The sequence below is a fragment of the Nocardioides hwasunensis genome (assembly GCF_014779665.1).
GTDB lineage: Bacteria > Actinomycetota > Actinomycetes > Propionibacteriales > Nocardioidaceae > Nocardioides > Nocardioides hwasunensis.
This window is the reverse complement of the sequence record NZ_JACXYY010000007.1, coordinates 279,980-325,778: the sequence shown is the minus strand read 5'-3', so window position 1 is coordinate 325,778 and position 45,799 is coordinate 279,980. Positions and strand designations below refer to the sequence as shown.

At 72.2% G+C, this 45,799-nt stretch carries 43 protein-coding genes (1 of these 43 only partly in view); 19 read left to right on the top strand and 24 right to left on the bottom strand.

The window, feature by feature from the left end:
• Positions 1-299 precede the first annotated feature (299 nt).
• Positions 300-839: a hemerythrin domain-containing protein gene (locus IEZ25_RS17930; RefSeq protein WP_191200801.1), complete on the top strand. Its 540-nt coding sequence runs from the start codon at positions 300-302 to the stop codon at positions 837-839.
• 47 nt (positions 840-886) lie between these two features.
• On the opposite strand, the gene IEZ25_RS17925 is transcribed toward IEZ25_RS17930, so the two are convergent.
• Both IEZ25_RS17925 and IEZ25_RS17920 read right to left on the bottom strand, forming a co-directional pair.
• Positions 887-1,369 carry a hypothetical protein gene (locus IEZ25_RS17925; RefSeq protein ID WP_191200800.1) on the bottom strand — a complete coding sequence of 161 codons (483 nt, stop codon included), beginning with the start codon at positions 1,367-1,369 and terminating at the stop codon, positions 887-889.
• Between the two features lie 22 nt (positions 1,370-1,391).
• Positions 1,392-1,760 carry a DoxX family protein gene (locus IEZ25_RS17920; RefSeq protein ID WP_191200799.1) on the bottom strand — a complete coding sequence of 123 codons (369 nt, stop codon included), beginning with the start codon at positions 1,758-1,760 and terminating at the stop codon, positions 1,392-1,394.
• Positions 1,761-1,861: 101 nt separating this feature from the next.
• Between IEZ25_RS17920 and IEZ25_RS17915 the strand changes: the two genes are divergently transcribed.
• The 3 genes from IEZ25_RS17915 (at position 1,862) to IEZ25_RS17905 (ending at position 4,099) form a co-directional block, all read left to right on the top strand.
• Positions 1,862-2,248, top strand: coding sequence for a winged helix-turn-helix transcriptional regulator (locus tag IEZ25_RS17915; protein ID WP_191200798.1), 387 nt, complete (start codon positions 1,862-1,864; stop codon positions 2,246-2,248).
• A 72-nt stretch (positions 2,249-2,320) separates the two neighbouring features.
• Positions 2,321-3,631, top strand: coding sequence for an aspartate aminotransferase family protein (locus IEZ25_RS17910; protein WP_191200797.1), 1,311 nt, complete (start codon positions 2,321-2,323; stop codon positions 3,629-3,631).
• A gap of 51 nt (positions 3,632-3,682) precedes the next feature.
• Positions 3,683-4,099, top strand: a complete 417-nt coding sequence (locus IEZ25_RS17905) for a PPOX class F420-dependent oxidoreductase (protein WP_191200796.1) — start codon at positions 3,683-3,685, stop codon at positions 4,097-4,099.
• Positions 4,100-4,108: 9 nt separating this feature from the next.
• Here IEZ25_RS17905 and IEZ25_RS17900 read toward each other — a convergent pair whose 3' ends face one another.
• The 6 genes from IEZ25_RS17900 to IEZ25_RS17875 are packed head-to-tail and all read right to left on the bottom strand — an operon-like array spanning position 4,109 to position 9,863.
• A complete protein-coding gene (locus tag IEZ25_RS17900; RefSeq protein ID WP_191200795.1) occupies positions 4,109-5,089 on the bottom strand; it encodes a glycine betaine ABC transporter substrate-binding protein in 981 nt (326 codons plus the stop codon).
• A gap of 1 nt (position 5,090) precedes the next feature.
• Positions 5,091-5,882, bottom strand: a complete 792-nt coding sequence (locus IEZ25_RS17895) for an ABC transporter permease (protein ID WP_224749193.1) — start codon at positions 5,880-5,882, stop codon at positions 5,091-5,093.
• Positions 5,879-7,099: a betaine/proline/choline family ABC transporter ATP-binding protein gene (locus tag IEZ25_RS17890; RefSeq protein ID WP_191200794.1), complete on the bottom strand. Its 1,221-nt coding sequence runs from the start codon at positions 7,097-7,099 to the stop codon at positions 5,879-5,881. Before IEZ25_RS17890 ends, IEZ25_RS17895 begins: the two co-directional genes overlap by 4 nt.
• Positions 7,092-7,781, bottom strand: a complete 690-nt coding sequence (locus IEZ25_RS17885) for an ABC transporter permease (RefSeq protein WP_318152311.1) — start codon at positions 7,779-7,781, stop codon at positions 7,092-7,094. The genes IEZ25_RS17890 and IEZ25_RS17885 overlap by 8 nt, the downstream gene beginning before the upstream one ends.
• Positions 7,782-7,818: 37 nt before the next feature.
• On the bottom strand, positions 7,819-9,306 hold the full coding sequence (locus IEZ25_RS17880; protein ID WP_191200793.1) for an MFS transporter: 1,488 nt from the start codon (positions 9,304-9,306) through the stop codon (positions 7,819-7,821).
• Positions 9,303-9,863 carry a TetR/AcrR family transcriptional regulator gene (locus tag IEZ25_RS17875; protein ID WP_191200792.1) on the bottom strand — a complete coding sequence of 187 codons (561 nt, stop codon included), beginning with the start codon at positions 9,861-9,863 and terminating at the stop codon, positions 9,303-9,305. Before IEZ25_RS17875 ends, IEZ25_RS17880 begins: the two co-directional genes overlap by 4 nt.
• A 93-nt stretch (positions 9,864-9,956) precedes the next feature.
• On the opposite strand from IEZ25_RS17875, the gene IEZ25_RS17870 reads away from it, so the two are divergent.
• Entirely contained in the window at positions 9,957-10,394 is a 438-nt protein-coding gene (locus tag IEZ25_RS17870; protein ID WP_191200791.1) for an SRPBCC family protein, read from the top strand.
• A 62-nt stretch (positions 10,395-10,456) separates the two neighbouring features.
• Positions 10,457-10,735, top strand: a complete 279-nt coding sequence (locus IEZ25_RS17865; RefSeq protein WP_191200790.1) for a DUF7218 family protein — start codon at positions 10,457-10,459, stop codon at positions 10,733-10,735.
• Positions 10,736-10,743: 8 nt separating this feature from the next.
• Here the strand turns inward: IEZ25_RS17865 and IEZ25_RS22350 are convergent, their stop codons facing one another.
• The gene (locus IEZ25_RS22350; protein ID WP_191200789.1) at positions 10,744-11,577 is read right to left on the bottom strand and encodes a DICT sensory domain-containing protein; all 834 of its coding nucleotides are present in this window, start codon (positions 11,575-11,577) and stop codon (positions 10,744-10,746) included.
• A gap of 435 nt (positions 11,578-12,012) precedes the next feature.
• Between IEZ25_RS22350 and IEZ25_RS17855 the strand changes: the two genes are divergently transcribed.
• Positions 12,013-12,186, top strand: coding sequence for a CsbD family protein (locus IEZ25_RS17855; RefSeq protein ID WP_191200788.1), 174 nt, complete (start codon positions 12,013-12,015; stop codon positions 12,184-12,186).
• Here the strand turns inward: IEZ25_RS17855 and IEZ25_RS17850 are convergent.
• Both IEZ25_RS17850 and IEZ25_RS17845 read right to left on the bottom strand, forming a co-directional pair.
• Positions 12,176-13,339: a hypothetical protein gene (locus IEZ25_RS17850; RefSeq protein ID WP_191200787.1), complete on the bottom strand. Its 1,164-nt coding sequence runs from the start codon at positions 13,337-13,339 to the stop codon at positions 12,176-12,178. The two genes, IEZ25_RS17855 and IEZ25_RS17850, sit on opposite strands and share 11 nt — an antisense overlap.
• On the bottom strand, positions 13,336-14,076 hold the full coding sequence (locus IEZ25_RS17845) for an ABC transporter permease (RefSeq protein WP_191200786.1): 741 nt from the start codon (positions 14,074-14,076) through the stop codon (positions 13,336-13,338). Before IEZ25_RS17845 ends, IEZ25_RS17850 begins: the two co-directional genes overlap by 4 nt.
• A 76-nt stretch (positions 14,077-14,152) precedes the next feature.
• Between IEZ25_RS17845 and recC the strand changes: the two genes are divergently transcribed.
• The 4 genes from recC (at position 14,153) to IEZ25_RS17825 (ending at position 23,412) form a co-directional block, all read left to right on the top strand.
• A complete protein-coding gene (gene recC, locus IEZ25_RS17840) occupies positions 14,153-17,527 on the top strand; it encodes an exodeoxyribonuclease V subunit gamma (RefSeq protein ID WP_191200785.1) in 3,375 nt (1,124 codons plus the stop codon).
• A gap of 1 nt (position 17,528) precedes the next feature.
• Positions 17,529-20,897 (top strand): UvrD-helicase domain-containing protein, encoded by a 3,369-nt coding sequence (locus IEZ25_RS17835; protein ID WP_224749192.1) that lies wholly within the window; start codon positions 17,529-17,531, stop codon positions 20,895-20,897.
• A 61-nt stretch (positions 20,898-20,958) separates the two neighbouring features.
• Positions 20,959-22,731, top strand: coding sequence for an exodeoxyribonuclease V subunit alpha (gene recD / locus IEZ25_RS17830; protein WP_191200784.1), 1,773 nt, complete (start codon positions 20,959-20,961; stop codon positions 22,729-22,731).
• 84 nt (positions 22,732-22,815) lie between these two features.
• Positions 22,816-23,412, top strand: a complete 597-nt coding sequence (locus tag IEZ25_RS17825) for an ACT domain-containing protein (protein WP_397184341.1) — start codon at positions 22,816-22,818, stop codon at positions 23,410-23,412.
• A 34-nt stretch (positions 23,413-23,446) separates the two neighbouring features.
• Here the strand turns inward: IEZ25_RS17825 and IEZ25_RS17820 are convergent, their stop codons facing one another.
• Complete coding sequence (locus IEZ25_RS17820; protein WP_191200782.1) at positions 23,447-23,884, bottom strand: nitroreductase family deazaflavin-dependent oxidoreductase; 438 nt, start codon at positions 23,882-23,884, stop codon at positions 23,447-23,449.
• Positions 23,885-24,033: 149 nt separating this feature from the next.
• Here IEZ25_RS17820 and IEZ25_RS17815 point away from each other — a divergent pair, with 149 nt between their 5' ends.
• A complete protein-coding gene (locus IEZ25_RS17815) occupies positions 24,034-24,969 on the top strand; it encodes a 1,4-dihydroxy-2-naphthoyl-CoA synthase (RefSeq protein WP_191200781.1) in 936 nt (311 codons plus the stop codon).
• A gap of 15 nt (positions 24,970-24,984) precedes the next feature.
• Here IEZ25_RS17815 and IEZ25_RS17810 read toward each other — a convergent pair whose 3' ends face one another.
• From IEZ25_RS17810 to IEZ25_RS17800, 3 genes are read right to left on the bottom strand one after another with little or no spacing between them, the layout of a single operon-like run.
• Positions 24,985-26,025 (bottom strand): glutathione synthetase, encoded by a 1,041-nt coding sequence (locus IEZ25_RS17810; RefSeq protein ID WP_191200780.1) that lies wholly within the window; start codon positions 26,023-26,025, stop codon positions 24,985-24,987.
• Positions 26,022-27,212, bottom strand: coding sequence for a flavohemoglobin expression-modulating QEGLA motif protein (locus IEZ25_RS17805; protein WP_191200779.1), 1,191 nt, complete (start codon positions 27,210-27,212; stop codon positions 26,022-26,024). Before IEZ25_RS17805 ends, IEZ25_RS17810 begins: the two co-directional genes overlap by 4 nt.
• The gene (locus IEZ25_RS17800; RefSeq protein ID WP_224749191.1) at positions 27,209-28,012 is read right to left on the bottom strand and encodes an N-formylglutamate amidohydrolase; all 804 of its coding nucleotides are present in this window, start codon (positions 28,010-28,012) and stop codon (positions 27,209-27,211) included. The genes IEZ25_RS17805 and IEZ25_RS17800 overlap by 4 nt, the downstream gene beginning before the upstream one ends.
• A gap of 100 nt (positions 28,013-28,112) precedes the next feature.
• Here IEZ25_RS17800 and IEZ25_RS17795 point away from each other — a divergent pair, with 100 nt between their 5' ends.
• Positions 28,113-28,802, top strand: coding sequence for an NAD-dependent deacylase (locus IEZ25_RS17795; RefSeq protein ID WP_224749190.1), 690 nt, complete (start codon positions 28,113-28,115; stop codon positions 28,800-28,802).
• A 2-nt stretch (positions 28,803-28,804) separates the two neighbouring features.
• Here IEZ25_RS17795 and IEZ25_RS17790 read toward each other — a convergent pair whose 3' ends face one another.
• The 3 genes from IEZ25_RS17790 to IEZ25_RS22345 all read right to left on the bottom strand — a co-directional run bounded on the left by IEZ25_RS17790 (position 28,805) and on the right by IEZ25_RS22345 (position 33,333).
• Positions 28,805-30,562 carry a sensor histidine kinase gene (locus IEZ25_RS17790; RefSeq protein WP_191200778.1) on the bottom strand — a complete coding sequence of 586 codons (1,758 nt, stop codon included), beginning with the start codon at positions 30,560-30,562 and terminating at the stop codon, positions 28,805-28,807.
• Positions 30,563-30,685: 123 nt separating this feature from the next.
• Positions 30,686-31,540: a M15 family metallopeptidase gene (locus IEZ25_RS17785; RefSeq protein ID WP_318152310.1), complete on the bottom strand. Its 855-nt coding sequence runs from the start codon at positions 31,538-31,540 to the stop codon at positions 30,686-30,688.
• 5 nt (positions 31,541-31,545) lie between these two features.
• Positions 31,546-33,333 carry a sensor histidine kinase gene (locus IEZ25_RS22345; RefSeq protein ID WP_191200777.1) on the bottom strand — a complete coding sequence of 596 codons (1,788 nt, stop codon included), beginning with the start codon at positions 33,331-33,333 and terminating at the stop codon, positions 31,546-31,548.
• 121 nt (positions 33,334-33,454) lie between these two features.
• Between IEZ25_RS22345 and IEZ25_RS17775 the strand changes: the two genes are divergently transcribed.
• The 3 genes from IEZ25_RS17775 to IEZ25_RS17765 all read left to right on the top strand — a co-directional run bounded on the left by IEZ25_RS17775 (position 33,455) and on the right by IEZ25_RS17765 (position 36,692).
• Positions 33,455-34,600 carry an acyl-CoA dehydrogenase family protein gene (locus tag IEZ25_RS17775; protein ID WP_191200776.1) on the top strand — a complete coding sequence of 382 codons (1,146 nt, stop codon included), beginning with the start codon at positions 33,455-33,457 and terminating at the stop codon, positions 34,598-34,600.
• Between the two features lie 103 nt (positions 34,601-34,703).
• A complete protein-coding gene (locus IEZ25_RS17770; protein ID WP_318152309.1) occupies positions 34,704-35,438 on the top strand; it encodes a VIT1/CCC1 transporter family protein in 735 nt (244 codons plus the stop codon).
• Positions 35,439-35,591: 153 nt separating this feature from the next.
• A complete protein-coding gene (locus IEZ25_RS17765) occupies positions 35,592-36,692 on the top strand; it encodes an ABC transporter ATP-binding protein (RefSeq protein ID WP_191200775.1) in 1,101 nt (366 codons plus the stop codon).
• A 9-nt stretch (positions 36,693-36,701) separates the two neighbouring features.
• On the opposite strand, the gene pntB is transcribed toward IEZ25_RS17765, so the two are convergent.
• The 3 genes from pntB to upp all read right to left on the bottom strand — a co-directional run bounded on the left by pntB (position 36,702) and on the right by upp (position 40,535).
• Positions 36,702-38,144, bottom strand: a complete 1,443-nt coding sequence (gene pntB / locus IEZ25_RS17760; RefSeq protein WP_191200774.1) for a Re/Si-specific NAD(P)(+) transhydrogenase subunit beta — start codon at positions 38,142-38,144, stop codon at positions 36,702-36,704.
• A gap of 3 nt (positions 38,145-38,147) precedes the next feature.
• Positions 38,148-39,686: a Re/Si-specific NAD(P)(+) transhydrogenase subunit alpha gene (locus IEZ25_RS17755; protein WP_191200773.1), complete on the bottom strand. Its 1,539-nt coding sequence runs from the start codon at positions 39,684-39,686 to the stop codon at positions 38,148-38,150.
• 207 nt (positions 39,687-39,893) lie between these two features.
• Positions 39,894-40,535 carry a uracil phosphoribosyltransferase gene (gene upp / locus IEZ25_RS17750; protein WP_191200772.1) on the bottom strand — a complete coding sequence of 214 codons (642 nt, stop codon included), beginning with the start codon at positions 40,533-40,535 and terminating at the stop codon, positions 39,894-39,896.
• Between the two features lie 123 nt (positions 40,536-40,658).
• On the opposite strand from upp, the gene IEZ25_RS17745 reads away from it, so the two are divergent.
• From IEZ25_RS17745 to IEZ25_RS17735, 3 genes are read left to right on the top strand one after another with little or no spacing between them, the layout of a single operon-like run.
• Positions 40,659-41,141 carry a tRNA adenosine deaminase-associated protein gene (locus tag IEZ25_RS17745; protein WP_191200771.1) on the top strand — a complete coding sequence of 161 codons (483 nt, stop codon included), beginning with the start codon at positions 40,659-40,661 and terminating at the stop codon, positions 41,139-41,141.
• Complete coding sequence (locus tag IEZ25_RS17740; protein WP_191200770.1) at positions 41,138-41,587, top strand: deaminase; 450 nt, start codon at positions 41,138-41,140, stop codon at positions 41,585-41,587. The genes IEZ25_RS17745 and IEZ25_RS17740 overlap by 4 nt, the downstream gene beginning before the upstream one ends.
• Positions 41,588-41,597: 10 nt before the next feature.
• The gene (locus IEZ25_RS17735) at positions 41,598-42,071 is read left to right on the top strand and encodes a GNAT family N-acetyltransferase (RefSeq protein ID WP_191200769.1); all 474 of its coding nucleotides are present in this window, start codon (positions 41,598-41,600) and stop codon (positions 42,069-42,071) included.
• A gap of 13 nt (positions 42,072-42,084) precedes the next feature.
• Here the strand turns inward: IEZ25_RS17735 and IEZ25_RS17730 are convergent, their stop codons facing one another.
• The 3 genes from IEZ25_RS17730 to IEZ25_RS17720 all read right to left on the bottom strand — a co-directional run.
• A complete protein-coding gene (locus IEZ25_RS17730; RefSeq protein WP_191200768.1) occupies positions 42,085-43,461 on the bottom strand; it encodes a wax ester/triacylglycerol synthase domain-containing protein in 1,377 nt (458 codons plus the stop codon).
• A gap of 61 nt (positions 43,462-43,522) precedes the next feature.
• Positions 43,523-44,971, bottom strand: a complete 1,449-nt coding sequence (locus IEZ25_RS22340) for an HAD-IB family hydrolase (protein ID WP_191200767.1) — start codon at positions 44,969-44,971, stop codon at positions 43,523-43,525.
• On the bottom strand, positions 44,968-45,799 hold the final stretch of the coding sequence (locus tag IEZ25_RS17720) for a lysophospholipid acyltransferase (protein WP_318152308.1). It continues 1,088 nt past the right edge of the window; only the last 832 of its 1,920 coding nucleotides appear in the window; its start codon lies off the right edge, out of view; it ends in the stop codon at positions 44,968-44,970. Before IEZ25_RS17720 ends, IEZ25_RS22340 begins: the two co-directional genes overlap by 4 nt.

Genomic DNA, 45,799 nt, shown 5'->3' with positions numbered 1-45,799 from the left:
GGACTTCGATACGCCGTAGGCGGCTATCACCTCGGCGGCGGGGCGGCCTTCGATCTCGATGGCTGTGATGACCAGGCGGGCTTTCGACACCTCGGCAGCATCGGGGCAGGTGTATGCACACCCGCCCGGTTCAGTCCGGGATGTCTTGAGAGATCAGTCCGGTATGTCCTGAAGGAACACACCTACAGGCGCGCAGATCGTCTCGACGAGAAGCCGTGGACCAGCCCGCTGGTCCACGGCTTCTCTCGTTCCTCCGTCCCACGGACCGGGTCGCCCGGTCGCTCGCCTAGGCTCACCGCGTGGCTCCCATCGACGACGCGTCCCGGCCTCGAGTCGCCGGATCGGTCGACCTGTCGCCGAGACAGCGGGCAGCCGGTGACCACCTGCGGGCCATCCACGACCACTTCCGCGAGCAGCTCGCGGCCCTCACCCGGGCCGTCGAGGGGTTCCGGGACGGCTCCGGTGGCCTCGACGTCGTGCGCGCCGGGGTCCACGGGCTCGCGCCGTCGCTCAGCGTCCAACAGATCGCCGGGATCTGCGGGCAGGTCTGCCGGTTCCTGACGATGCACCACACCATCGAGGACCAGACGATGTTCCCCGCGGTCGCGACCCTCGACGCCTACGCGCCGGTCGCAGCGCGGTTGGCGGAGGAGCACCTGGTCATCCACGCCCACCTCGAGCGCGTGGACGATCTCGCGCTCGCCGTGACGACCGACCCCGCTCGGATCGACGACCTGGTGGCGGCGGTCGGGGTGCTGCGCAGGGACCTCGAGTCGCACTTCACCTACGAGGAGACCGAGATGACCGAGCCCCTCGGCCTGCTCGGTCTCGGCGTCTAGCGACCGGGCGTCGCCCGCGTCCGCCCTGAGAGACCGCCACTCCTCGGTCAGCGGCTGAACATCGGGTGGATCCCCTTCGGTGGCGGCAGCATGTCGTCGGCCTGCCAGGCGTCGAGCTGCGCGCCCTCCGCCGAGGCCAGCTCACGCAGGCGCACCGGGAACTCCCACACACCCGGCTCGGAACCGATGGCCAGGCGGGACACCATGTGGAGGTAGAACGGTCGGCCCGTCCTGGGGCGCACCCACACCTCCGCCATCGGCGACACCGCCACCTGCTCCAGCTCGGCCAGCGGGACCGACCTGCTCACCAGCCGGCCCTGCGCGCGGAGCTCCCCGTCCCGCACCACCACGCGCCGCCGCAGCTCCAGCAGCGTGAGGGCGCCGAGGGCCAGGAAGGCCAGCCCCCAGGGGTTCTGCCGCCACCCGAGGGCGACCAGCCCGAGGAGGGTGATCAGCCCGCCGCCCACCAGGAAGGCCCATCGTTCGGACAGGTGCGGGCGTCCCACCAGCGAGCTCGGGGAGTCAGGCACGGGGGAATGGTGTCATCCGCCGTCAGGCCGTCGCGAGCGCCAGCCACACCGCCGATGCGCCCGCCACCACGAGGACGACGTTGAGCCACAGGTCCTTCGTCTCACCACGCGAGGCGTGGAACCCGGTGGCGAGCACCTGCAGCACGGTGAGCCCGATCGCAGCAGCGACGGAGAGCGCGGGCGCGATCCCGGTGAGCCGCGGGAGCACGAGTCCCACGGCACCGAGCACCTCGAGGGCGCCGATGGCCCGGACGCCCGCCATCGGGATCGTGGTGCCGGCCCACGCCATCATCGGCGCCAGCTGCTCCTGGCTCTGCACGAGCTTCGTCCCTCCGGCGTAGAGGTAGAAGGCTGCCAGCAGTCCGGCGACGACCCAGTATGCGATGTCCATGTGTGCTCCAATGGTGACGATCAGTAAGTGACCTCATCGTGGGTCACTCACGAGGGTCGTGCAAAAGGCACACCGGTGTGCGTGGGAGACAGGAGAGTCATGTGTCGAGCTATCAGCGCTCCTGCCTCATCCGTGGCGACGGCGGCCGCGCGATCCGCGGGATCCTCGACCGGATCGGCGACAAGTGGACCCTCCTGGTGGTGGCGACGCTGGACGGTGACCGGATGCGCTTCACCGAGCTGCAACGGCGGATCCCCGGCATCTCCCAGCGGATGCTCACGCGCACCCTGCGTCACCTCGAGCGTGACGGACTGGTCGAGCGCGAGGTCTTCGCCGAGGTCCCGCCACGGGTCGAGTACTCCCTGACGGACACCGGCGCAACACTGATCGGACCCGCCGTCACCCTCGCGGAGTGGGCCATCGAGCAGAACCCGACGATCGAGCGGAGCCAGGGCGAGTACGACGCCCGGCGCGGGGGGCGGGACTGAGCCGATCCCTCGCGCGGACGCGGACATCTTTGCGAAGGTGTCCCCGGCAGCACGAGCGATCCGGAGGCGGACATGGAGACCGACGAGCAGGGCGACACCTTCTGGCAGGACGCGGAGCGGCACCTGATCCGCTACGGCGGCGGCTTCACCCCGCGGGTGATCGCGCGCGCCGACGGGTCCTACGTGCACGACGAGCAGGGCCGCGCGATCCTCGACTTCACCTCCGGGCAGATGAGTGCCGTGCTGGGCCACTCGCACCCGGAGGTCGTGCGCACGGTCACCGAGTCGATCTCGACGCTCGACCACCTCTACTCCGGGATGCTCAGCCGACCCGTCGTCGAGCTGGCCCGGCGCCTGGCCGCGAGCCTGCCCGGGGACCTCGAGCGGATGCAGCTGCTCAGCACCGGGGGCGAGGCCAACGAGGCCGCCATCAAGATGGCCAAGCTCGCCACCGGCCGCTACGAGGTCGTCGCGCTCGACCGCTCCTGGCACGGGATGACGACGGGCGCGGCCGGGGCGACCTTCTCCGCGGGCCGGCACGGTTACGGACCGCCGCCGGTCGGCAACCTGACCCTCCCCGCGCCGGACGCCTACCGCTCCCCCTTCCGGCAGCCCGACGGGAGCCACGACTGGCAGACCGAGCTCGACTACGGCTTCGCCACCCTCGACCGCCAGTCCTCCGGCAGCCTCGCCGCCTGCCTGGTCGAGCCGATCCTGTCCTCCGGCGGGATCCTCGAGCTGCCCGAGGGCTACCTCGCGCGGCTCCACGAGAAGTGTCGCGAGCGCGGGATGCTGCTCGTCGTCGACGAGGCGCAGACCGGCCTGGGTCGCACCGGCACGATGTACGCCGTCGAGCGAGACGGCGTCGTGCCCGACATCATCACCCTGTCCAAGACCCTCGGCGCCGGGCTCCCGGTGGCCGTCGTCGTGACGACGGCCGAGATCGAGGAGCGCTGCCACGAGCGCGGCCACCTGTTCTTCACCACCCACTCCTCCGACCCGCTCGCCGCCGCGGTCGCCCTGACCGTCCTGGACGTCGTCGAGCGCGACGACCTCACCCAGCGGGCGCACGACCTCGGCAAGGTGCTGGCCGAGCGCCTGCTCGACCTGCGCGATCGTCACGAGTGCGTCGGCGACGTACGCGGTCGCGGGTTGCTGCAGGGCGTCGAGCTCGTCACCGACAAGGAGAGCAAGACCCCGGCCGACGCACTCGGACGAGCGGTCACCACGGCCGCGCTCGAGCTCGGCCTGCACATCAACATCGTGCAGCTGCCCGGGCTGGGCGGCGTGATCCGGATGGCGCCGCCGCTGACGATCTCCGACGACGACCTGCACCTCGGGATCGACCGGCTCGAGGCGGCCATCGTCGACGCCACCGGCTGACGCACCCGGCGGGGGGAGGCAGCCCCTCCGGTCTCGGAGGAGCATGTGGGCATGAGCACCGATCCCGCCGTCGAGCTGAGCGACGACCTGCTGCAGCTCCTGCGCTCGGGCGCCACCTGCTACGTCGCGACGACCATGCCGGACGGGTCGCCCCAGCTGACGCAGACCTGGGTCGACGTCGACGCCACGGGGTCGCACGTGCTCGTCAACACCGTCGCCACCCACCAGAAGACCCGCAACATCGCACGCGACCCGCGCGTCTCGCTGGCCGTGTCCGACCCGGCCGACCCGAGCCGCTACCACGAGATCAGGGGCCGGGTGGTGAGCACCACCACCGAGGGCGCGGTGGACCACATCGAGGCCCTGTCGCAGCGCTACACCGCTCAGCCCTATCCCTGGTACGGCGGCCGGGACCAGCAGCGGGTGATCGTGGAGGTCGAACCCACCCGCATCCACACGATGGGGTAGCCACCGGGCCTAGCTGACGAAGCCCTCGCTCACCAGCCACTCCTTGGCCACGAGCGCCGGCTCCTGGCCGTCGACGTCGACCTTGGCGTTGAGCTCCAGCATCACGTCGTTGGTGATCTTGGGGTTGAGCTCGGCGAAGATCTCCTCGATCTCCGGGTGCGCCTCCAGCAGGTCCTGCTGCACGACCTCGGTGAGGTTGTAGAGCGGGAAGAACTCCTTGTCGTCCTCGAGCACCGTGAGCTTCAGGGCGGGGATCCGGCCGTCGGTGGTGAAGACCTCGCCGAAGGTGCAGCGGCCCTTGGCCGTGGCGTCGTAGACGACGCCGGTGTCGAGACGCAGCACGTTGTCGTCGGGCACGCTGTCGCCGAGCTTGAGTCCGTAGGCCTCGAGCATCGAGGGGAAGCCGTCGTTGCGGCTGTAGAACTCGTCCTCGACGCAGAAGGTCCGGTCGGCGACCGGCACGTCCTTCATGCCCGAGAGGTCCTTGAGGTCCGGGTACTTCTCGGCCGCGGCCTCACCCAGCGCCATCGCGTAGGTGTTGTTCATCGGCGCCGGCTTGAGCCAGATGAGCTGGTTCTTCTCCTTGTCCTCCTCGGCCGTCGCCTTCCACTGCGCCTCCTCGCCCTTCACGGGCTCGTCGTGCAGGAGGTAGGAGATCCAGCCGGTGCCGGTGTACTCCGGCGAGATGTCGACCGTCCGGTTGAGCAGCGCGTTGCGTACGCCGTTGGACCCGGCGATGTTGGTGCGGTTGGTGACGTCGGCGCCCGCTGTCTGCATCACCGTGGCCAGCATGTTGCCGAGGATGAGCTGCTCGGTGAAGTCCTTGGCACCGACGGTGATCTCGACGCCGTCGAGGGAGTCGTAGTGCTTGATCGAGCCGGGCTCGGCCGGGGCGATGTAGCCGTTGGCGTTCTGCAGCCCGCAGCCGGCGACCGCGGCGGCGAGCGCCGTGCCGGTGAGCACGGCGAGCGTGCGACGAAGTGCAGTCATGTCAGAGTCCCTTCGGGGTCGCGACGACCTCCACGACCCGGGCGATCCAGTCGAGCAGCAGGGCGAGCGAGGCGATGAGCACGGCACCGACGAGCAGCAGCGGCTGCTCGCCGAGCTTGATGCCGGTGTTGATGAGCGCGCCGAGGCCTCCGGCGCCGACGAACCCGCCGAAGGCCGCCGTGCCGCACATCAGCACGAGAGCGGTGCGCACGCCGGTGAGCATCACGGGCACCGCGATGGGCAGCTCGACCTTGCGCAGCACCGCGAACGCCGACATCCCCATGCCGCGGCCCGCCTCGACGAGCCGTTGGTCGACACCGTTGAGGCCCGCCACCACGTTGGCGACCACGGGCAGGATGCCGTAGAGCGTGAGGGCGCCGATGAACGGCCAGATCCCCACGCCGAAGTAGAGGGCGGCGAGCACGACCAGGCCGACGGCCGGGGCCGCCTGGCCGAAGCCGGCGAACGCGAGGATGACCCCCGCGTGCCGACGCAGCGGACCCCGGGTGAGCGCGACGCCGAGCGGCACCGAGATCGCGATCACGAGGAGCGCCGCGACGGCCGTCAGCCACAGGTGGCGGAAGCCTCCGCTGAGCATGGCGTCGTTCTGGAGCAGGGACTGCTTGCTGGTGAGCTCGCGGGTGTTGGTGTAGGCGAAGCAGGCCGCGATGGCGAGGAGCGCGAGGGCCGGTTGCACCACCCAGCGCAGGCGCCCGGGCTGCGGATCGCCCTCCCGGACGGCGGGCGCGTCCTTCTCGCCGGCCTCCATGTCGAGGGTCGTGCTGTCACTCATGCGGGCTCTCCGGCAGCCCGGTCGACGCGGGTGGTCCGCTCGGCGGCGTGGGCGGCGGACTTGAGGCCCTCCATCGCCTCCATCACGGTCTCCACGCGGATCACGCCCTCGTAGCGGTTGCGTCGCCCGGTCACGACGACCACGCCGTGGCTGGAGGTGAGCATCTCGTCGAGGGCGTCGTTGAGCGTGGCGGCCGGGCTGACCACTTCGAGGTCGAGATCCCGCTCGACGCGATCGAGGCTGCCGGGGCGCTCGAGCTCGCGCAGCGACATCCAGCGCTGCGGCCGGTCCTGGGCGTCCAGCACGATGACCCACTTGCGCTCCATCTCCTGCGCGGTGGCGATGGCCTGCTTCGGGTCGCCGCCGACGTGCGCGACGGCCGCCTCGTGCAGGTCGACGTCGCGCACCCGGGTGAGCGTGAGCTGCTTCAGCGCCGCGCCGTGGCCGACGAAGCCCTCCACGAACTCGTTCGCCGGGTTGGCGAGGATCGCCTCGGGGGTGTCGTACTGGACGATCCGCGACCCGACGTCGAGGATCGCGATGCGGTCGCCGACCTTGACCGCCTCGTCGAAGTCATGGGTGACGAAGACGATCGTCTTGTGCAGCTCCTCCTGCAGGCGCATCAGCTCGTCCTGCAGCCGCTGGCGGGTGATGGGATCGACCGCGCCGAAGGGCTCGTCCATGAGCAGCACCGGCGGGTCCGCGGCCAGTGCGCGGGCCACGCCGACGCGCTGCTGCTGGCCGCCGGACATCTCCCGCGGGTAGCGGTCGCGGTACTGGTCGGGCTCGAGGTTGACCAGCTCGAGCAGCTCGTCGACGCGCGCGGCGATCCGGTCCTTCTTCCAGCCGAGCAGCTTCGGCACGATCGCGATGTTCTCGGCCACCGTGTAGTGCGGGAACAGCCCGGCGCCCTGGATGACGTAGCCGATCTCGCGCCTCAGCTCGTCCGGGTCGGCGTGGGTGACGTCGCGGTCGCCGATGAGGATGCGCCCCTCGGTCGGCTCAATCAGCCGGTTGATCATCTTCATCGTGGTGGTCTTGCCGCAGCCGGAGGGTCCGACGAGCATCACGGTCTCGCCGGCCGGGATCTCCAGCGTGACGTCGTCGACGGCTGCCGAGGACTGGCCCGCGTAGCGCTTGGTGACGTGCTCGAGCAGGATCCGCTCGCCGCGCGCGGACGTGCTGGTCGAGGTGGTGGACGAGGTCTGGTCAGGCACGGATACCCCTGGAGGTCGTGAGGCGGCCGACCGCGTTGAGCACGAGGTCGAGGACGATGGCGAGGACGACGACGCCGAGGATCCCCGCCCACGCGGAGTTCGTGGCGTTGGCTCCGCCGATGCGGGACAGGCCCGAGAAGATGAAGGACCCGAGGCCGGGCCCGGAGGCGTAGGCCGCGATGGCCGCGATGCCCATCAGCATCTGGGCCGAGACGCGGACGCCGGTGAGGATGATCGGCCACGCCATCGGCAGCTGCAACCGGGTGAGGATCGCGAAGCGGTTCATGCCCATGCCGCGGGCGGACTCCACGAGCCCGGGATCGACCCCGCGCAACCCGACGACCGCGTTGCGCACGATCGGGAGCGCGCCGTAGAACGCCAGCGCGACGACCGACAGCACGACGCCGGAGGTGATGAACGCGATCAGCAGCCCGAACAGCGCGAACGACGGGATGGTCAGGCCCACGGCGGCGCCGGCCTCCGCGAGCCCGGACCACAGGGGTGAGCGGTAGGTGAGCACGGCGACGACGACGGCGATGAGGGTCGCGATCACCAGCGACTGCACCACCAGGCTCAGGTGCTGGTAGCCCTGGAACCACAGCAGGGACCAACGGTCCTGGACGAACTCGAAGAAGTTCACACGTCCTCCGGTGTCGGGCGTGCCGCCCCGAATGGACGACACCGGTCGCCCGGCACGTTACACAAGTGGCGCGATGCGCTCAGTGGTGCGCGTCGTCCAGGGTGAGATCGGCGGGCACCAGACGCCACACGGCGTACGCCGCCAGCGCGGCGAGGACGGCCCCCACCGCGCCGACCGAAGCGAACGCCGTCACGAAGGCGTCCGCCGCCTCGGCGAACCACGGTCCGCCGACCGCCCCGGCGACCGACTCGCGCGCCGCGGCGTCGACGCCACCGGGCAGGCCGGCCCGGTAGACGGCGCCCACGAGGCTCCCGAGGAACGTGATCCCGAGGACTGCGCCGAGCTCGTAGGTGATCTCCTCCACGGCCGCGGCGGAGCCCGCCTGGTCGTCGGTCGCCGCGCCCATGATCAGCGCCGATCCGAGCCCGAGCGCGGACATGCCGAGGCCCACGACGGCGAAGGCGACCGCGACCCAGGGGTAGGTCGCCGGCACCACCGCCAGCAGCGACAGGCCGGCGGCCAGGACGAGCAAGCCGCCGGACAGCACGAGGCGGGGGCTGGTGCGCTCGGCCAGGGCCGGCGCGAAGGGCGAGGCCACCATCGCCCCGACCGCCAGCGGCAGCAGCGCGAGACCCGCCTGGAGTGGGCTCCATCCCTCCACCAGCTGCAACCACTGGCTGCCCACGAAGAGCACGCTCACCATCGCGGCGCTGCTGGCGAGGGCGGCGACCACGCCGGCGCGCAGCACCGGCTGGGCGAAGATCCGGACGTCGAGCATCGGGCGGTCGGAGGCAAGAGCACCGCGCACGAAGAGCGCCAGCATCGCCACGCCCAGCACGAGCAGGGCCAGGGTGGGCAGGCTCGGACCGTGCTTGCCGAGCTGCTTGGCGGCGTACACGAACGCGGTCATCCCGCCCGCGGACAGGATCACGGCGGTCGCGTCGATCCGTCCCGGTCGGGCCGAGCGGTTCTCCCGCAGCAGCCACAGGGCGGCGCCGATGGCGACGACCATCAGCGGCACGTTGACCAGGAAGGCGGAGTGCCAGCTGAAGCGCTCGAGCAGCGCGCCGCCGACGACCGGGCCGACCGCCGCGCCGAGGGACGCGGTGGCGCCCCAGATGCTGAGAGCGAGCGTGCGCTCGCGGGGGCTGGCGAAGATCGAGCGGATCAGCGACAGGGTCGACGGCATCACCATCGCGCCGCCGACGCCGAGCAGCGCGCGGATGGCGATCACTGCCGCGGCGGAGTCGGCCCACAGGATCGCGACCGAGCCGAGGGCGAAGGCGGCGTAGCCCGTGAGCAGCATCCGCTTGCGGCCCCAGCGGTCGCCGAGGGCGGTGACCGGGATCAGCAGACCGGCCAGCGCGAGGGCGTACGCGTCGACGACCCACAGCTGCGAGACCGAGGTGAGGTGCAGCTCGGCGGCCATCTCGGGCAGGGCGACGGTGAGGATGGTCATGTCCATGACCACCACGAGCAGGCTGGCGGCGAGGACGGCCAGCGCCCACCACCGACGCGGGTCGGCGGCGGTGGGGGTCGTGGTGTCGGGGTGCGTGAGGTCGGTCATGGCTGGGCGATCCCGGTGAGCAGGGACGACAGGACGAGGCGGCCGGCGTCGCGACGAGCGACGTCGCCGACGCGGACGGCCTCGCGGGCCGCGACGAGCAGGCCGTAGATCGCGTGGCCGAAGAAGCGGACCGGGAGGTCGGTGCGCAGCACACCGACGGACTGGGCCGCGGCGAAGAGCACCGCCTCGCGGTCGGCGAGCACCTGGGTGCGCCGCTCGAGCGCGGCGCTGGCGAGGATCACGTGGTCGGTCAGCGCGAAGCCGAAGCCGTCGGAGTCGTCGACGTAGCCCAGCACCAACGTCTCGAGCGCGGCCCGGATCGCGACGGCGTCGGGCGCGGCTGCGAGGGCCTCGACGCCGACGTCGTCGAGCCGCTGCTCCCACTGGTCGAGCGAGCGCGTGCCCAGCTCGACCAGGAGCGCCTCGCGCGAGTCGAAGTGGCGGTGGACGGTGGCGCGGCTGATGCCGGCCGCCTCCGCGACGGCCGTCATCGACGCCGCCGGGTCGGTGTTGAGGGCGCGCTGGGCGGCCTCAAGCACGCCGGTGCGATCTGCCATGACGACTCCTTCGAATGAGACATCAGTGTCTCACATGAGACATCGCTGTCTCAAGTCGGTCGACGCCGCCGCTGCCGGACTAGCGTCGGGGACATGCCGTCCATCACCCGCACCTTCACGACCACCGCCTCGCCCGGGACCGCCCACGCCTACCTCGCGGACTTCCGCAACGCCCAGGAGTGGGATCCGGGCACCACGACCTGCGAGCGGACCGGTGGCGACGGCGGGGTCGGCACGACGTACCGCAACGTGTCGTCCTTCCTCGGTCGCGAGGTGGAGCTGACCTACACCGCGACCGAGCTGACGGCCCCGAGCCTGGTCCACCTGCGCGGCACCAACGACTCCTTCGACGGCTTCGACCGGTTCGAGATCGACGCGGCCGGCACCGGCTCGCAGATCACCTACACCGCGCGGATGACCTTCTCCGGCCTGTCGCGTCTCGCCGTGCCGCTGGTGGCGGCGTACCTCCCGACGCTGGCCACCAAGACGGTCGACCAGCTGCGGTCCTGCCTGGACCGGCAGCCCGGCTGAGCGGCCCGGTCACCCACGGGCGGGTGTGCCGGTGCCGGCCGACAGGTGCCACCGTGGACGCCATGGCTGAGCAGAAGAGGAAGGACCCGGGTCCGTCGGTGAAGGACGCCGAGGTGTACGAGGCGCTGCGCGACGAGGGGGCGAGCAAGGAGAAGGCCGCGCGCATCGCCAACGCCGCCGCGGCCCAGGGTCGCTCGAAGGTCGGCGAGCGCGGTGGTGAGGCGAGCGACTACGAGGACCGCACGGTCGACGAGCTGCGCAAGCGCGCGGCCGAGCTCGACATCGAGGGCCGGTCGTCGATGACCAAGGACGAGCTCATCGACGCGTTGCGGAACCACTGACCGACCCCTCAGGCGCGAGCCTCGAGGTGCGCGAGGGCGCGCAGCCACACCCGGTCGGCGTCGGCGGCCGTGCTCGGCTGACCCGGTGCGTCGAGCACCCGATCGACCTCGCCGGGCGGGGACGCGCCCGCCGACCGCGCGACGCCGAGGAGCACCCGCGCCGCGGCCACGGCGGCCGACCGGTCCGTGCTGACGACCGCCTCGTAGACCGGGTCCGCGCCCGCCGGGGCCGGCACCTCCCAGGCCGAGACCAGGCCGGCGCGGCTCGGGCTGACGGTGACCACGGTCCACTCGCGACGCAGCGGCGACCCCTCGGGCAGCGAGCAGCGAGCCGGGCGGGCGTCGGGATCGGACGGCAGGTCGGCGTCGAACTCCGCGACCACCGCGGCCCACGAGGCAGTGCGGGTCAGCTCCTCCCAGCGGTGCTGCGAGGCGGCGTAGCGGTCACCCTCCTGGAACGACCCCAGCACCAGCGGTCGATCGGCCCGGGCGAGCGCCTCGTCCTCCACGGCGTGCGAGGCCGCCAGCAGGGTGCGGCGTCCCAGGCGTCGGACCGCGAGCTGGGGGAACTGCCGCGCCAGCACCGCGTGCACCGAATCCGCGTCGGCGTGGTCGTGGCGCGCGCGGACGGTGTCGATCGCGGCCCGCAGCCCCACCCCGCTCGCCCGGACGTCGAGCACCTGCCGCACCTGGGCCACGTCGGCGTCGGTGAAGCGCCGGTGCCCTGCCGACGAACGCTCTCCGACCGGGAAGCCGAAACGGTGCTCCCACGAGCGCAGCACCGCCGGCGTCACGCCCGTGCGCTCCGCGAGGACCCCGATGCTGAAGCCTGGCTGCGCCACTGCGACTCCTCTCTCGTCGACATGAGCCTGTCAGGACTCTTGCACATCTTGCAGAAGTAACCTATACAGAGTTGTAGAGGTATCTTCCTCACGCAGAAATCTGGAGGCTGACCATGGGCAGTGTGATCCTCATCAGCACGGTGGCGATCCTGGTCGCGATCGTCGGGTGCTTCTTCATCTGGCGTCTCGACGCCTCGCGGGCCGAGGAGATCGAGCAGGTCTCACCCCCCCTCCTGCGCCCGAGGCGTCCGCCGCGCTCCGGCCGACGGATGTCGCGGCCCCCGGACTGGCGCCCGGCACGCCGACACCCCCGCGGCCTCTGCCGGGCGCCTGACACCGCCCCACCCGCACGGGTGGAGTTCGCTCACCACCCCCGTGGCAGGTTCGACAGCGGAACCACTCCGGTTCTCACCTATCTCCTCAGGAGGAAAAGCAATGGGTCTCGACGACAAGATCAGCAACAAGGCCGAGGAGCTCAAGGGCAAGGGCAAGGAAGCCACCGGCAAGGCGACCGACGACGAGCAGCTCGAGGCCGAGGGCAAGAAGGACCAGGCCAGCGGCAACCTCAAGCAGGCCGGCGAGAAGATCAAGGACGTCTTCAAGGGCTGACCTCTCCCACCCAGACATGCCCCCCGTCGCCGGCGTCCCCGACGACGAGCAGGCCTCCGCCGGCGCCCGCCATCAGTGTGTGGTCGCCGGCGGTCTGCGGTTCGAGGGGGGCCTCGACGCGCGTCCAGTCCCGGCCGTCGTCGGTCTGCCAGAGCTCGTAGTGCCTCCCGGTGCTGACGGTGGCGAGGATCCCAGCCGGGGTCTGCGCGAGGGACGCCACGTAGGGCGCGCCGATCCAGGACTCGGCGAGCTCGCCGAAGGTCGTCGGCTCGTGCCACCCCTCGTCGTCCCGCACCCAGGCGGCGAAGCGCCCGTCGTTGAGCCCGACCGCCAGCAGCGTGCCGGCGTCGAGCGCGACCACCCGATGGACGTCCTGCGCCCCGTCCGCGACCGGCATCTGCTCGGGCGTCCACGTCAGGCCGTCGGGCGAGGTCCAGGCCAGCGGGTCCGGGTCGAGGTGCCGACCGGTCCGCGCGCCGGCGCCGACCACCACCCACTCGTCCCCGGCCCAACCACCGGCCTGGGCGAGCGAGGTGAGGTCACCGTCGTCGGTCAGTCCCGGCTCGGCCTCGACCCGGGTGAACCCGCGCGGGTCGTCGGTGAACCACACGCCGGGCCCGGACGTGCGGTTGCCCGTGATCAGCCAGCCGGTGGGGCCACCGGCGATCGGCCCGACGTTGGTCGCGGTGACACCGCCGTACTGGATGAACGTGGTCGAGACGTCCACGAGACCGTCACCGGCGACCCGGAACGTCGTCACCCGCGGGTTGCCGTGGGCGCCGCCCGAGCGCGCGCCGACGACGGCGATGCGGTCGCGCGAGCAGGCGACCGAGTTGAGGATCGCGCGGCGTCCCCAGTAGGTCCGGGCGTCGACCGGCACCGACGTCCACGTCTCACGGTCCGCTGAGAACCAGGCGGCAGGACGGGTGTCCCGCGTCTCGGTGGGACGGTCGAGGAACACCGCCCCGACGACCCACCATCCGTCACCGCACTCGACCGCGTCGCGGACCACGCTGCGGCCCGGCGCACCGTCGGGCGGCGGGAGTGCCCTCTCCACCCACTGCACCCGCGCCGGGTCGGGCGGCGGGTCGGCGTCGTCGGTGCAGCCGGCGAGCAGCAGTGCGCCGACGAGGACCAGTGCCGTCGCCCTCACGCTGCCACCTCCGGCACGACGTACGGCGACCGCCCGGCGAGGCGGGTCACCACGATCGCCGTGACCAGCATCGTGAGCGCGATGCCGGCGAGCACGACGAGCTGGAACTGGGCCGCCACGACGGGCGAGGCACCACCGAAGAGCGCCCCGACGAAGGCGCCCGGCAGCGTGACGAGCCCCGTCGACCGGGTCTGGTCGAGGTTGGGCAGGAGCGCCTCACGGGCCGCGTCGCGACCGATGTCGTCGTAGGCCTGCGGGGCGGTCGCACCCAGCGAGAGCCACGCCTCGACCTCGTCGCGGCGCGCGCGGGCCGAGCGCAGGAAGTTGCGACCGGACAGCGTCGCCGCCGACATCGCGTTGCCGACGATGATCCCGGCGACGGCGACGACGTAGCGCGCCTCGAGGTCGACCAGGCGCAGGACCACGACGAGCACGAGGGTGACGGTGGCGCCGGCGAGGACGCCGACGAGCGCGATCACGTGCCCGCGCGGCAGCTCCGCGAGCCGTGAGCCGGCGGTCCACGAGGCCGTGCTGAGCATCAGCAGCACGAAGAGGACGACGGTCCACGGCACTGCCAGCACGCCGCGCAGGATGGTGGCGACGATCGCGAGCTGGACGACCGCGCGCAGCAGCGCGGTCAGCGGCAGCCACCCCAGCTCGATCCGCGCGGCGCGGGCGACGGCGTACGTGGTGACGCCGAGCACGAGCAGCCCGAGTCCCCACCACACGTAGTCCACGCGCTGATCCTCGCCGAACAGCGCGGCTGGGGACAGAGCGCGTCGCGTGTCGGTGTGCGCTCATAGGGTGGCGTGCGTGACCCTGCACCTGCACACCGCCGAGCGCACCGACGCGCTGGCCGACGGCCTGGCGGACCTGCTGGTCACCCCGCTGCCCGACCCGTTCGCCCGCGAGGTGGTGGTCGTGCCCGCCCGTGGCGTCGAGCGCTGGCTCACCCAGCGGCTCTCGCACCGCCTCGGGGTGGGCGCTCGCGGCGGCGACGGCGTGTGCGCCGGCGTCGACTTCGTGACACCCCACTCGCTGGTGTCGATGCTGCTCGACCGCGACGCCGAGGACCCGTGGAGCCCCGACCGGCTGGCCTGGCCGCTGCTCGAGGTGATCGACTCCTGCCTCGACGAGCCCGGCTTCGAGGACCTGAGCCGACACCTCGGTCACGGCGACCCGGCCGACGAGCGCTCGGCCCGCCGCTACGCCGTCGCCCGACGGCTGGCGGGTCTCTTCAGCTCCTACGCCGTCCAGCGACCGCAGCTGGTCGGCGACTGGCGCGCCGGCGACGACACCGACGGCTCGGGCGGGCCGCTGGCCACCGACCTGCGGTGGCAGGCGGAGCTGTGGCGCCGGCTGGTCGACCGCGTCGACGAGCCGGGTCCCGACCTGCGCCACACCTCGACGCTCGAGCGGCTGGCGGCCGGCGCCGACGGTCTCGACCTGCCCGGGCGGCTCTCGCTCTTCGGCCACACCCGGCTGCCGGTGACCGAGGTGGAGCTCCTGCGCGCGCTCGGCGGGCACCGCGACGTGCACCTGTGGCTCCCCCAGCCGTCCCCTGCGCTGTGGGCCGCGCTGGCGCCGACGGCCGGGGCCGGTCCGGTGGCGCGCGCCGACGACGACTCCGCCGCGATGGTCGGGCACCCGCTCCTGGCCTCGCTCGGGCGCGACTCCCGCGAGCTGCGACGCACGCTCGGCGAGGTCGACACCGACCAGCGCACGGCCGGCCACGCCGACCCGGCCACGATGCTCGGCTGGCTGCAGTCCGACCTGCGTGCCAACCGCTCCCCCGACGCCGGGCTGCTCGCCTCGCGGGTGCGGGCGAAGACCGACCGGTCGGTCCAGGTGCACGCCTGCCACGGCACCGCGCGCCAGGTCGACGTGCTCCGCGAGGTGCTCGTCGGCCTGCTCCAGGACGACCCGACCCTCGAGCCGCGCGACATCCTCGTGATGTGTCCCGACATCGAGACCTACGCGCCGCTCATCTCGGCCGGCTTCGGCCTCGCCGACGTCACCCACGAGGACGTCGGCCACCCCGCGCACCGGCTGCGGGTCCGGCTCGCCGACCGCTCACCGGGTGCGACCAACCCGCTGCTGGGCGTCGCGGCCGAGCTCGTCGAGCTCGCCGCCGGCCGGATGACGGCGACCTCGGTGCTCGACCTCGCCGCGACCGAGCCGGTCCGCGCGCGCTTCGGCTTCACCGACGACCACCTCGAGCGGATGACCCGCTGGGTCGACCACGCCGCGATCCGCTGGGGCTACGACCGAGACCACCGCGGCGCCTTCGGCCTGGAGCTCGACGCCAACACCTGGCTGACCGGGCTCCAGCGCGTCCTGCTCGGTGCCGCGATGTCCGGCCAGGGCCACCGGGTGGTCCGCACGACCCTCCCGCTCGACGACGTCGGCGACGGCGACCTCGATCTCGTCGGCGGCTTCGTCGAGATGGTCGACCGGCTCCACACCTTCGTCGCCGCAGCGGGCGAGGCCTCCTCGGTGGCCGACTGGACGACCGCGCTCGGTCGGGCTGTGCACGGGCTCACCGCCAGCGACGCCGACGACGCGTGGCGGGTGGCCCAGTTCGACCGGGAGCTCGCCCGGATCTCCGCCGGGGTCGGCGACCACGAGACCCGCCTGCGCCACGCCGACGTACGCGCCCTGCTGCGACACCGGCTGCGCGGGCGGCCCACCCGCTCCAACTTCCGCACCGGCACCCTGACGGTCTGCACCATGGTCCCGATGCGGTCGGTGCCCCACCGGGTGGTCTGCCTCGTCGGGCTCGACGACGGTGTCTTCCCCCGGCTGGAGTCCGTCGACGGCGACGACGTCCTGGCTCGGCGGCCCCTCACCGGGGAGCGCGACATCCGCTCCGAGGACCGGCAGCTGCTGCTCGACGCGATCGGCGCCGCGACCGAGACGCTGGTCATCACCTACGCCGGACGGGGTGAGCACACCGGCGACGCGAAGCCGCCCGCCGTGCCGCTCGGCGAGCTGCTCGACACGCTCGACCGCACCAGCAGCGACGCCGTGCGGGACGACCTGGTGCTCCAGCACCCGCTGCAGCCGTTCGACGAGGCCAACCTGACCGCCGGCGCACTCGTGCGCGCCGTGGACCGGCCGTTCTCCTTCGACCGCTCCGCCCTCGCCGGCGCCCGGGCTGCTCGGGCGCCCCGGCCCGTCCACCCGGCGCTCGTCACCGACCCTCTCGTCGCGCCCGACCTGGCTGAGGAGGTCTCGCTCAGCGACCTGCAGGACTTCTTCGCCCACCCGGTGCGGGGCTTCCTGCGGCACCGGCTGCGGGTCACCACGCCCTACGACGTCGAGGAGACCAAGGACGCCATCCCGATCACGCTCGACGGCCTGGAGAAGTGGGACGTGGGTGACCGGCTGGTCCGTGACGTGCTCGCCGGCGGCGACCCCCAGGCGGCGATGCTCGCCGAGCAGCTGCGCGGCCTGCTGCCGCCGGAGGACCTCGGCTCGGCGATGCTGACCGACATCGTCACGCGGGTGCGTCCCCTCGTCGAGGCTGCGCTCCCGCTGCGCTCCGGCCCCGCCCGCACCCTCGACGTCGACATCGACCTGGGCGACCGGCGACTGACGGGCACCGTCGGCCACGTCTTCGGCAACAACCTCGTCGCGGTGAGCTACTCGACCCTCGCCGCGAAGCACCGGATGGCCGCGTGGCTCGACGCGCTCGCCCTCGCCGCCGGCCACCCTGACGAGAACTGGACCGCCCACACCATCGGCCGCTGGGGGCGCTCCGCCGGCCGCCGCGCGCTGATCTCGCCCATGCCCGACGACGACGCGCGCGCCCACCTGCGCGAGCTGGTCGACGTGATGGAGCGCGGCCAGCGCGAGCCCCTGCCGCTCCCGGTGAAGACGACCCTGGCGTTCGCCGAGGAGTTCACCCTCGCCGCGCGCTCGGGGGGAGGCGGGCAGACCGACCCCGACGCCAAGGCCGCGGCGGAGTGGGTCACGCCCCGCTTCAACGAGACCGGCTTCCCCCGGGAGGACGGCGACCAGTGGCACGTCCGCGCGTGGGGCGAGCAGGCCCCCTACGAGCTGCTCGCCGCACCGCTGCTGGCCGACGAGGTGCGTGACGAGGACGGCGCACCCCACCGGCTCGGTCACTACGCGCTCCGGGTCTGGTCGCCGCTGCTGGCGCACGAGCTGGTGCGGGGGATCTGAGATGACGAGCATGGACGTCTTCGACATCCGCGGCTCCCTGCCGAGCGGCACCACGCTGCTCGATGCCAGCGCCGGCACCGGCAAGACCTGGACGATCGCCGCCCTCGTCACCCGCTACCTCGCCGAGGGCATCGCCACGCTCGAGGAGATGCTCGTCGTGACGTTCACCCGGGCCGCCAGCCAGGAGCTGCGCGACCGCGTACGCCGCCAGCTCGACGACGCCGCCGCCGTGCTCGCCGATCCGGACTCCGCCGACCCGGCCAACCGCCTGCACGAGTGGCTGCTCGACGCCGACGACGCGGAGCGCGCCACCCGGCTCGCGCGGCTGACCGTCGCGCTGACGTCGTTCGACGCGGCCACGATCGCGACCATCCACCAGTTCTGCCAGCTCGTGCTCCGCAGCCTCGGCGTCGCGGGCGACACCGACACCGGCGCCGTGCTCGTGGAGGACCTGGAGCAGCTGACGTCCGAGGTCACCGACGACCTCTACCTCCGCCAGTTCGCCCGGCGCGAGACGACCACCTGGAGCAGGGAGGTGGCGCTGACGATCGCCCGCGAGGTCGTCGGCGACCCGCGCGCCCACGTCGCCCCGCAGGAGGCGCTCGCCGAGGATCCCGACGGCCAGGCCGCCGAGCGGGTCCGCTTCGCCACCGACGTGCTAGCCGAGGTCGAGCGCCGCAAGCGACGCCTCGGCGTGCTGTCCTACGACGACCTGCTCTCCCAGCTCGCCGACGCCCTGGGGCCCGAGGACTCCCCCGCCCGGGCCCGGATGCGGCAGCGGTGGAAGGTCGCGCTGATCGACGAGTTCCAAGACACCGACCCGGTGCAGTGGCAGGTGTTCGAGCGCGCCTTCCACGGCGCCTCGACGCTCGTGCTGATCGGTGACCCGAAGCAGGCGATCTACGCCTTCCGCGGCGGCGACATCGTCACCTATCTCGACGCCGCCGACCGGGCCACCACCCGGCAGACCCTCGGCGTCAACTGGCGCGCCGACCAGCGGCTCCTCGAGTCCCTGCACGTGCTGGTCGAGGGCGCCGCCCTCGGCGACGAGCGGATCGCCGTGCACCCGGTCACCGCTCACCACCAGGCCTCGCGCCTCGAGGGTGCGGGTGCGCCGTTCCGCCTGCGCGTCGCCCGTCACGAGGAGCTCGGACGCCGGCGCCCGCGCATCGCCGACTGGCGCGAGCACGTCCTCACCGACCTCGCCGCCGACGTCAAGCGGCTGCTCACCAGCGACGCGACCGTCGGCACCGGCTCGGACCAGCGACCGGTGCAGCCGAAGGACGTCGCCGTGCTCGCGGCCCGCCGCGCCGACCTGCTCGCCGCACAGGACGCGTTGGCCGCCGTCGGCGTGCCCGCCGTGCTGAACGCAGGGGGCTCGGTCTTCAAGACCGCGGCGGCCACCCAGTGGCTCACCCTGCTCGAGGCGCTCGAGCAGCCGCACCGCGCCGACCGGGTGCGGGCGGCGGCGCTCACCGACTTCTTCGGCCGGACCGTCGAGGACCTCCAGGCACCCGACGACCCGACCGACGCGCTCAGCGAGGACGTGCGCCGCCTCGCCGACGTCTTCGCCGCCCGCGGGGTCGCTGCGGTCCTCGAGATCGCGGTGCTCGACGGGCTCGTCGCTCGGGTGCTAGGACGGGTCGGCGGCGAGCGCACCCTCACCGACCTGCGCCACATCGGAGAGGCGCTGCACAAGGTCACCGTCAGCGAGCGTCTCGGGGTGGTGGGCCTGCTCGGCTGGCTGCGCACCCAGGTCGCCGACGACAAGCTCGAGGTCGCCTCCGGGCGGACCCGTCGCCTCGACTCCGACGCGGCCGCCGTCCAGCTGGTCACGATCCACGGCAGCAAGGGCCTGGAGTACCCCGTCGTCTACCTCCCCACGCTGTGGGACCGGTGGGTGCGCGAGGACGAGGTACCGCTCTTCCACGACGCCGCCGGTGAGCGGTGCCGCGACGTCGGCGGACCGAGCAGGTGGCGCGACGCCGCGGCCACCGCGAGCCGCCACGAGGACGCGGGCGAGTCGCTGCGCCTGCTCTACGTCGCCCTCACGCGCGCGCAGTCGCAGGTCGTCGCGTGGTACTGCCCGACCGCCAACAACACCGCCCCCGCCCCGCTCCACCGGATGCTGTTCGGCCGCGCTCCGGGACACGCCAGCGTCAACGACGAGCAGCCGGTGCTCGGTGACGACGAGGTCGTCGACATCCTCGGTCGCTGGAAGTCCGCGGGCGGGCCGCAGCCCGAGCTCGCCGTGCCCGGCGTCGTCGACGCCAGCCCGATCGACCGCGACCTGCCTGCGCTGTCGGTGCGATCCTTCGACCGCGACGTCGACACCGACTGGCGCCGTACGTCGTACTCCGCACTCTCCGCGGCCGGCGCACCGCACGCCGGCGCCCCCGACCGGGTGCTCTCCGAGCCCGACGACGCGCCCGACCTCGACGACGCCGAGCTCGACGACCTCGCCGACCAGCTCGCCGACGAGGCCGCGCCCCCCGAGACCGACCTGGCCCTCGTCGCGGTGGTCTCACCGATGGCCGACCTCCCGGTGGGTGCCGCGTTCGGCTCGCTGGTGCACGAGGTGCTCGAGCACACCGACCCGGCCTCCGACGACCTGCGCGCCGAGCTGCTCGCGCAGATCGAGGAGCACCGTGCCTGGTGGGCCGTCGAGGTCGACGCCGAGGTGCTCGCCGACGCGCTCGTCGCCGTGTGCGACTCGCCACTCGGACCGCTCGCCGGTGGGCTCACGCTGCGTGACATCCACCTGCCCGACCGGCTGCGCGAGCTCGACTTCGAGGTGCCGCTCGCCGGTGGCGACCTGGCCGCGCGCGACGAGGGCCCGAGAGCGGCCCAGGTCGTGCTGGGTGACCTCGGCCCGCTGCTGCGCGCACACCTGTCCGCCGGCGACCCGTTGCTCGCCTTCGCCGAGACGCTCGAGGGCGACCCCGAGCTCGCCGGACAACGGCTGCTCGGCTACCTCACCGGCTCCATCGACGTCGTCGTCCGGGTCCCGGTCGGAGGTCGCACCCGCTACCTGACCATCGACTACAAGACCAACTGGCTCGGTGACCGGGCAGCGCCGGCAACCGCCTGGGACTACCGCCCGGACGTCCTCGACGAGGCGATGGGGCACTCCGACTACCCGCTCCAGGCACTGCTCTACACCGTGGTCCTCCACCGCTACCTCCGCTGGCGGCTGGCCGACTACGACCCCGCGGAGCACCTCGGCGGCGTGCTCTACCTCTACCTCCGCGGCATGTGCGGCCCGCAGACGCCGAGCGTCGACGGCCGACCGTGCGGGATCTTCTCCTGGGAGCCGCCGGTCGCGCTGGTGACGGCGCTGTCCGACCTGCTGGACGGAGTCCGACCATGAGCACCCCAGGACCTTCTTCTCCCCCGCTACGCTCCTCCGAACGACGCCCCGGGGACTCCGCATGACCGACCTCTTCGATCCTGTCGACGCCACCGACGCCCGGCTCGCGCTGGGTGCCACCGGCCTGCTGGGCACGTTCAACACCGCCGGCGTGCTGACCAGCGCCGACGTCCACGTCGCCGCCGCGCTCGGCAGGCTCGGCCGCGAGAGCGACGAGCGCGTGCTGCTGGCGGTCGCCCTGGCCGTGCGTGCCGTCCGCGGCGGGTCGGTGTGCGTCGACCTCGCGAGCGTCGCCGACCCCGGTGACCTCCCGTGGCCCGACGCCGACGAGTGGGTCGCCGCAGTGGCGGCCAGCCCGCTGGTCGACGCCGGCCTCGTTCGCTGGGACAACGACCTCCTCTACCTCGACCGCTACCACGAGCAGGAGTCCCAGGTCATCGACGACCTGCTCTCCCGGGCAGCGACGAGCCCGGCGCACGACCCCGAGGTGATGGCCGCGTCCATGGCCCGCCTGGTGACCGCGATGCAGGAGGCCGCTGTGCGCAACGGCCGGCCGCGCCCGAGCTACGACGAGCAGGTGGCCGCGTGCGTGTGCGCCGCCGGGCAGTGGACCACCGTCCTCACCGGTGGCCCGGGCACCGGCAAGACGACCGCTGTCGCCGGCCTGCTCGTCGGGCTCCTCGACCAGCACCCCGACGGGCTGCGCATCGCGCTCGCCGCCCCGACTGGCAAGGCCGCCGCACGGCTCCAGCAGGCGGTGCACCAGGAGGCCGAGGCCTTCGACGAGGCCGACCGGGCGCGGCTCTCCGGTGTCACCGCCTCCACCCTGCACCGGCTGCTGCGGCCCGACCCGGGCAACTCCACCCGCTTCCGCCACCACCGCGGCAACCGCCTGCCGCACGACGTCGTCGTGGTCGACGAGTCGTCCATGGTGTCGCTGACCCAGATGGCGCGCCTGCTCGAGGCGGTCCGTCCCGACGCCCGGCTCGTGCTCGTCGGTGACCCCCACCAGCTCTCGTCGGTCGAGGCCGGCGCCGTCCTGAGCGACGTCGTGCGCGGCTTCCAGGGCCGCCCCGACTCGCCGGTGGCCGAGCTGCACAGGACGCACCGCTTCGGCGCGCACATCCACGCGCTCGCCGAGGCCTTGCGGACCGGCGACGCCGACGGGGCGCTGGCGGTGCTCGGCGCCGGCCACGACGAGGTGGAGTGGGTCGACGAGGCCGACCCGGCACCACGCATCCGCTCGACCGCCCTGGCCGCCGCCCTCGCCGTCCGCGACGCCGCCGCGCGGGGCGACGTGACCGGTGCGCTCGCCGCACTCGACCACCACCGGCTGCTGTGCGCCCACCGCGACGGTCCGTTCGGCGTACGCCACTGGAACCGCCGCATCGAGCACTGGCTCACCACGGAGACCGGCGACCCGCTCCACGAGCGCGCCTACGTCGGCCGCCCCCTGCTGGTCACCGCCAACGACCACCAGCTCGGCATCTACAACGGCGACAGCGGCGTGGTCGTGGCGACACCCGCCGGCGCGCGGGCGGTGATCGCCGCGAGCGACGGCCCGCGCGACCTGGCCACGTCACGGCTCGGCGACGTGGAGACCATGCACGCGATGACCATCCACAAGTCGCAGGGCTCGCAGGCCGAGGTGGTGACCGTGCTGCTGCCCGACGAGGACTCCCGCCTGCTCTCGCGCGAGCTGTTCTACACCGCGGTGACGCGGGCGCGGGAGAAGGTGAGGGTGGTCGGGTCCGAGGCGGCGGTCCGGGCCGCGATCGGCCGGCGGGCGCAGCGCGCGAGCGGGCTCGCCGTACGCCTGGCGGCCTCCCCCTGAGCCCACCCGACACCTCAGGTCTCGTGCAGGCGCGACGAAACCTCGGCGACACACGCTCGGGATAGCCTCAGACCCATGCCCTACCTGATGCGAGTCGAGCTCCCGGACGTGCCCGGGTCGCTGGGTCGCATCGCGACCGCGATCGGTGAGGCCGGCGGCGACATCGACGCGATCGAGATCGTCGAGAAGCGCGACGGCTACGCCGTCGACGACGTGCTGCTCGAGATCGTGCCCGGCACGATGCCCGACTCGATCGTCTCCGCGTGCAGCATCCTCGACGGCGTCAGCGTGCTGTGGATCAACCGCTACGCCGCGGGCGGCAACCTGTTCCTCGACCTCGAGGTCGTCGAGTCGCTCACCGAGGACCCCGCCACCGCGCGCGACCGGCTCGTCGACCTGCTCCCGATCGCCTTCCGTGTCGACTGGGCGGCCCGCATCCGCCGGGGCGTCTCCGGGTGGGAGGTCGTGCACGCGACCGACGCGGCCCCCACCGAGTTCGACACCGCCGACATCACTGCCCCGACCCGCCTTCCCGGCGACGAGATCTACGTCGAGTGCGCGGCCCCGTTCGGCGACGACGCGATCCTGATGGGCCGCCGCGGCGGACCGGAGTTCCTCGACTCCGAGCTGGCTCGGCTCGAGCACCTGCTCGGGCTCGCGATCACCATCTCGCGCACCTGACCCGCCTGCCTCACATCCGGGCGAGCCCCGCCTGTCAGCGCTCGAGCAGGAACAGCGGGATCTCGCGGTCGGTCTTCGTCTGGTACTCGGCGTACGTCGGCCAGGTGGCGACCGCGTGGTCCCACCAGTCGGCCCGCTCGGCGCCGCTGAGCTGGCGGACCGTGTAGGTGTGGGGCTCCGGGCCGTCCTGGAGCTCGACCTCGGGGTGCGCGACGAAGTTGTAGTACCACTCGGGGTTCTCCGGCGCGCCGCCCTTGGAGGCGACGGCGAGGTAGGAACCGTCGCGCTCGACCCTCATCACCGGGTTCTTGCGGAGGTTGCCCGACTTCGCGCCCACGGACGTGATCACGACGATCGGGTAGCTGGTGCCGGGCAGCGTGTTGGCCTTCTCGCCGCCGCTGGCCTCGTACTCCGCCACCTGGTTGCGGACCCACTCGGACTTGCTCGGGACGTACTCACCTGTCAGTGCCATGCCCCCACAACACCACGACCGGCGGTGATCTTCCAGCGCCCAGCGCAGCTATCTGAGGACGTGGTGGACGAGATCCCACCGATGTCCCGTTCACCACGTCCTCAGGTATCGGCTCCGGGAGCGGCCGAGGCACTCGATACGGTTCGACCATGAGTGCGATCGAGGGCGTCAGCGAGATCTTCGACCCGGAGGCGTGGGACGTGGTGCCCGGCTTCGAGGCCCTGACCGACGTGACCTACCACCGGGCCCGCGAGCACGGCACGGTCCGGATCGCCTTCGACCGTCCCGACGTGCTCAACGCCTTCCGCCCGCACACGGTCGACGAGCTGCTGCAGGCGCTGGAGCACGCACGTACGTCGGGTGACGTCGGCTGCGTGATCCTGACCGGCAACGGCCCGAGCCCGAAGAGCGGCAAGTGGTCCTTCTGCTCCGGCGGCGACCAGCGCATCCGCGGCAAGGCGGGCTACCAGTACGAGACGGGTGGTCACGACGACGCGGGTGCGCCGCCGAACCCGATCGACAAGGCCAAGCTCGCGCGCCTGCACATCCTCGAGTGCCAGCGCCTCATCCGCTTCATGCCGAAGGTCGTCATCTGCGTCGTCCCGGGCTGGGCCGCGGGCGGCGGTCACAGCCTCCACGCGGTCGCCGACCTGACGCTCGCCAGCCGCGAGCACGCCCGCTTCAAGCAGACCGACGCCGACGTCGGCTCGTTCGACGGCGGCTACGGCTCGGCCTACCTCGCGCGCCAGGTGGGGCAGAAGTTCGCCCGCGAGATCTTCTTCCTCGGCGAGGAGTACGACGCCGAGACCATGCACCGGATGGGCGCGGTCAACCGCGTGGTCGACCACGCCGACCTGGAGAGGGTCGCCCTCGACTGGGGCCGGAAGATCAACGGCAAGTCACCGACCGCCCAGCGGATGCTCAAGTACTCCTTCAACCTCGCCGACGACGGCCTCGTCGGTCAGCAGCTCTTCGCGGGCGAGACCACGCGACTGGCCTACATGACCGACGAGGCCCAAGAGGGCCGCGACCAGTTCCTTGAGAAGCGCGAGCCCGACTGGTCGCCGTTCCCCTGGTACTACTGAGCCGGGACCGCGACGTCAGCTGGTCGCGAGGCTGCCGTTGTCGATCTCGGGGTAGTGCCGACGGATGTTCACCTTGCGCTCGAGCTCGCCGATGATGGCCGGCGCGAAGTTGGTCTCGTAGAGGCTCTGCGCGCTGCCGAGCCCGCCCGGGCTGAAGACGTTGATCTCCATCAGCTTGTCGCCGACGATGTCGAGACCGACCAGGAACATCCCGTCGCTGACCAGCTTGGGGCGCACGATCTCGACCATCTCGAGCATCTCGTCGGTGACGGTGACCTTGGCGGCCTTGCCCCCGGCGGACATGTTGGAGCGGATGTCCTTAGTGGTGTTCGTCCGCCGGAACGCGGCGTAGCTGCCGTCGACCTCCAGGGGCCGGCCGTTCATCACGAACAGCCGGACGTCGCCCTTGGCGGCCTCCGGGAGGTACTCCTGGGCGACGACGTAGCCGTCGCGGGAGATCGCCTCGATGATCTGCTTGAGGTTGGGCGCCTCCTTGCGGTCGATGAGGAACACCCCGGCGCCACCCGAACCCTGCAGCGGCTTGAGCACCGCCTTGCCGCCGAGGTCCTTGATGAACTCCTCGATCATCTCCTCGTCGCGCGAGATGAGGGTGCGCGGACGCACGACCTCGGGGAAGTGCTGGAAGTAGGCCTTCGACAGCGCGTTGGCCAGGCTCGTCGGGTCGTTCACGACGAGCACGCCGCTGGAGGCGATGAGCTGGCCGAAGGCCACGCCGGCGTTGTTGCGCCACGGATCGGACTCGGCGTCGTCGGCCGGGTCGTTGCGGAGCATCACCACGTCGAACTCGTCGATGCCGATGAGCTGCTCGACGTCGGGTCGCTTGACGTCGGCGAGGTGCCGCTCGAGGGAGCGGTAGGACTTCGCGTGACCGGCGCGGGCCTTCGTGCTCAGCGAGCCGTCGGGCTGGTAGGCGAAGTCGCCGATGCCCATGTACCAGGCCTCGTGCCCCATCTCCTTGGCCGCCATGGCGAGGCGGTTGGTGGTGTACTCCGCCTTCTCCGTCTCGATGTCGTTGACGACGAACCCGATCTTCATGCGTGTCCCTCCAGAAGGGTGCTGAGGTCTTCGGTCCCGGCAGCCCGCGCGAGGTTGGCGTGGGTCTCCGGGTCGTGCAGGTAGCGGGGCAGGACGCGTGGCGGCCGGAGCAGCCCGCGGTCCTGCAGGTCCCCGATGAGGGGAAGGTCGCGCAGCGAGAACTTGCCGAGCCACAGCTGGTCGAGCGTGCCGTCGGCGCCGAGGTGCTCGAGCAGCTCGACGAGGCCGCGGAGATAGATGGCGTCCTTGGTCATCCCGCCGGACCGGAACACGCGCATCACGGTGGTCCAGGCGCTGCCGGGCGGGAAGTCGGCCGCGACCAACGCCTCGTGGGCCTCGGCGAAGCTCGCCCCCGCGATCATCCGGTGCACCGTGACCACGCGACCGGCGAGCTGACGCAGCCGGAAGGCGGTGAGACCGGCGCAGGCGATCTCGGCCAGCACCGCCAGCCCCTCCTGGGTCTCGTCGTAGCCGGCGAGCCCGACCCCGAGGACCTTGATCGGCTGGTGGCTGCCGTTGGCCTGGGTGACCAGGTGGGTGCCCACCTCGTGGTGGAGCAGGGCCCGGGCGCGGTTGTGCTGCACCTTCGTCTCCGGGCCGATGAGCAGCACGTCGCCGGAGACCATCACGCCGTTGACGTCGGGGCGGATCTCGGCGTGCATGTCGAGGTCGGGGTCCTCGCCGCGGTAGTGCGCGATCTCCTCCTCCGCGAGCGCGAGGAACGCCTCGGCGTCGAGGGCGTCGTCGGACGGCTCGGTGCGGGTGATGCGGTCGAGCAGCTGCTCGGCCTGCGCGCGCAGCTGCGGGGACACGCCGCCGTACAGCTCGACGCTGAGGGGGAGGAAGTCCTCGCTGTCGCGCGCCTCGAGCATCTCGAGCTGCAGCTCCATCTCGCGGTGCTTGGCGCGCAGCAGCTGCCCGAGCACCGGGTCCTCGACCTCGCCGGGGTCGATGTCGTCGAGCTCGGCCCGGATCACGGCCGGGTCGGTCTCGAGCTCGCGGTAGGTGAACGCCGGGTCCGGGTCGTCGCCCGCCAGGAAGCCGTCGCGCAGGTCGTCGGCGTCGACCGGCGTGATGTCGAGGAGGAAGCGGAAGCTCTCGGCCAGCCGCGCCAGCCGGTGGTCGACCGCCAGGTCGGCGGCGGCGAGCTCGGGGAGGTCCGCGGCGTCGGTCGAGCCCGGGGTCACCCGAGCCGCTCCAGCTCGTCGTGGAGACCCGGCAGCGCGGCCGCGAGACCCTCCTGCGCGCAGCGAAGCCGCTCCTCGTCGAGCTGGCCGGTCCACTCGTCCATGAACGTCTTCTTGAACTCCAGCGCCAGCACGCAGCCCACCCGCGGGTAGCGGTCGTGCACCCACCAGGCGAGGTTGCGCCCCTCGAAGGCGACGTTCTCCCGGGCGTCCAGCGCGCCACTCCCGAGCCGGGCGTCGCGCAGGTCGCCCATGAACCGCTCGACGAGCGGTCCGAAGAGGTCGTGGTCGAGGCTTCCGGTGCCGACGTTGACCTCGGGGTTGTCCGATGCCGGAGCGGGCGGCTCGCCGGCACCGTCGCGGCGGTGGTTGTAGGAGTGCACGTCGAGCAGCACGAAGGGGCCGCGCTCGGCGAGGGCGTCGAGCCGCGGGGCGAGCGCGTCGTAGAACGCGTCGTACGTCGCCAGGCTGCCCTCGAAGAGCTCGTCGGACAGCACGCCGTCGCGCCACACCTCGAGCCCCCAGCAGTCGTCGGGCTTGCGGTAGACCGCCTCGCGACGTGGCCGGTTGAGGTCGGCCTCGAACCGTGAGCGGCTGGTCACCACCCGGTCGGGCACCACGGCGGCGATCCGGTCGGTGAACGGGTCCTCCTCGCGGAAGCGCTCGGCCTCGTCCAGCACCATCGCCTCGGCGATCTCCGGCCGCAGCGCGTGCCCCGCGTGCACCGCGGTGGCCACGACCGGCCCGTCCCACTCGCCCTCGAACGCGACTGCCTCCGACATGCTCCCCGCGTCCGTCATGGCCGACTGTCTACCCGAAGTGCCCACCACCCTCCATTCGTCACACCCCTGCGGGTGATCCTGATAGGACTTGGGGCATGCCTCACGCACGAGTCCGCCGATGAAGGTCGTCGTCCTCACCGGAGCCGGGATCTCGGCGGAGAGCGGGCTCTCCACGTTCCGCGACTCCGGCGGACTCTGGGAGGGCCACGACCCGATGCGGGTCGCGACCCCGGAGGCGTACGCCGACGACCCCGGGCTGGTGCAGCGGTTCTACGACGACCGGCGCGCCGCTCTGTCGCGGGTCGAGCCCCACGCGGCCCACCACGCGCTCGTCCGGCTCGAGCAGGCGCTGGGCGAGGACCTGCTGGTCGTGACGCAGAACGTCGACGACCTCCACGAGCGCGCCGGCCTCGAGCGGGTGCACCACATCCACGGACGTCTCCTGTCGGCGTGGTGCACGGCGTGCGACGAGCGCCACGAGTGGTCCGGGTCGCTGGCCGACGCTCCTCCGTGCCCGGGCTGCGGCTCCCGGAGCCTGCGTCCCGACATCGTCTGGTGCGGCGAGATCCCCTACGGCATGGACCTCGTCGAGGCCGCCCTCTGGGACTGCGACCTGTTCGTGTCGATCGGCACGTCCGGCCTCGTCTACCCGGCAGCCGCCTTCGTCCACTGGGCCCGCGGTGCGACGCTCGAGCTCAACCTGGAGCGCAGCGCCGGCGCCACCGACTTCGACGAGTCGCGGCAGGGGCCCCCGGGGAGCTCGTCCCCTCCTGGGTCGACGAGCTGCTCTCCTGACTTGACGCCCTGACCTCAGCCCTGCGGCCGGAAGTGCAGCTTGACCGACGTGCCGCGGCCGAGGACGGAGTCGACCTCGACGGTGCCACCGTGGCGCTGCATGATCTCGCGCACGATGCCCAGCCCGAGACCGGTGCCCGGCCGCAGCAGGGCGTCGTCGTTCGTCGAGCGGAAGAGCGGGGCGAACAGGTTGACCTGGTCGGCGTCGGAGATGCCGATGCCCTCGTCGCGGCAGTGGAAGGTGATGCCGCCGTCCTCGCGTCGCTCGATGGCCAGCCAGATCTCGTCGCCGGAGTCGGAGTACTTCACGGCGTTGTCGACGAGGTTGGACACCGCGCTGGAGATCTCGCGCAGGTCGGCTGCGACGACGGCGGGCCGTGTGTCACCCACGAGGTGCAGCACGATGCCGGCCCGCTCCGCCACCGCGGACATCGAGGCGATCGTGTCCTCGACGAGACCGAGCAGGTCCACGCGCTCCATGGCGGGCGGACGCTGCGGATCACTGACCCGCGACAGCATGGCGAGGCCCTCCAGCAGGTCGGCGAGCCGCTCCGTGCCGCGCAGGATCGCCTGCGCACGGCGCACGTCGCGGTCCTCGAGGTCGCCGCCGGTGGCCAGGAACTCGGCGTTCGCCGCGATCACCGTCATCGGGTTGTTGATCTCGTGGGTGAGCTCGCGCAGGAACCAGTGACGCGCGTGCTCGAGCTCGCGCAGCTCCTCGAGCAGACGACGTTCGCGCTGCGTCGCGTGCGCGTTGGCGATCGCGCGCCCCAGGTCGTGGCACATCTCGACCATCGCCAGCGACTCGCTGTCGGTCCACCGGCGCGATCCGGTCCGCCGCGCACAGGCGACCGTGCCCAGCACCCGGTCGTCGACGCCGACGGGCGCGACGACCAGGGTCTCGAGTCCCGCCGCCTCGAGGGATGCGGTGAAACCGTCGGCGTACGCCGCCTCGAGCGCGGTGTCGCCCCAGATCCTGCCCGGCTCGATGATCAGCACGTGGCGGTCCTCGGCCCAGGCTCGGGTCGCGGCCTCCTCGAGCGCGCGACGTGCGTCCGGCGCGATCTCGATGCCGAGCTCGCCGGCGACCCCGGCGTCCTCGTCGAGGAACACCCGGATCTCCAGCTCGTCGACGGACAGCGCGTCCAGCAACGTGGCACGCGCCTCGCGCAGGAGGTAGCCGACGTCATGACGCGCGAGGGTCGGCTGCACCATCAGGCGGGCGGCGCGGATGCTGCGCGCCAGGTGGGCGAACTCCTCCCGCTCGATCACCGCGACGATGGTGCTCAGCGCCGTCCCGAGCGTGTCGGAGAGCCCGGCGAGCTGCGCGGGCGACAGCCTCCTGAGGCCGAAGGGCTCGTCGAGGTAGAGCAGGCCGCGGAGTGCACCGCCCGCGTCGCGCACCTCGGCGACCAGCATGTCGAGGGGCTGCCACTCGCCGGGGTCGTCGGTGCGCGGGATGTCGGGCACCCACGAGGTGTCCCGCATGCGCTCCTCGACGCCCGGGGAGTAGGCGTCGTGCGCGACGAACGTGAAGGCGCCGTAGGTCTCGCCGTCGTCGATCGCGGCGAGCATGTCCTCCAGGCGCGAACCCGTCCCCAGCAGCTGGCGGGCACCCTCCGGCTCACCCGTGATCGCGACGAACTCCAGCAGGCCCTGCGGGCGGACGACCTCGAGCACCCCGACCTTGAAGCCGACGCGGGCAGCAGCGTCGGCGGTGATGTCGTGCAGCAGCGCACGCGCTCGGGCGTCGCCCCAGCTCGAGTCCCGCATTCGCTCCCGCCCACCTGTCGAGTCCAGACCGGCCTCCCACCCGTCAGGTGGATCGTAGGGGCGGGCTCGGGCATGGCGGAAGATCGTCCGGGTGTTCACCGGTCGAATCGAGGTGGACGGGCCTCAGAGGCCGTTGCGGCTGAAGTGCATGTAGTCCTTGGACTGGCGCCAGTCCCCACCCCACTGCCACCCGATCCGGGCGAACGCGCGCACCACCGGTCCGTCGGGGGTGATCATCCCGGCGCGCACGCGGTCGCGACCGAGGTACGACGACGCCAGCTCGGGCAGCACCACGTCGCCCTTGGCGTAGGGGTTCTGGAAGGAGTTGAGGTCGATGGCGAGGCCGTAGGCGTGCTGGGAGAAGTAGGTCGCGCCGGTGGACGGGCGGCACACGAAGGCGCCGGTGTCGTTGCCGTCTCCGGTCGAGGGCGCGTCGGGGTCGTAGGTCCGGGCGATCGTCACCCGCTCCTGGGGGAACCGGACGCGGTAGAGGGTGCGGAAGACCTGGACGATGTCGTCGGCCACGGACGCGTTGACGAGCAGCTCACCGGTGTGGCGCTGCGCGTCGAAGCCCCAGAAGGTCACCCGCACCCAGGCGAGGTCGCTCGCCGCGACCGGACACCCCTGCTTCCAGGTCGACCGCGCGATGACCCGGCGCGGCGCGGGCGAGACCACCTTGCTGGCGAACCCCGAGCCGGGGAGCATCCGCACCTGGTCGGGCAGGGTCCAGCGGCGGTGGCGCATCACGGGCGGGGTGGGCCGCACCTGACCGTTGCCGGTGGCGACGTCGTCGGGAAGCTCCCGCGTGCCGAGCCAGGCCGGGGGGACGCTGCCCCAGCCGGACGCCGCCTGCGGCTGCGTGCCGTCGGTGCTGGGCTCGGCAGACACGGGCGCACGGTCGGCGACCACCGGGACCGGCACCGCACCGACGGTCAGCAGCGCCTGGAGGAGCGCGGCGACCAGCGCGTTGACGGACACGCCGATCACCGTACGTCCGTCGGCTCCGCGAGCGGGAGCCACACCCGGAACGTGGTGCCGACGTCGAGGGTCGACTCGACGTCGATCGTGCCGCCGTGGTGCGTGACGACACCATCGATGATCGCCAGGCCGAGCCCGGTGCCGGGGCGCCTGCGGGCGTCGGGGCTCCCGGACCGGAAGAACGGCGTGAAGACCTGGGCGAGCTCGTCGGCGGCGATCCCGATGCCGGAGTCGGCACAGGTGAGCAGACACCCCCGCACGCCGTCCACCGTCCTCGGCGCCAGGCTCATGCAGACCAGGCCGCCGACGTCGGTGTACTTGAAGGCGTTGGCCAGCAGGTTGGACACGAGCAGGGCGAGGCCCGCCTGGTCGCCGTGCACGATCACGGACTCCACCAGCTCGAGCTCGAGCCCGACCCCGCTCGCCGCCGCGCTGTCGGTGAGGAGCTCGGCGGCCTCCCTGACGACCGCGGTGAGGTCGACGGGAGACGTCGGCACCGCCCGGCTGGTGTCGGTCACCGAGGCCAGCGACATCAGGTTCTCGACCATGGCGTCGATGCGGCGTGCTGCACGGTCCATCGCCGCCAGCGACTCGGCCGGGGCGAAGGGCTGGTCACCGTCGGCGTCGGCGCCCTCGTCGAGCAGCTCGAGGTGGGTCCAGAGCACGCTGACCGGGTTGCGCAGCTCGTGGGCCAGCGTCAACACCATGTGGCGCCGCGCGTCGTTCGCGTCGCGCAGCTCCTCGTTGGCCCGACGCTCCTGCTCCATGAGCTGGGAGTCGAGGACGACACCGGCCAGGTCGGCGGCGACGGCGTCGGCCGCGACGATCTCCGAGTCGATCCACCGGGCTCCCCCCTCGTTGCGGCCCAGGGCCAGGGTGCCGAGGTAGTCGTCGCCCACGCCGATCGGCACGATCAACCACGACGCCAGCCCGCGTGCCCGCATGCGCTCGGCCAGCACCGGTGGCGTGGGGATCGCCTCGTCGGTCAATCCCCAGGTCTGCGCCGGCTCCATCAGCAGGTGCCCGCGCCGGAGCCAGACCTCTCGCATCTGGTCCTCGAGCTCGGCCGTGTGCGGCTCCAGGGCCGGCGCACTGGCGCCGTTCAGCAGCACGTCGACGCTGTCGACCCGCATCGCCTCGACCATGGCCTCGGACATCTCGTCGAGGAAGTCGGCCAGGCCCAGGCCCGGACGCACGCTCGCGACCGCACCGCGAGCCTGGCTGAGCATCCGCACCTGCTCGCGGTAGAGCTCGCGCTCGACGATGCTCACCACGGCGTCGTACATCACCCGGATCTCGTCGTTCACCGCGGCGATCGACGCCGGTGTCGCGCGCAGCCCGTCGAGCGGCTCGTCGAGGTAGAGGGTGGCCCGCAGCTCTCCCGCCTCGTTCTCGAGCAGCCGCATGAGGCGGTCCTCGGGGTGCCACTGGTCGGGCCGCCCGGGGGCCGGTGCGTCGGGCGTGTGGCCGTACTCGGCCATCCAGGCCCGCGTCTCGTCGTCGACGCGCTCCCCGAGCGTGTGCACCCATCCCTCGATCCACGTCCCGAAGGCCAGCATCTGGTCGAGCGAGAGGGGCGCCGCCTTGCCGAGCAGTCGTGCCTCGGCCGCCGGGTTGCCGCTGATCGCCACGAACTCGAGGTTGCCGTCGGAGCGGAGCACCTCGATCGCAGCGACCTTGTGGCCCGAGCGCCGCGCGACGTCGTCGGCGATCGCGCGCAGCACGGCGCGCTGGGCGTCGTCGCCCCACGCCCGGCTGCGCGGGCGCGAGAACGTCCGATCGTCTGTGCTCACAGCCTGCTCCCTCGTTGTCGACAACGAGCCCCCACGCTCAACGGTACGCCCGACCGGGCATCTGCGGACGGTTCTCCACACAATCGGGCCTGCGAAGTGACCGGCGGGTAACCTCTGCGCCATGAAGCGTGAGATCTACGACGAGGACCACGAGGCCTTCCGCGCCTCGGTCAGGCAGTTCCTGGACCGCGAGGTCACCCCGCACCTCGAGACGTACGCCGAGCACCACGGCCTCGACCGTGACTTCTGGCTCGCGGCCGGCAGGCAGGGCTTCCTCGGCCTGGAGATCCCCGAGGAGTTCGGCGGCTCGGAGGCCGGCGACTACCGCTTCAACGCGGTGCTCACCGAGGAGCTCGCCAAGGTCAACATGACGCTGCCGAGCTGCGTCGGCATCCACGCCGACATCACCGTCCCCTATCTCGTGCACCTCACCGACGACGAGCAGAAGGCGCGCTGGCTGCCCAAGGCAGCGACCGGCGAGCTGGTGACGGCCATCGGCATGACCGAGCCCGGCGGCGGCTCCGACCTGGCGAACCTGCGGACCACCGCGGTGCGCGACGGCGACGACTGGATCATCAGCGGGTCCAAGACCTTCATCACCAACGGCGGCTCCGCCGACCTCGTCCTCGTGGCGGCGCGCACCAGCCCGGAGAAGAAGGCCAAGGGCATCTCGCTGTTCGCGGTGGACACCACGCTGGACGGCTTCAGCGTCGGCCGGGTGCTCGACAAGGTCGGGCAGGACGAGTCCGACACCGCCGAGCTCGCCTTCGACGGCGTCCGCGTCTCGGGTGCCGACCTGGTCGGGCCGCTCGACACGGGCTTCATCTCGATGATGCAGTTCCTGCCCCAGGAGCGCCTCGGCTCGGCCATCACCAACCTGGCCCACGCCAAGCAGATCCTCGAGGAGACCATCCAGTACGCGAAGGACCGCCAGGCGTTCGGACAGCCGATCGGCTCCTTCCAGAACACCCAGTTCCTGCTGGCCGACCTCGTCACGCGCATCGACGTCACCGAGGCCTTCGTCGACCAGTGCGTGCTCGCGCACACGAAGTCCGAGCTCACCCCGGTCGACGCGGCCAAGGCGAAGTGGTGGACCTCGCAGGTGCAGAACGACGTGCTCGACCACTGCGTGCAGGTCCACGGCGGCTACGGCTTCATGAACGAGTACCGCGTCGCCCGCGCCTGGCGCGACGCCCGGGTCACCAAGATCTGGGCCGGCTCCAACGAGATCATGAAGATGCTGATCGGACGCGACCTGGGGCTGTGAGGCATCACTCCGCCACGCTCGCTGCGCTCGGTGCTGGACCGGTGGCGGCCAGTGGAGCCTCGCCTTCGTTGCCCCACGGCCCTCGAAGGACGAGGATCGAGGGGTGAGCCTGGAGATCGGCACCGACGAGGAGCCGCAGCACTGGCACGAGGACGTCGACGACGACGTCGCCGGCCGGCTCAACTGGCTGCGCGCGGGTGTGCTGGGAGCCAACGACGGCATCGTCTCGACCGCCGGCGTGGTGATGGGCGTGGCCGGCGCGACCGACGACAGCAGCACGATCCTCATCGCCGGGATCGCCGCGCTCACGGCGGGTGCGCTGAGCATGGGCGCCGGCGAGTACGTCTCGGTCAGCACCCAGCGCGACTCCGAGCGCTCGATCCTCGCGATGGAGAGGCGCGAGCTCGAGCAGATGCCCCGGACCGAGCAGGAGGAGCTCACCCGGATGTACGTCGACAAGGGGCTCTCGCGCGAGACAGCCGAGAAGGTCGCCGAGGAGCTCACCGCGCACGATGCGCTCCAGGCGCACGCGCACGTCGAGTTCGGCATCGATCCCGACGCGCTCGCCAACCCGTGGCACGCGGCACTCGCCTCGATGGTCGCCTTCACCCTGGGCGCGCTGATCCCGCTGCTGCTGGTGGTCTTCGTGCCCGAGCCCGCGCGGATCGTCACGACCGTGGTCACCGTGGCGCTCGCCCTCGCGGGCGCCGGCGCGGTGAGTGCCAGACTGGGCTACAGCCCGCGGCTGCCGGCGGTGCTGCGCAACGTCTGCGGCGGCCTGCTCGCGATAGGGATCACCTACCTCATCGGCATGTTCGCCGGCGTCCACCTGGGCTGACCCTCGGCCTCGCCCGCCCGGCTGTCGGACGGGGGTGCTCGCCAGAGCCGGCCTCGTCGTGCGAGAGTGCTCCCGGCTGGGGTCCCGACCACATCAGGTGTTCGGGGCTGATTTCGTGGACCACTTCTGCAACGCGAGAACAGGGAACCCCTCATGTCGACGTCCGTCACCTTCGACCACGCCACCCGCATCTACCCCGGGTCCGACACGCCAGCCGTCGATGCGCTGGACCTGCCGATCGAGCCGGGCGAGTTCCTCGTCCTGGTCGGCCCGTCCGGCTGCGGGAAGTCGACCTCGCTGCGCATGCTCGCCGGCCTCGAGGACGTGAGCAGCGGCCACATCCACATCGGCGATCGCGACGTCACGAACGTCGCACCCAAGGACCGCGACATCGCGATGGTCTTCCAGAACTACGCCCTCTACCCCCACATGAGCGTCGGCGACAACATGGGCTTCGCGCTCAAGATCGCCGGTGTCGGCAAGTCCGAGATCAAGGAGCGGGTGGCCGACGCTGCCAGGATCCTCGACCTCGAGGACTACCTCGACCGCAAGCCGAAGGCCCTCTCCGGCGGCCAGCGCCAGCGCGTCGCGATGGGCCGCGCGATCGTGCGGCACCCCAAGGTCTTCCTCATGGACGAGCCGCTGTCGAACCTCGACGCCAAGCTGCGCGTGTCCACCCGCACCCAGATCGCCTCCCTCCAGCGCCGCCTCGACATCACCACGGTGTACGTCACCCACGACCAGGTCGAGGCGATGACCATGGGCGACCGGGTGGCGGTGATGAAGGACGGCGTGCTCCAGCAGGTCGACACGCCCCTGGGGCTCTACGACAAGCCGAGGAACGCGTTCGTCGCGGGCTTCATCGGCTCGCCCGCGATGAATCTCGGCACCTTCACCGTCATCGACGAGAAGGCGCAGATCGGAGACGGCTTCATCCCGCTCCCCCGCTCGACCGTCGCCGCGCTCGCGGGCAGCGACCAGGTGCAGCTCGGCTTCCGCCCCGAGGCCATGGTGATGTCGTCGGAGGGTGAGGACGCGTCGTTCCCGGTCGAGGCGCTCGTCATCGAGGAGCTCGGCTCCGACGCGTTCCTCTACGGCAACCTGATCGGCGACGACCTCCGCGCCGACCACATCGTCGCCCGCATCGCGCCCCGCTCGGTGCCGGCCAAGGGCGCCAAGGTCTGGTTCACCGTCGAGCCCGGCAGGCTGCACGCGTTCGACGTACGCACCGGGGACGCGCTGCCCACCGACTGACGGGACCCATCAGGACACGCCCACCCGGCTGTCGAGGGCTGCGACGATCTCGTTGACCTTGTCCTTCGCGTCGCCGAAGAGCATCTGGGTGTTGTCCTTGAAGAACAGCGGGTTCTGCACCCCGGCGTACCCGGTGGCCATCGAGCGCTTGAAGACGATGACGTCGTGGGCGTTCCAGACCTCGAGGACCGGCATGCCCGCGATGGGTGAGCCGGGCTCCTCGAGGGCCGCGGGGTTGACGGTGTCGTTGGCGCCGATCACGAGCACGACGTCGGTGCTCGGGAAGTCGTCGTTGACCTCGTCCATCTCCAGCACGATGTCGTAGGGGACCTTCGCCTCGGCGAGCAGGACGTTCATGTGTCCGGGCAGCCGGCCGGCGACGGGGTGGATGCCGAAGCGGACGTCGACCCCGCGCTCGCGCAGCTTGCGCGTCATCTCGGCGACCGGGTACTGCGCCTGCGCGACGGCCATGCCGTAGCCGGGCGTGATCACCACCGACGAGGCACCGGCGAGCAGCTCGGCGACCTCGTCGGCCTGGATCTCGCGGTGCTCGCCGTAGTCGCGGGCCTCGCCGCTGACCACGCCGTCGGAGCCGAAGCCACCGGCGATGACGCTGATGAAGGAGCGGTTCATCGCCGTGCACATGATGTAGCTGAGGATCGCACCCGACGAGCCGACCAGCGCGCCGGTGATGATCAGCAGGTCGTTGGAGAGCATGAAGCCCGCGGCGGCGGCCGCCCAGCCGGAGTAGCTGTTGAGCATCGACACGACCACCGGCATGTCGCCGCCGCCGATCGCGGCGACGAGGTGGAAGCCGAGCACCAGCGCCAGGATGGTCATCAGCACCAGCGGGGCGAGCCCGCTCCAGCCGTCGGCGTTCATGAACCAGACCATCAGCACCAGCGACGCCACGAGGATGCCGAGGTTGAGCAGGTGCCTGCCCGGCAGCGTCACGGGCGCGGACTTCATCTTCGCGCTGAGCTTGAGGTTGGCCACGACCGAGCCGGTGAAGGTCACCGCGCCGATGAACACGCCGATGAACACCTCACCGTTGTGCACCGCGTCGGCGTGCCCGCCGAAGGAGGCGACCTCGATGTAGGTGTTGTAGCCGACCAGCACGGCGGCCAGGCCGACGAAGCTGTGCATCATCGCGATCAGCTCGGGCATGCCGGTCATCTCGACCCCGCGCGCCAGCCGGATGCCGATGACGGCGCCGACCGTGCCGGTGACGAGGATGATCGCCAGCCCGACCCAGATCGAGGCCTTGTCGGCGATCAGGTCGTTGGTGAGGTAGTCGAGGACGAGCAGGAGCGTGGCGACCAGCGCCAGACCCATCCCGGCCATGCCGAACGCGTTGCCGCGACGGGCCGTCTCGTGCTTGCTCAGGCCGGCGAGCGCGAAGATGAACAGGAGGCCCGCGAGGATGTAGGCGCCCGACACGAACGAGACCACGACTCAGCCCTTCTGGAACATGTTGAGCATCCGCCGGGTGACCAGGAAGCCACCGAAGACGTTGATGCTGGCGAGCAGGATGGCGACCCCCGCGATCAGCTGGACCGCGAGGTTGTCGACCGGTGCCTGGAGGATCGCGCCGACCACGATGATGCCGCTGATCGCGTTGGTGACGCTCATGAGTGGGGTGTGCAGCGCGTGGTGGACGTTGCCGATCACGTAGAAGCCGATGACGACGGCGAGCACGAAGACGGTGAGGCTCGGCAGGAACGACACCGGCGCGGACGTCGCGAGCGCCAGGAAGGCGACGGCGGCCAGCCCGGCGGCGTACAGCCTGCGACGCGGGTCCGGCGGCGTCTTCTCGACCGGCGCGGGCACCCCGGGTCCGGTCTCGGCGACGGGTGCGGCCGGGGCGGCCGACACCTGCACGGGCGGCGGCGGCCACATGAGCTCACCCTCCCGCGTCACGGCGATGCCGCGCTGGACCACGTCGTCCATGTCGAGGGTGAGCACGCCGTCCTTGCCGGGCGTGAGCAGCTTGAGGAGGTTGACGATGTTGGTGCCGTAGAGCTGGCTGGTCTGGGCGGCGAGGCGTCCGGCGAGGTCGGTGTAGCCGAGCACCGTGACGCCGTTGTCGGTGACGACGCGCTGGTCCCTCACCGTCGCGGCGACGTTGCCGCCGTTGGCCGCGGCCATGTCGACGACGACGGAGCCGGGCCGCATCGCCGCGACGGTCTCGGCGTTGACCAGCTGGGGTGCGGGGCGGCCGGGGATCAGCGCGGTGGTGATGACGATGTCGGCGGCGCGCGCCTCCTCGGCGTACATCGCGGCGGTGGCAGCCTCCTGCTCGGCGGTCATCTCCTTGGCATAGCCGTCCGTCGAGACCTCCTGCTCCATGTCGACGGTGACGAACTGTGCGCCCATCGACTCGACCTGCTCGGCGACCTCGGGGCGCACGTCGAACGCGCGGACGATCGCACCCAGCGACCCGGCGGCACCGATCGCGGCGAGTCCCGCGACGCCCGCGCCGACGACGAAGACCCGCGCCGGCGGGACCTTGCCGGCGGCGGTGACCTGGCCGGTGAAGAGCCGGCCGAACTCGTGAGCGGCCTCGATCACTGCGCGGTAGCCCGCGACGTTGGCCATCGAGGACAGCACGTCCATCGACTGCGCGCGCGAGATGCGCGGCACGGCGTCCATCGCCAGGGCGGTGACGCCCTGCGCGACCAGCCGCTCGACCAGCTCGGGGCTGCGGGCCGGCGCCATCAGGCTGATGACCGTGGCACCAGGGCGCAGCCGGCCGATCTCGTCGTCGGTGGGTGCGTTCACCTTCACCACCACGTCGCTCGACCACACCTCGTCACCCGCCACGACCCGCACCCCGGCGTCGGCGAACGCGCCGTCCGGCTGGTCGGCCGCCGCGCCCGCGCCCTGCTCGACCACCACGTCGTAGCCCAGCGCGGCGAGCTGCGAGGCCGTCTTCGCCGTCGCTGCGACGAGCGTCTCGCCGGGTCGTGACTCACGGGGAATGCCGATGCGCACTGATGCCTCCTGGGTGGGGGGCTCCGACCTGGTCGGGACCGGAGCGGCGTGCGGGCCGGGGCACAACGTACCGAAAACGAGACGTGTGTCACGGGTGTCTCAGGCGCGCATCTCCGCGCGTCGCCACCACCGCTCGATAGTCCGCATCAATCTTCCGGTGCCGGACCCGGTCCGACCGGAAATCTGATGCGGACTACCCCGAGGTGGCTACTGGGCGACGCCGTACAACCGGTCGCCGGCGTCGCCGAGCCCGGGCACGATGTAGCCCTTCTCGTTGAGCTTCTGGTCGAGCGCGGCGGTCACCACGGTGACCGGGACGTCGAGCCCCTCGAGCCCCTTCTCCAGGTTGGCGACGCCCTCGGGCGCGGCGAGCAGGCAGATGGCGGTGATGTCGTCGGCCCCTCGCGAGGTGAGGAACGTGATGGCGGCGGCGAGGGTGCCGCCGGTCGCGAGCATCGGGTCGAGGACGTAGCACTGGCGACCGGACAGGTCGTCGGGCAGCCGCTCGGCGTACGTCGACGCCTCGAGGGTCTCCTCGTTGCGGACCATGCCGAGGAAGCCGACCTCGGCCGTCGGCAGCAGCCGCATCATGCCGTCGAGCATGCCGAGCCCCGCGCGCAGGATCGGCACGACCATGGGCTTGGGCTGGGCGAGGTAGACGCCCGTCGTCGGGCCCACCGGGGTGGTGATCGGCTTGGGGTCGACGCGCACCTCGCGGGTGGCCTCGTAGGCCAGCAGGGTGACCAGCTCGTCGGTCAGCCGACGAAACGTCGGGGAGTCGGTGTGCTCGTCCCGCAGGACGGTCAGCTTGTGGGAGACGAGGGGGTGGTTCACCACGTTGACGCGCATGGGGCACACCCTAGTGGTCGGCGCTCGACCTGATCGAGACGGAACAGGGTTGGCGGTGCGACGGGGATCTGTCACATTGGACAGGTCGGGAGCGCGGTCGGGACAACCTGGGGAGGTGGGTCCGTGTCGGAGCACGCTGAGGTCGACTTCGCGTTGGCCGCGTTCGTCGAGGACGGCGCCTGGCAGGTGCAGGACATCGCCTCCCCCGCCTTCGCCTCGATCGACTCGCTGAGCCACGCCCTGCGCCATGTCTCGGGACGGTCCGGCGCCGTCGGCATGGTCGCGGTCGACGAGGACTTCTTCGTGCTCGTCCGGGTCGCCGGCTCGACCACGCGGGTGCTGCTGTCCGACGTCACCGCGGCCGACGAGTGGGAGCTCGCCCAGTCGGCCATCGACTTCCTCGGCCTGCCACCGCCGGAGGACGAGGACGTCGAGGTGCCCGCCGGCGACCTCGACCTGCTCGGCGACCTCGGCCTGCATGCCATCGACATGGGCGCGCTGCTCGACGACGTCGAGCTCTACCCTGACGAGATGCTCTCCGACATCGCGCGCCGGCTCGGCTTCGGCAAGCTCTTCGACGACGCCGTCGGGCTCACGTCTGCATGACCCACGAGGCATCCATGCGCCTGGCCCTGGCCGAGGCGCGAGCCGCGCTGGTGGGCGACGACGTCCCGGTCGGGGCCGTCGTGCTCGACGAGACCGGCTCCGTCATCGGCACCGGACGCAACACGCGCGAGTCCGACGGGGACCCGACCGGCCACGCCGAGGTCGTCGCCCTCCGCGCAGCCGCCGCCGCCCGCGGCGAGTGGCGACTGACCGGCTGCACCCTGGTCGTCACCCTCGAGCCCTGCACCATGTGCGCGGGCGCCCTCGTCCTGGCCCGGGTCGACCGCCTCGTCTTCGGGGCGTACGACGACCAGCTCGGCGCCGTCGGCTCGCTGTGGGACGTCGTGCGCGACCGCCGGCTCAACCACCGGCCCGAGGTGGTGGCCGGGGTCCTGGCCGAGGAGTCCACCGCGCTGCTCGACCGGTTCTTCGCCCGCCACCGCTGAGGAGACGCTGATGAGCGACGTACACCGCGCGAGCGTCGACGACGCTGCCGTGCTGGCGCGGCTGCTGTGGGACTTCAACACCGAGTTCGAGACCGACGTCGACGAGGTCGACGTGCTCGAGGTGCGCTTCGCCCGCATCCTCGCGCTGCCCGCGATCGTCGCGGTGCTGGCGGAGGACGACGGCCGCGCTGTGGGCTTCGCCCTGGTGAGCCTGCGCCCGGCCATCTGGTTCGACGGCCCGGTGTCGCAGCTCGAGGAGCTCTACGTCGTACCCGCCCTGCGCGACCGCGGCATCGGGACGCAGGTCCTCGAGCTCTCGCGGGCGCTCGTGCGCGACCTCGGGTCGCCGGAGATGCACATCAACGTCGACGAGGTCGACGCCGACACCCGCCGCTTCTACGAGCGCCACGGGTTCGTGAACGTCGAGGAGGGCGCCGACTACCGGATGCTCTGCTACGTCGGCCCGACCTCGTCCGCCGGTTGAGGCGCGAGGCACCTCAACCGGCGATCGCGTCGACCTCCTGGGCCAGGCACTCCTCCAGCGCTGCGACGTCGGCGACCGCGCTCGCGTCGACGTTGACCCCGATGCAGGCGGTCTCCCCGACGGTGGTGACCACGACAGTCAGCGCGGCGCCGGGCAGCGGTCCGAGGACGTACATCCCCTGCACCTGCGCCCCGGCCATGAAGCGCCTGCGCGGCGGCCCGGGCAGCGTCATCACGAAGGCGTCCGGCGCGGCGGCGGCACGGAGGGCGGAGGCACCGACGAACGAAGGCATCCGGTTCATCAGCGGGGCGGCGGCGTCGAGCACCTCGAGCGCCCGTTCGGTGTGCAGCGAGAGCACCTCGCCACGCACCGCGGCGACCCGGTCGACGAGGTCATCGATCGCGAGCGGTCCGGCGATGGCCGCAGCGGTGAAGCGATTGCCGAGGTCGTCGGCGCGGTCGAGCGAGACGCGTACGCCGACGGGGAGCTCGGTCGGGTCGCTGCCCCGTCGTCGGTGGTAGCGGCGCAGGCCGCCGAGCACCACCGCGACCGCGGCGTCGTCGAGGGTGCCGCCGCCCTGCCGGGCGATCGTGCGCAGCGGCTCGAGCGGCGCGTCGAGGGTGAGGAAGGTCCACTTCTTCCCGGTGCGCGGCGACAGCTCCGGCGATTGAGGGGCTCCCCGGGTCAGGAGCCGTCGTACGGACGCGCCGTAGCGCAGGCCCGACGCGACGACCGCCTGCGGGCGGGTCACGGCGTGGCCGAGGGTCCGGGCGGTCGTCCGCGCAGCGTCCGGGAGCGCGGCCAGCTCCTCGCGGAGCCCGGAGACGGCGAGGTCGACCGGGTCGACACCGGTCGGCGCGGGGTCGTCACCCACGGGCTTGCGGGCGGTGTGGCCGCGCCTGCCCGACTGGAGCGTCGCGAGCAGCTGCACGGTGCCGAGCGGGTCGGCGAGCACGTGGTGGATCTTGAGGACGTACGCCGCTCCCTCCGGCAGCTCGAACAGCACGCCCTCCCAGAGCGGCCGCGACCGGTCGAAGGGGCGCAGCGCCATCTGCGCGGCGCGCTGCAGCACCTCCTCCCGGCTGCTCACCTGCTCGCGGCGCAGGTGGTAGCCGAGGTCGAAGGTCGGATCGTCGGTCCAGGTCGGTGCGGCGGTCGGCACGACCGGGTCGACGACGCGCTGGCGCAGCCGGCGCACGAGCCGGGTGCCCCACTCCGTCGCGGCCACGAAGCGAGCCCAGTCGGGCGCACGGTCGAGGTCGATGACCACGGTGCTCGTCGAGGACTGCACCGGGTGCCGCTCGGAGCGCCACAGGAGCGTCTGCATCGGGCTGAGCTCGGCTGCCGTCGACCACGTCGCCGCTGCGCCCCAGCGCTCGACGTCGCTCATCTCGGGGTCCCCACGGCGTTGTTCGGAGGAGCGGAACGGGGGAGAAGGTCGCGGGGAGCTCTCATGCGGGCCACCTGGCCAGCGTCTCCTCGAACCTCCGGTGCAGCGCGGCGATCCGCTCGCTCATGTCGTCCTCGTGCCAGTCGGTCTCGGGCTCGAGGACGCACACGTCCACGACGCCGGGGTTGAGCACCAGCGAGCTGCGGCGCATCAGCTCGCCGGTGTTGCGGAGCACGACGGGCACGACCGGCACGCCGGCCTGCGCCGCGAGGTGGAACGCCCCCTTGCGGAAGGGGCCGAGCACCGGCGTCGGCGACCGGGTGCCCTCCGCGAAGATCATCAGCGAGGTGCCGCCGCGGATGCGCTCGACCACGCCGTCGAGGGTGGCGCGGGCCGACGCGGAGTCGGAGCGGTCGATCCAGGCCGGGTCGATCACGACGGAGCCGACGATGGCGCGAGGGTCCCAGCGCGCCTCCTTCTTCGCCACGATCGTGAAGTCGCGCTCGAGCAGCCGGCCCAGGACCGGGATGTCGAGGGAGCTCTGGTGGTTGGCCACGAAGATCGCGGGCCGGTGGGTCCAGAGACGCTCCTGGTGGAGCACCTCGAGCGAGACACCGGCGAGGGACATGGGGAGCTGGGTGGCGAGCCGGACGGCCAGGTTGCGCCCTTCTCGCCGGTCGCCGCGCGCGAGCCCGTAGGCGATGCCCGCGGTGACCCCGGCGTTCATCGCGGCGAGCGCGGCGACGGTGCGGCCCGCCGCCAGCAGGGAACCGCCGACGGGGTCGCTGAGATCGAGGACCGGCCAACCCAGGCGGGCCGCGGCCGCGCGCAGGTCGCGGTGCGGGTTGAGCGCGGTGGGGTGGCCGACGGAGGAGAGGAAGGCGACGTCCTCGTAGCCGTTGCCGTAGGCGTACGACGTGGCGAGGTCGACGTCGTGCTCGCGCGCGAAGGCCCGCACGCCACTGGCCTTGTGCCGTCCCCACAGCATCGGCCCGTCGGTCTCGCCGGTGAACTGGCCGTCCTCGACGACCAGCCGCGTGCACACCAGGTGCTCGACGCCGAGGTCGCGCGCGACCGGGCGGATCTGGTAGGCCGTGGCGGCCGAGGCGACCGCGACGGTGTGGCCCGCGCGCTGGTGCGCGGCGACGAGCGCACGCGACTCGCGCCGGATGGTGCCCGCGATCTTGGAGCGGAAGAGCCGCTCCCCGAGGTCGGCGAAGGCCTCCTCGGACTCGCCGCGCATCGCGGCGAAGGCGACGTGCGCGATCCGGGTCGGGTCGCCGCCGAGCTCGCCGTCGACCGCGGTCACGACCGTGCGGAGGAACTCGGCTGGCGAGACCTCGCGCCCCTTGAGCCGGTCGCCGTAGAACGTGGCCGCGGTGTAGCCGGCGACCAGGGTGCCGTCGAGGTCGAAGAAGGCCCCCACGTCCGGTCCCTGCGGCCCGGCCTCGATCGCCTCGATCGCCGCCCGGACCTCTGCGGAGAGGCCGTTGGTCCGTGGGGTGCTCACACGGGCTCCTGCCGCCGCGGCTGCGGGACCTGGGTGGGCATCGCGTCGGCCGCGATCTCGCCGATGATGTCGACGCGGCGCACCGAGTCGCGCAGCTCGGCGGCGAACGCCTCGCGGGCCGTGCCGATGCCCTCGGCACCCTCCAGCAGCCCGCGGTGGCGTGCGAGCGCGAGGGCGGTGCGGAAGAGCTCGAGCGAGATCGACTCCGCGCTGGCGACCCTGCGCTGCAGCGCCCACTGCTGGCCGACCGCCAGCGCGTCGGCGAGCAGGTCGTCCTCGTCGACGGGGCCGTCACCGCGGTCGGCGAGCCGGTCGGCGAGCACGAGGTAGGCGTCGAGGAACGGTCGCAGCACGAGGTGGGCCAGGTGGGGTCGGGCGGTGACGAGGAGCTCGCGGGCGCGGCCGGCCGTCATGGCACCGTGCTCATCCAGTCCGGCGTCCTCGCCGACGAGCAGCTCGAGCTCGGCGCGGAGGTCCTCCTCGAAGCCGGCACGCGCGGGGAAGAAGAACTCGAACTTGAGCAGGTCGCGCATCCGCTTCGCCTCCTCCCAGCCCACCTGCAGCTCGCCGCCCTCGGGCAGCTCGGCGTCGGGCCCGAGCTCGCTGACGGTGAGCAGCGCGAGCTCGCCGATCGCGCGCTCGACGAGGATGTGGATCACCGTGTTGCGGTAGAACGCGGCGACCAGGTGCTGGTCGTCGCCGATCTTCCAGACCGGCTCGGTCCCCTGGTCGTACGCCGTCAGCACGCTGCTGCGGGACAGCTCGGCGAGGGCACGGCGGATCGTCGAGCGGTCCCGGAGGTCGGCGGCACCGGCGACCGGCCAGTGC

What these genes read in the sequence shown, in the direction of transcription:
- IEZ25_RS17920 (WP_191200799.1), bottom strand. Translation starts at nt 1,760, where the DNA reads ATGGACATCGCATACTGGGTCGTCGCCGGACTGCTGGCAGCCTTCTAC.
- IEZ25_RS17910 (WP_191200797.1), top strand. Translation starts at nt 2,321, where the DNA reads ATGGAGACCGACGAGCAGGGCGACACCTTCTGGCAGGACGCGGAGCGG.
- IEZ25_RS17905 (WP_191200796.1), top strand. Translation starts at nt 3,683, where the DNA reads ATGAGCACCGATCCCGCCGTCGAGCTGAGCGACGACCTGCTGCAGCTC.
- IEZ25_RS17900 (WP_191200795.1), bottom strand. Translation starts at nt 5,089, where the DNA reads ATGACTGCACTTCGTCGCACGCTCGCCGTGCTCACCGGCACGGCGCTC.
- IEZ25_RS17895 (WP_224749193.1), bottom strand. Translation starts at nt 5,882, where the DNA reads ATGAGTGACAGCACGACCCTCGACATGGAGGCCGGCGAGAAGGACGCG.
- IEZ25_RS17880 (WP_191200793.1), bottom strand. Translation starts at nt 9,306, where the DNA reads ATGACCGACCTCACGCACCCCGACACCACGACCCCCACCGCCGCCGAC.
- IEZ25_RS17875 (WP_191200792.1), bottom strand. Translation starts at nt 9,863, where the DNA reads ATGGCAGATCGCACCGGCGTGCTTGAGGCCGCCCAGCGCGCCCTCAAC.
- IEZ25_RS17870 (WP_191200791.1), top strand. Translation starts at nt 9,957, where the DNA reads ATGCCGTCCATCACCCGCACCTTCACGACCACCGCCTCGCCCGGGACC.
- IEZ25_RS17865 (WP_191200790.1), top strand. Translation starts at nt 10,457, where the DNA reads ATGGCTGAGCAGAAGAGGAAGGACCCGGGTCCGTCGGTGAAGGACGCC.
- IEZ25_RS17855 (WP_191200788.1), top strand. Translation starts at nt 12,013, where the DNA reads ATGGGTCTCGACGACAAGATCAGCAACAAGGCCGAGGAGCTCAAGGGC.
- IEZ25_RS17835 (WP_224749192.1), top strand. Translation starts at nt 17,529, where the DNA reads ATGACGAGCATGGACGTCTTCGACATCCGCGGCTCCCTGCCGAGCGGC.
- recD (WP_191200784.1), top strand. Translation starts at nt 20,959, where the DNA reads ATGACCGACCTCTTCGATCCTGTCGACGCCACCGACGCCCGGCTCGCG.
- IEZ25_RS17820 (WP_191200782.1), bottom strand. Translation starts at nt 23,884, where the DNA reads ATGGCACTGACAGGTGAGTACGTCCCGAGCAAGTCCGAGTGGGTCCGC.
- IEZ25_RS17815 (WP_191200781.1), top strand. Translation starts at nt 24,034, where the DNA reads ATGAGTGCGATCGAGGGCGTCAGCGAGATCTTCGACCCGGAGGCGTGG.
- IEZ25_RS17810 (WP_191200780.1), bottom strand. Translation starts at nt 26,025, where the DNA reads ATGAAGATCGGGTTCGTCGTCAACGACATCGAGACGGAGAAGGCGGAG.
- IEZ25_RS17800 (WP_224749191.1), bottom strand. Translation starts at nt 28,012, where the DNA reads ATGACGGACGCGGGGAGCATGTCGGAGGCAGTCGCGTTCGAGGGCGAG.
- IEZ25_RS17795 (WP_224749190.1), top strand. Translation starts at nt 28,113, where the DNA reads ATGAAGGTCGTCGTCCTCACCGGAGCCGGGATCTCGGCGGAGAGCGGG.
- IEZ25_RS17790 (WP_191200778.1), bottom strand. Translation starts at nt 30,562, where the DNA reads ATGCGGGACTCGAGCTGGGGCGACGCCCGAGCGCGTGCGCTGCTGCAC.
- IEZ25_RS17775 (WP_191200776.1), top strand. Translation starts at nt 33,455, where the DNA reads ATGAAGCGTGAGATCTACGACGAGGACCACGAGGCCTTCCGCGCCTCG.
- IEZ25_RS17765 (WP_191200775.1), top strand. Translation starts at nt 35,592, where the DNA reads ATGTCGACGTCCGTCACCTTCGACCACGCCACCCGCATCTACCCCGGG.
- upp (WP_191200772.1), bottom strand. Translation starts at nt 40,535, where the DNA reads ATGCGCGTCAACGTGGTGAACCACCCCCTCGTCTCCCACAAGCTGACC.
- IEZ25_RS17740 (WP_191200770.1), top strand. Translation starts at nt 41,138, where the DNA reads ATGACCCACGAGGCATCCATGCGCCTGGCCCTGGCCGAGGCGCGAGCC.
- IEZ25_RS17735 (WP_191200769.1), top strand. Translation starts at nt 41,598, where the DNA reads ATGAGCGACGTACACCGCGCGAGCGTCGACGACGCTGCCGTGCTGGCG.
- IEZ25_RS17730 (WP_191200768.1), bottom strand. Translation starts at nt 43,461, where the DNA reads ATGAGCGACGTCGAGCGCTGGGGCGCAGCGGCGACGTGGTCGACGGCA.